The 57,671-nt window shown below is 45.5% G+C and carries 53 protein-coding genes (2 of these 53 cut by a window edge); 21 read left to right on the forward strand and 32 right to left on the reverse strand.

Annotated elements, in window-relative coordinates; all coding sequences use genetic code 11:
- The 8 genes from AT705_RS02800 to ggt form a co-directional block, all read right to left on the reverse strand.
- Window positions 1-39, reverse strand: the 5' portion of a protein-coding gene (locus AT705_RS02800; RefSeq protein ID WP_058795400.1) for a hypothetical protein. It extends 333 nt beyond the left edge of the window; the window shows 39 of its 372 coding nt (coding positions 1-39); the start codon lies at window positions 37-39; the stop codon falls past the left edge of the window.
- A gap of 600 nt (window positions 40-639) precedes the next feature.
- Entirely contained in the window at window positions 640-1,212 is a 573-nt protein-coding gene (locus AT705_RS02805; RefSeq protein WP_058795401.1) for a tRNA-(ms[2]io[6]A)-hydroxylase, read from the reverse strand.
- A 134-nt stretch (window positions 1,213-1,346) separates the two neighbouring features.
- Entirely contained in the window at window positions 1,347-1,985 is a 639-nt protein-coding gene (locus AT705_RS02810; protein ID WP_058795402.1) for a sulfotransferase, read from the reverse strand.
- Window positions 1,985-2,359: an MAPEG family protein gene (locus AT705_RS02815; protein ID WP_046004432.1), complete on the reverse strand. Its 375-nt coding sequence runs from the start codon at window positions 2,357-2,359 to the stop codon at window positions 1,985-1,987. Before AT705_RS02815 ends, AT705_RS02810 begins: the two co-directional genes overlap by 1 nt.
- A gap of 48 nt (window positions 2,360-2,407) precedes the next feature.
- A complete protein-coding gene (locus AT705_RS02820; RefSeq protein WP_058795403.1) occupies window positions 2,408-3,106 on the reverse strand; it encodes an SIMPL domain-containing protein in 699 nt (232 codons plus the stop codon).
- Window positions 3,107-3,189: 83 nt separating this feature from the next.
- Complete coding sequence (locus tag AT705_RS02825; RefSeq protein WP_058795404.1) at window positions 3,190-4,005, reverse strand: hypothetical protein; 816 nt, start codon at window positions 4,003-4,005, stop codon at window positions 3,190-3,192.
- Between the two features lie 194 nt (window positions 4,006-4,199).
- Entirely contained in the window at window positions 4,200-5,894 is a 1,695-nt protein-coding gene (locus AT705_RS02830) for an NAD-dependent malic enzyme (RefSeq protein ID WP_058795405.1), read from the reverse strand.
- Between the two features lie 173 nt (window positions 5,895-6,067).
- Entirely contained in the window at window positions 6,068-7,831 is a 1,764-nt protein-coding gene (gene ggt / locus AT705_RS02835) for a gamma-glutamyltransferase (protein ID WP_058797890.1), read from the reverse strand.
- Between the two features lie 82 nt (window positions 7,832-7,913).
- Here ggt and rrtA point away from each other — a divergent pair, with 82 nt between their 5' ends.
- Window positions 7,914-8,486 (forward strand): rhombosortase, encoded by a 573-nt coding sequence (gene rrtA / locus AT705_RS02840; protein WP_058795406.1) that lies wholly within the window; start codon window positions 7,914-7,916, stop codon window positions 8,484-8,486.
- 42 nt (window positions 8,487-8,528) lie between these two features.
- On the opposite strand, the gene AT705_RS02845 is transcribed toward rrtA, so the two are convergent.
- From AT705_RS02845 to AT705_RS02865, 5 genes are all read right to left on the reverse strand, one after another.
- A complete protein-coding gene (locus AT705_RS02845; protein WP_058795407.1) occupies window positions 8,529-11,003 on the reverse strand; it encodes a S9 family peptidase in 2,475 nt (824 codons plus the stop codon).
- A gap of 323 nt (window positions 11,004-11,326) precedes the next feature.
- A complete protein-coding gene (locus AT705_RS02850) occupies window positions 11,327-12,268 on the reverse strand; it encodes a YeiH family protein (RefSeq protein ID WP_058795408.1) in 942 nt (313 codons plus the stop codon).
- 68 nt (window positions 12,269-12,336) lie between these two features.
- Window positions 12,337-13,485, reverse strand: coding sequence for a 5-(carboxyamino)imidazole ribonucleotide synthase (locus tag AT705_RS02855; RefSeq protein WP_058795409.1), 1,149 nt, complete (start codon window positions 13,483-13,485; stop codon window positions 12,337-12,339).
- 2 nt (window positions 13,486-13,487) lie between these two features.
- Complete coding sequence (gene purE / locus AT705_RS02860) at window positions 13,488-13,970, reverse strand: 5-(carboxyamino)imidazole ribonucleotide mutase (RefSeq protein ID WP_049865230.1); 483 nt, start codon at window positions 13,968-13,970, stop codon at window positions 13,488-13,490.
- 110 nt (window positions 13,971-14,080) lie between these two features.
- On the reverse strand, window positions 14,081-14,299 hold the full coding sequence (locus AT705_RS02865; protein WP_058795410.1) for a hypothetical protein: 219 nt from the start codon (window positions 14,297-14,299) through the stop codon (window positions 14,081-14,083).
- 238 nt (window positions 14,300-14,537) lie between these two features.
- Here AT705_RS02865 and AT705_RS02870 point away from each other — a divergent pair, with 238 nt between their 5' ends.
- Window positions 14,538-15,059, forward strand: a complete 522-nt coding sequence (locus AT705_RS02870) for a TetR/AcrR family transcriptional regulator (RefSeq protein WP_058795411.1) — start codon at window positions 14,538-14,540, stop codon at window positions 15,057-15,059.
- A gap of 64 nt (window positions 15,060-15,123) precedes the next feature.
- On the opposite strand, the gene AT705_RS02875 is transcribed toward AT705_RS02870, so the two are convergent.
- The 3 genes from AT705_RS02875 to AT705_RS02890 all read right to left on the reverse strand — a co-directional run bounded on the left by AT705_RS02875 (window position 15,124) and on the right by AT705_RS02890 (window position 17,871).
- Window positions 15,124-16,737 (reverse strand): PepSY-associated TM helix domain-containing protein, encoded by a 1,614-nt coding sequence (locus tag AT705_RS02875; protein WP_058795412.1) that lies wholly within the window; start codon window positions 16,735-16,737, stop codon window positions 15,124-15,126.
- Entirely contained in the window at window positions 16,734-17,042 is a 309-nt protein-coding gene (locus AT705_RS02880; protein ID WP_058795413.1) for a hypothetical protein, read from the reverse strand. Before AT705_RS02880 ends, AT705_RS02875 begins: the two co-directional genes overlap by 4 nt.
- 331 nt (window positions 17,043-17,373) lie before the next feature.
- A complete protein-coding gene (locus AT705_RS02890; RefSeq protein WP_058795415.1) occupies window positions 17,374-17,871 on the reverse strand; it encodes an HPP family protein in 498 nt (165 codons plus the stop codon).
- A 95-nt stretch (window positions 17,872-17,966) separates the two neighbouring features.
- Here AT705_RS02890 and AT705_RS02895 point away from each other — a divergent pair, with 95 nt between their 5' ends.
- The 4 genes from AT705_RS02895 (at window position 17,967) to AT705_RS02910 (ending at window position 21,590) form a co-directional block, all read left to right on the forward strand.
- Window positions 17,967-18,533: a TetR/AcrR family transcriptional regulator gene (locus AT705_RS02895; protein ID WP_058795416.1), complete on the forward strand. Its 567-nt coding sequence runs from the start codon at window positions 17,967-17,969 to the stop codon at window positions 18,531-18,533.
- A 142-nt stretch (window positions 18,534-18,675) separates the two neighbouring features.
- Window positions 18,676-19,917: an oligosaccharide flippase family protein gene (locus tag AT705_RS02900; protein WP_237113772.1), complete on the forward strand. Its 1,242-nt coding sequence runs from the start codon at window positions 18,676-18,678 to the stop codon at window positions 19,915-19,917.
- A 119-nt stretch (window positions 19,918-20,036) separates the two neighbouring features.
- The gene (locus AT705_RS02905) at window positions 20,037-20,432 is read left to right on the forward strand and encodes a glutaredoxin family protein (protein ID WP_058795418.1); all 396 of its coding nucleotides are present in this window, start codon (window positions 20,037-20,039) and stop codon (window positions 20,430-20,432) included.
- Between the two features lie 102 nt (window positions 20,433-20,534).
- Entirely contained in the window at window positions 20,535-21,590 is a 1,056-nt protein-coding gene (locus tag AT705_RS02910; RefSeq protein WP_058795419.1) for a tetratricopeptide repeat protein, read from the forward strand.
- Here AT705_RS02910 and AT705_RS02915 read toward each other — a convergent pair.
- On the reverse strand, window positions 21,577-22,203 hold the full coding sequence (locus AT705_RS02915; protein WP_058795420.1) for a hypothetical protein: 627 nt from the start codon (window positions 22,201-22,203) through the stop codon (window positions 21,577-21,579). The two genes, AT705_RS02910 and AT705_RS02915, sit on opposite strands and share 14 nt — an antisense overlap.
- Before the next feature lie 90 nt (window positions 22,204-22,293).
- Between AT705_RS02915 and AT705_RS02920 the strand changes: the two genes are divergently transcribed.
- Entirely contained in the window at window positions 22,294-23,163 is an 870-nt protein-coding gene (locus tag AT705_RS02920; RefSeq protein ID WP_058795421.1) for a LysR family transcriptional regulator, read from the forward strand.
- A gap of 437 nt (window positions 23,164-23,600) precedes the next feature.
- On the opposite strand, the gene trhO is transcribed toward AT705_RS02920, so the two are convergent.
- Complete coding sequence (gene trhO, locus AT705_RS02930; protein WP_010384664.1) at window positions 23,601-24,587, reverse strand: oxygen-dependent tRNA uridine(34) hydroxylase TrhO; 987 nt, start codon at window positions 24,585-24,587, stop codon at window positions 23,601-23,603.
- Window positions 24,588-24,824: 237 nt separating this feature from the next.
- Here trhO and AT705_RS02935 point away from each other — a divergent pair, with 237 nt between their 5' ends.
- Window positions 24,825-26,156 (forward strand): DEAD/DEAH box helicase, encoded by a 1,332-nt coding sequence (locus tag AT705_RS02935; RefSeq protein WP_058795423.1) that lies wholly within the window; start codon window positions 24,825-24,827, stop codon window positions 26,154-26,156.
- Window positions 26,153-26,995: a CvfB family protein gene (locus tag AT705_RS02940; protein WP_420492114.1), complete on the forward strand. Its 843-nt coding sequence runs from the start codon at window positions 26,153-26,155 to the stop codon at window positions 26,993-26,995. Before AT705_RS02935 ends, AT705_RS02940 begins: the two co-directional genes overlap by 4 nt.
- A gap of 58 nt (window positions 26,996-27,053) precedes the next feature.
- Here AT705_RS02940 and AT705_RS02945 read toward each other — a convergent pair whose 3' ends face one another.
- On the reverse strand, window positions 27,054-27,905 hold the full coding sequence (locus AT705_RS02945) for a GNAT family N-acetyltransferase (protein ID WP_058795425.1): 852 nt from the start codon (window positions 27,903-27,905) through the stop codon (window positions 27,054-27,056).
- A gap of 356 nt (window positions 27,906-28,261) precedes the next feature.
- Entirely contained in the window at window positions 28,262-28,603 is a 342-nt protein-coding gene (locus AT705_RS02950; protein WP_058795426.1) for a hypothetical protein, read from the reverse strand.
- A gap of 621 nt (window positions 28,604-29,224) precedes the next feature.
- Here AT705_RS02950 and AT705_RS02955 point away from each other — a divergent pair.
- The 4 genes from AT705_RS02955 to AT705_RS02970 all read left to right on the forward strand — a co-directional run bounded on the left by AT705_RS02955 (window position 29,225) and on the right by AT705_RS02970 (window position 34,864).
- Window positions 29,225-31,474, forward strand: coding sequence for a hypothetical protein (locus AT705_RS02955; RefSeq protein ID WP_157576641.1), 2,250 nt, complete (start codon window positions 29,225-29,227; stop codon window positions 31,472-31,474).
- A 612-nt stretch (window positions 31,475-32,086) separates the two neighbouring features.
- Complete coding sequence (locus AT705_RS02960; RefSeq protein ID WP_058795428.1) at window positions 32,087-33,394, forward strand: hypothetical protein; 1,308 nt, start codon at window positions 32,087-32,089, stop codon at window positions 33,392-33,394.
- A gap of 156 nt (window positions 33,395-33,550) precedes the next feature.
- Complete coding sequence (locus AT705_RS02965; RefSeq protein ID WP_058795429.1) at window positions 33,551-34,024, forward strand: peroxiredoxin; 474 nt, start codon at window positions 33,551-33,553, stop codon at window positions 34,022-34,024.
- Between the two features lie 255 nt (window positions 34,025-34,279).
- The gene (locus AT705_RS02970) at window positions 34,280-34,864 is read left to right on the forward strand and encodes a GNAT family N-acetyltransferase (RefSeq protein WP_058795430.1); all 585 of its coding nucleotides are present in this window, start codon (window positions 34,280-34,282) and stop codon (window positions 34,862-34,864) included.
- A gap of 60 nt (window positions 34,865-34,924) precedes the next feature.
- Here the strand turns inward: AT705_RS02970 and AT705_RS02975 are convergent, their stop codons facing one another.
- From AT705_RS02975 to AT705_RS03005, 7 genes are all read right to left on the reverse strand, one after another.
- Window positions 34,925-35,212 (reverse strand): transcriptional regulator, encoded by a 288-nt coding sequence (locus AT705_RS02975; RefSeq protein ID WP_058795431.1) that lies wholly within the window; start codon window positions 35,210-35,212, stop codon window positions 34,925-34,927.
- Window positions 35,205-35,411: a hypothetical protein gene (locus tag AT705_RS02980; protein ID WP_058795432.1), complete on the reverse strand. Its 207-nt coding sequence runs from the start codon at window positions 35,409-35,411 to the stop codon at window positions 35,205-35,207. Before AT705_RS02980 ends, AT705_RS02975 begins: the two co-directional genes overlap by 8 nt.
- 420 nt (window positions 35,412-35,831) lie before the next feature.
- Window positions 35,832-36,959, reverse strand: coding sequence for a PAS domain-containing protein (locus tag AT705_RS02985; RefSeq protein WP_058795433.1), 1,128 nt, complete (start codon window positions 36,957-36,959; stop codon window positions 35,832-35,834).
- A 187-nt stretch (window positions 36,960-37,146) separates the two neighbouring features.
- Complete coding sequence (locus AT705_RS02990; RefSeq protein WP_237113773.1) at window positions 37,147-38,355, reverse strand: metallophosphoesterase; 1,209 nt, start codon at window positions 38,353-38,355, stop codon at window positions 37,147-37,149.
- 104 nt (window positions 38,356-38,459) lie between these two features.
- Entirely contained in the window at window positions 38,460-41,249 is a 2,790-nt protein-coding gene (locus AT705_RS02995; protein ID WP_058795435.1) for a TonB-dependent receptor, read from the reverse strand.
- A gap of 523 nt (window positions 41,250-41,772) precedes the next feature.
- On the reverse strand, window positions 41,773-42,699 hold the full coding sequence (locus AT705_RS03000; protein ID WP_058795436.1) for an electron transfer flavoprotein subunit alpha/FixB family protein: 927 nt from the start codon (window positions 42,697-42,699) through the stop codon (window positions 41,773-41,775).
- Complete coding sequence (locus tag AT705_RS03005) at window positions 42,696-43,448, reverse strand: electron transfer flavoprotein subunit beta/FixA family protein (RefSeq protein WP_058795437.1); 753 nt, start codon at window positions 43,446-43,448, stop codon at window positions 42,696-42,698. The genes AT705_RS03000 and AT705_RS03005 overlap by 4 nt, the downstream gene beginning before the upstream one ends.
- A 175-nt stretch (window positions 43,449-43,623) precedes the next feature.
- Here AT705_RS03005 and AT705_RS03010 point away from each other — a divergent pair, with 175 nt between their 5' ends.
- Complete coding sequence (locus AT705_RS03010) at window positions 43,624-45,273, forward strand: electron transfer flavoprotein-ubiquinone oxidoreductase (RefSeq protein WP_058795438.1); 1,650 nt, start codon at window positions 43,624-43,626, stop codon at window positions 45,271-45,273.
- A gap of 114 nt (window positions 45,274-45,387) precedes the next feature.
- The gene (locus tag AT705_RS03015) at window positions 45,388-45,870 is read left to right on the forward strand and encodes an acyl-CoA thioesterase (protein ID WP_010384630.1); all 483 of its coding nucleotides are present in this window, start codon (window positions 45,388-45,390) and stop codon (window positions 45,868-45,870) included.
- 28 nt (window positions 45,871-45,898) lie between these two features.
- Here the strand turns inward: AT705_RS03015 and AT705_RS03020 are convergent, their stop codons facing one another.
- On the reverse strand, window positions 45,899-46,693 hold the full coding sequence (locus AT705_RS03020; protein WP_058795439.1) for a MipA/OmpV family protein: 795 nt from the start codon (window positions 46,691-46,693) through the stop codon (window positions 45,899-45,901).
- 345 nt (window positions 46,694-47,038) lie between these two features.
- Here AT705_RS03020 and AT705_RS03025 point away from each other — a divergent pair, with 345 nt between their 5' ends.
- Window positions 47,039-47,800 (forward strand): response regulator, encoded by a 762-nt coding sequence (locus tag AT705_RS03025; RefSeq protein ID WP_058795440.1) that lies wholly within the window; start codon window positions 47,039-47,041, stop codon window positions 47,798-47,800.
- Here the strand turns inward: AT705_RS03025 and AT705_RS03030 are convergent.
- A complete protein-coding gene (locus tag AT705_RS03030) occupies window positions 47,797-48,150 on the reverse strand; it encodes a hypothetical protein (protein WP_058795441.1) in 354 nt (117 codons plus the stop codon). The genes AT705_RS03025 and AT705_RS03030 overlap by 4 nt on opposite strands.
- 150 nt (window positions 48,151-48,300) lie before the next feature.
- On the opposite strand from AT705_RS03030, the gene tsaA reads away from it, so the two are divergent.
- From tsaA to AT705_RS03045, 3 genes are all read left to right on the forward strand, one after another.
- Window positions 48,301-49,011: a tRNA (N6-threonylcarbamoyladenosine(37)-N6)-methyltransferase TrmO gene (gene tsaA, locus AT705_RS03035; RefSeq protein ID WP_058795442.1), complete on the forward strand. Its 711-nt coding sequence runs from the start codon at window positions 48,301-48,303 to the stop codon at window positions 49,009-49,011.
- A 158-nt stretch (window positions 49,012-49,169) separates the two neighbouring features.
- Window positions 49,170-50,894: a proline--tRNA ligase gene (locus AT705_RS03040; protein WP_058795443.1), complete on the forward strand. Its 1,725-nt coding sequence runs from the start codon at window positions 49,170-49,172 to the stop codon at window positions 50,892-50,894.
- Window positions 50,895-51,023: 129 nt separating this feature from the next.
- Window positions 51,024-51,824, forward strand: coding sequence for a UDP-2,3-diacylglucosamine diphosphatase (locus AT705_RS03045; RefSeq protein WP_010384619.1), 801 nt, complete (start codon window positions 51,024-51,026; stop codon window positions 51,822-51,824).
- A 48-nt stretch (window positions 51,825-51,872) separates the two neighbouring features.
- On the opposite strand, the gene AT705_RS03050 is transcribed toward AT705_RS03045, so the two are convergent.
- The 3 genes from AT705_RS03050 to AT705_RS03060 are packed head-to-tail and all read right to left on the reverse strand — an operon-like array spanning window position 51,873 to window position 54,719.
- On the reverse strand, window positions 51,873-53,081 hold the full coding sequence (locus AT705_RS03050; protein WP_058795444.1) for an ABC transporter permease: 1,209 nt from the start codon (window positions 53,079-53,081) through the stop codon (window positions 51,873-51,875).
- Window positions 53,074-53,859, reverse strand: coding sequence for an ATP-binding cassette domain-containing protein (locus tag AT705_RS03055; RefSeq protein ID WP_058795445.1), 786 nt, complete (start codon window positions 53,857-53,859; stop codon window positions 53,074-53,076). Before AT705_RS03055 ends, AT705_RS03050 begins: the two co-directional genes overlap by 8 nt.
- Entirely contained in the window at window positions 53,856-54,719 is an 864-nt protein-coding gene (locus AT705_RS03060; RefSeq protein WP_420492110.1) for a DUF3025 domain-containing protein, read from the reverse strand. Before AT705_RS03060 ends, AT705_RS03055 begins: the two co-directional genes overlap by 4 nt.
- A 140-nt stretch (window positions 54,720-54,859) precedes the next feature.
- On the opposite strand from AT705_RS03060, the gene AT705_RS03065 reads away from it, so the two are divergent.
- Together AT705_RS03065 and AT705_RS03070 are read left to right on the forward strand one after the other, a co-directional pair.
- Window positions 54,860-56,491, forward strand: a complete 1,632-nt coding sequence (locus AT705_RS03065) for a M28 family metallopeptidase (protein WP_058795446.1) — start codon at window positions 54,860-54,862, stop codon at window positions 56,489-56,491.
- Window positions 56,492-56,563: 72 nt separating this feature from the next.
- Window positions 56,564-57,671, forward strand: partial view of a putative manganese transporter gene (locus tag AT705_RS03070; protein ID WP_058795447.1) — the 5' portion only. Its footprint extends 59 nt past the window's final position; 1,108 of the gene's 1,167 nt are visible here — the first part of the coding sequence; its start codon is at window positions 56,564-56,566; its stop codon lies beyond the right edge, outside the window.

The raw sequence follows: 57,671 nt of genomic DNA on the forward strand, positions 1-57,671 counted from the left end.
TTCTAATTCATGTAAGAAGTTTTGTTCTTCGTTGTTCATAACAAACCCTTTTACCTGTGCTTGCGAGCACAAAGTATTAATGCATGTGTTGGCAGGATAGAAAGATAATGGCTAAAAAGTGGAAATTTAGATGCGATGAGAGAGCGATAAATTACAGCTTTTTAGCAAATAGAGTATGACATAGATAAAAGACACCGTGCGCCCTGCCTTTTACTTTTGTATACCTTGATTGTGCCTCAAGCTCTTAAATTTTCATATGATTTTTATCAAATATACGATCAGTTGGACGTTGTTTCCTAAACCATTTAACTAATGAATGGTCTGTGCTTTGCTGTTTCCAAACACAATAAGTACAGCAAAATCCTGCTGTTTGAACTAAATCAAGCCATAGCCGAATTTAAAAAGTTCGGTATTCTGGAAGAGATAAAATACAATACCGCTAAGAGCTGCGAGTAACATTGGTTTTCAACCAACGTAAAAGGCACTGAAGTGTCCTGCTACTTACTCTTTTGGTCAAATTTGAACGATGTGAGCATGCTCAGACACAAAAAAGGGAGCATACTTGAACCACCCTTTTTGATTCTACACGCAATTTAACATAATGAAAAATGGCGCTTTTTTAGTCTGAATTTTATCCAGTTAATGCAATGCAGCGGTAAATGGAATACTTTCGCAGATCTCGGCTTCAGCTATCAGTATTTCTTCCAGACGAGCGTCGATTATGGCCTTGTCAAAATACTCGTAACCTAGTTCGACAAACAGGTTTTTATGCTTTTCTTCTGACTTAGCAATGGTCACGTAAAAGTCTTTTTCTTTACCTTCAGGCAACGCTTCCGCTACCAGAGAAAAACGCTCATGCCCCCTCGCCTCAATTACCGCGGCAACTAACAGGCGATCAATTAAAAATTCATCTGACCCCTGGCGAAATAAGGCGCGCATTTTTTTAATGTACGGGTCTGCCTTATCATTGCCTAAAGTCACGTTACGGTCGGTCAATAACTTAAGCACTTGCTTAAAGTGGATCATCTCTTCTATGGCCAGATCGGCCATCGCTTTTACCAGTTTGATGCGATCCGGATAATGGCTCAACATAGACATGGCCATGCCAGAGGCTTTTTTCTCAGCAGCAGCATGATCCTGTAAAAAGATATCAAAGTCGGCCATGACTTTATGTGTCCAGTCGAATGGCGTGTGGAATTTTAATTCAAACATCGTTTAATCTGTTCCGTTATCGGTTTTGGGGCATTTTACCCAACTCAAGCGTTAATTTCCAAAGCCAGCAAGCTATTTTCTAACCCCCTGCTCTTTATACACATTTAAAGCAGAGTGTTTAATATCGGACAATTTTATTGTTCACTGTATAACAGGCTGTCTCTGTCTGCCTTGCCATGACGAGTTGACTCGACTTTGAGCGGATGCTCAATTTGCTTCCAGGCTGTGACTTTACCACCCTTGTTAAGGTTTGGCATTTGCTTAGTTGAGTTTGTGTGAATACCCAGAAAGTCGCTCAGTTGTTGCAGACTGTGTCGGTGCGACACATCTAATATCAAGTACTCAATCTGGTGTGTGTTCAAAAAGCACAGTAACTTTTTACGATGCTGTTGGTAGATATCTGTCAAGTAGTGATCGCACGCGATATTATCCGCACTCAAGTTGGCAAAAGTATCATAGTAGCAACGTTTTAGCGTGTCATTGAATCCACCTTGGTGAGTCTCTAGCCTAGGTAGCATGCGGGTGAGCAAGCGTCTGACTGATGGGACCCAGCTTTCCATAGATCTGTCCAGATATATAAAGCGGCTGTTCGGGTATAAAGCGGCGAGCTGTTCATAGTCATTAAAGACCGGTGTGTCTGCAATTACTTGCGCTTGCGCAAGCGCTTCACGTGTGTATGCCGTATGTGCTGTTTTAAACCCAAACTCGAGAAATGCAGCACATACGCTGGTAGTGCCGGTTCTTGGCAAGCCGACAATTAAGATTTTTTCCATTAAACAAAATAACAATAAAGATTAATAATAGATAGCGCCAGCAATGATAAAAAGCTCAGTGCCATTCCCATCACACGCAGCTTAAGGTTAGCCAGGTTCAGGGCGAATGAATGCAAAATACGGCCGACTAAATAGGTGCCGCCGGTGAGATACAACCAAATTGCCTGCCCACCTTGAAATTCCAGTGCGAACAAGAGAATTAGCAGCAGCGGCGTGTATTCCATGAAGTTGGCATGGGCACGGATCGCCCGCTCTAATGCGGGATGCCCTCCATCTCCGAGCGCAACCTGGTGTTTGTGGCGTAAACCTATGATATCAAAGCTGAGTTTGATATAGAAAAGGGTAAATATGGCAGCAAAAAATCCTGTTATCATAATGCAGACCTACTTGTAAGTATTATAAGTAGGTCCAGTATAGGGGGTTTACTCAATAAAATATACCGCATAGACCTCAGCAGTTAATGTCGTATCACCAGTATTGTAAGCTTGGCTGACGTCCATAGATTCAGCAGCCATCATTTTTCCTCGGGCGTAAGGTTGTACCGGCACATTCATCGGTGAAAATGACACAGAATACAAACGGCCCAAGTCAACATCGAAGTCATCGGCTAGTTCTCTGGCTGCCGCCTTTGCCTCTTCAATGGCTGATTTCTTAAGCTTTTTCATATATTCGGCTTTGTCTTCAACGACAAATTCAGTGTTATTAAACTGATTGATACCACTGTCTACAAAAGCCTGAAGCAAGTTTGGATATTCGGCGAGATCTTTTAATTTAACAGTCAGGCTGCGATTCACTCTGAAACCTTCGAACTCCTCTTCATTAGATTTGCGATTGTAACGTGTTTGACGATGAACATTGAGCTGTTGCGCATGGATATCCTTGCTCTTGATGCCAAATTCTTTCGCTATCTGGATCGCCTTTGCCATGATTTGGTCAACATTCGACTTGGCTTCAGGCAACGACTTGTGTTTTTCTGTTATCGCGACACGAATGATGGCGGCATCAGGCTGCACTTCCATAGACGACATCCCTTTAACATACAAATGTGGGCCTTCTGGTAAACTGCCTGCGTGTGCACAGGTACTGATCGCGAATGCAGCAGCGGCTAAAAGTGAGCGCATGAACGCCTCCTTACTTGGATTCAACAAAATGTGTGATTTATAAAACCACATGCTTTGCGCCAATTAAAGCACAAGTTTGTTAATCAATGCTGAATGTTATACGCTTTGTGTAAAGAGCGAAGAATAAAAGGTTCTTCCTGCTCAAAGAATAAGCCGGTATGCGCTGAAATAATTGCACGCTGTAAGTCTGGTCTTTCCAGCGCGGATTGTAAAAAGTTGACGGCACGTTTACCCTCATTCGATTTCGAACAAGCGATATAACCAAAAATGGTCAACCCGGCTTCTTCAATCGCATGAAAACTATAGCCGTTGAGCGCCTGCGCTGATGGATGTTCATTAATGAATACAGAGCTATATTCAATAATGCCATCCAATTTCCCCTGACTTAACATAGTTCTTAGCCGAAAAGCGCTTTGATTCCCTTGTGATATCCAAAAAGTCCGTCGGTTTTCTAAAATAAAATTGTCGATATCCAAACCATAAGAGCGCCCTTCTGAGACACCTATATTAAGCCCCATTCTGACTATGGTACCTAGTGACACTGTATCTGGAATGTTCGGTTGATCTTTTAATATGAGTCGGTTGGCAGGAAAAGACATCAGCGGATAAGGTGTAAACAGTGCCATGGCTTCTCTCTCTGGAGTTTTTACTTTGTTATACAGGCATGCTTTGGGGTTGCGTACCAGCTCACGCCATTCTCTTTTTCGGCTGGCCGGGATGAATGTCAGGATTAACTTGTCCTCAAGTGTTTCTTCAAGTTGAAGCAGCAGTTGTGTGGCTAGGTCGGCCGGGGCTTTGTTTGGATCAGGGGAATAATCCGACACAATGTCTATCTGAATAGGATCACTGCGTAACCCAATAGAAAAAAACAACAGTGCTATCATGAAGGCATAGCGCATTTAGTTCACCTACATCGAACATCAATGCAAAGCCGGTTTTGCTGAGATCCTACAACGAAGCAAAATGGGGTCGGATTGCACAGACTCTCTATCAGTGCTCCATGCACAGCCCAACGCTATGTGTATAGCGTTTAATACTGATAATAAGTGTGGCGCAAAATGTGTAAATGCGCCACACCCTTTATATTGCTGGTTTAAACACTACAACGTTTGTAGTTACGGTAATCAGGCAACCAGTAGTTTTTCTCAATTGCAGCCCAAATAAGGTTTTCTGGCATTTCCAGCGCTACGGCCTCTTCCATCGCTTTCTTAGCTACGGCAAACGCAATGCGTTTACTGAGGGGTTCGATTTCAACAAGTGAAGGCAGTAAGCTCCCCTTACCTGTATTAGCCCAAGGAGAAGATTCAGCCAACATCTCACTGGCAATCATCAGCATAGATTCTGTGATGCGAGATGCTTTCGCCGCCAATACACCCAGACCAATACCCGGGAAAATATAGCTGTTATTACATTGTGGGATAGTAAATGTTTCACCATTAAACTCCACTGGCTCGAACGGACTACCTGTCGCAACTATCGCCTGGCCGTGGGTCCATTCAATCACATCTTTCGGATGGGCTTCTACCTGACGAGACGGATTACTCAGTGGGAAAATAATGGGCCGTTCGCACCCAGTGTGCATTGCTTTAACGACCTGTTCAGTGAACAGCCCCGGCTGACCTGATACACCGATCAGAATGTCAGGTTGCGCGCAATGCATAACATCCAGCAAAGAGGCATATTCACCACTGAAGCTCCAAGTCTCCAGTGCAGATTTCGACTGAACCAAAGCAGCCTGGAAGTCACGTAACCCTTCCATGCCTTCCGTTAGCAGGCCAAAACGGTCAACCATAAATATCTGGCTACGCGCCTGTTCATCCGAAATGCCTTCGGACACCATCTGCGCAATGATCTGCTCTGCAATACCACAACCAGCAGAACCAGCACCGACAAAAACCACCTTCTGTTCAGATAATCTAGTGCCTTTAACACGACAAGCTGCCAACAGCGAACCTACGGTAACAGAGGCTGTTCCTTGAATGTCATCGTTAAAGCAACAGATCTCATCACGATAACGGCTCAGTAATGGCATTGCATTGGGTTGTGCGAAATCTTCAAATTGCAGCAAAACATTAGGCCAACGGCGTTTTACAGCTTTGATAAACAAATCCAGGAACTCGTCGTACTCTTCCTGAGAAATACGTTTGTGACGCGCCCCCATGTACATTGGGTCATTAAGTAGCTTTTCGTTATTAGTACCTACATCAAGCATCACAGGCAAAGTGTAGGCCGGGCTGATCCCACCACAGACGGTGTACAACGCGAGCTTACCAATCGGAATACCCATACCACCAATCCCCTGGTCTCCCAGGCCCAGAATACGCTCACCATCTGTTACAACAATGACTTTTACCTTATTTTTAGTCGCATTGCGCAAGATATCATCGATTTGATGACGCTCTTCGTACGAAATAAACAAACCGCGAGAGCTACGATAGATGTCTGAAAACTTTTCACATGCATCCCCCACTGTCGGGGTGTAAATGATGGGCATCATTTCTTCAAGGTGATCGCGGACCAAACGGTAATATAAAGTTTCGTTGTTATCCTGAATGGCACGCAGATAAATATGCTTGTTAAGGTTGTCACTGAAACTAGAGAACTGTTGGTAACAGCGTTCGACCTGCTCTTCAATGGTTTCAAAGCGTGGCGGTACGAGACCTGTGAGGTTAAAGTTTTCTCGTTCGCGCTGACTAAATGCACTGCCCTTATTTAATAGCGGAGTTTCTAAAAGCGTTGGGCCAGAGTATGGAATGTAGAGATAGTTGGGATCTGATTGTTTAGTCATATTTACAAGCTGTGACTCGGTAATTTAAGTACAAGGAATTATTATTGCGCAAATGCATTAAAATTCAATGAATTTTAAGCATGTCAGACCAATAAAAAACGGCTCTGCTTAGACATGGACAATGCGTAAACAGAGCCGTACATTATACGATAAATCCCAAATAATCGCCAAGGTTACTCGCTGGATTCTCCCATAGCAGCTCCTTCTCTGCGAGGATCAGCTCCTCCCACTAACTGGCCATCAGTAACTTCTATGGCGTGAATACCAGAATTGAGGTCTCTGACGCGTACAACATGGCCTTTTTTCTCTAAAATTGGCTTCAACTTTGCCACGTCAGTGCCTTTTTCAAGTGTTGTGTATCGGTTGCGATTGGTTACCCGAGGTAAGTCTATCGCCTGTTGCACAGACAAGCCCCAGTCGAGTACGCCAATCACCGTTTGCGCGACGTAATTAATAATTCGACTGCCACCTGGAGAGCCAACTACCAATTTGAGTGAGCCATCTTTATTAAACACCATCACCGGCGACATCGAACTACGTGGCCGTTTATTCGCTTCTACCCGGTTAGCAACCAATAAGTCGCCCACTTTAGGTGACAAAGAAAAATCTGTCAGCTGATTATTCAGCAGATAACCATTTACCATCACAGTTGAGCCAAAAGCCATCTCAATCGATGAAGTCATGGAAACAGCATTCCCCTGAGCGTCAACAATGGACAGGTGTGTGGTTGAAGGTAATTCGTAACTGTCGTCCTGAGCATAAGCTAACGCGCCCATACTTGGGTCACCAATAGGAAAATCACTATTGTCTTTATCGCTAATTAATGAGGCACGTTGCTTAAGGTAAGCTGGGTTTAACAAGCCTTGTGTTGGCACCTCAACAAAATCAGGATCTGCGATATAGTAGTTTCGATCGGCAAACGCCAGACGAGAGGCTTGAGTAAACAGGTGAATGGCCTCTGGGTCGTTTGGTTTATACTGGCTAAGCTTCTTACCCTCCAGTAGTTTTAGGATCTGTAACACAGCTATACCACCACTGCTGGGCGGTGCCATCGAACAAACCCGGTAGCTATGATAGTTAGAACAAATGGGCGCACGTTCCTTGCTATGATAGTTTTTTAGATCCGCCAACGACAAGGTACCCGGGGCAATTTCGGCTTTTTGCACAGCTCGTACGATGTCATCGGCATTTTTACCTTCATAGAAGCCTTTTAGGCCAAATTCAGCCACTTCCCGGTACAACTTTGCCAATTGAGGGTTACGTAATAATGTTCCTGTTTCAAGTGGTTTACCGTCAGGATAAAAATACTCTTTCGCAGGAGACAATTTAGTTAGTCCCGGGTTAAGTTCCTTCTTTAATAGCATGTGTAACCGGGGTGATACCTTAAAGCCATTTTCAGCTAACGCGATTGCCGGCTTGAACAAGTGACGCCATTTGAGTTTTCCATACTTGTCATGTGCTTGTTTTAAAGCATACAAAATACCTGGCGTACCAACAGAGCGGCCACCCACAACGGCTTCCATCCACCGCACCGGTTTGCCTTCTTTGTCTAAAAATAACGATGGTTTTGCCCCTTGCGGCGCCGTTTCACGACCATCAAAAGTTGTCAGGTATTCATTTTCTTTATCATAGTGAAGAATAAACGCCCCCCCGCCAATACCCGAAGACTGCGGTTCTACCAGTGTCAGCACCAGCTGAGCAGCAATAGCAGCATCAATAGCACTACCACCTTGTTGCAGCATTAACTGCCCCGCTTTACTGGCATGTGCATTGGCTGCAACCACCATATACTTTTTGGCGATTTTTTCTTTTTTAAGCTGCAATCCGGTCGCAGCCTCGGGTTCTCTGACTTCTCTGGTGTTACTGTCTAATGCTGAACAAGTGAATGGCAATACGGCGCCAAGCGCCAGTGCGGCTAGTGATAGGCGATGTTTCATAGAGTCTGGAAATTCTTCTGATAGATGATTGGCATCATAAAAGTAAACAGGCACAATATGCAAAAAAATTCTAAGAAATATTATGTTTGATCTGCCATTAGCGCCCCGTTACGTATTGCCGCCTGCGATTTTGATTGCCTTTTGTACTTTGCTTATGTTGCCGCCTGTTCAGGAGTTATTACTCTTTAACCGAGAGTTGATCGAGCAAGGCGAGTTGTGGCGGATCTGGACCAGCCAGTATGTTCACACCAATTGGATGCACTGGTTACTGAATGTCATTGGTATCGGGTTTATCTGGGTATTACATGCAGAATACCGCACGCCCAAAACTTATGCGATACACCTGCTGCTACTCGGGCTTTGGACCGGAATTGGCATTTGGCTATTTTGTCCGGATATCCGTATTTATACCGGACTAAGCGGACTGCTTCACGGTGTGATCGTCTGGGGAGCGATAAAAGACATCAAAGTCGGTGAAAGAACCGGAATTCTGTTATTTTTAGGTATTCTGGGTAAGCTCGCCTGGGAACAGTACGCCGGACCCAGTGCTGAAGTTGGTGAGCTTATTTCGTCACGCGTTGCCATTGAGTCGCACTTGATTGGTGCTGTTGGCGGTATGGTGTTGGCCTTGCCTTTACTATGGCAAAAAAAATAGCACGACGGTGGCGCAGCCCGAATGACCTGCGCCACGCATCAACTATAAGTTTTCTTTAAACAACTTATAGATACGACGATATTCGTCCAGCCAGCTCGAAGGCTGCACAAAGCCATGCGGTTCTACCGGGTAAATTGCCGTTTCATAGTTTTCTTTCTCCAGTTCAATCAATCTCTGTACCAATCGAACTACATCCTGGAAAAACACATTGTCATCAATCATTGGGGCATTGATCAACATAGGCTTGTTGAGGCCTTCAGCAAAATAAATGGGTGAACTACGACGATATGCAATTGGATCATCCGCCGGGCGATTCAGAATATTAGACGTGTAAGGGTCGTTATAATAAGCCCAATCTGTAACAGGTCTAAGCGCTGCCCCGGCCTGGAATAATTCAGGCTGCGTGAACAAAGCCATAAAGGTCATAAATCCACCATACGACCCGCCATAGGTGCCAACTGCGCCCTTATCAACATTGACGTTCTCAACCATCCAGTTTACGCCATCAGCCAAATCTTCGATCTCCGGCTTACCCATATGACGATAAATAGCCGTACGCCAGTCTCGTCCGTATCCCTTTGATGCCCGGTAGTCCATGTCCATTACCACATATCCTTCACTGGCAAGTAAAGAGTGAAACATAAACTCGCGGAAGTACACTGACCAGCCAAGATGAGAGTTTTGCAGATATCCCGCACCATGGTTAAAAATCACCGCTTTACGCGTATTGCCTTGCTCTCCTTCCTGATAATCTGCAGGATAGTAAACTTTCGCATAAATAGGTTGGTCGGTATTGCTAGATGGTATCGCAACGACTTTAGGTGCAATGAGTTTTTTACTTAAAAACGCGTCTGATACTGTATTTGTAATTTGTTTTACTTCACTTCCAGGTTCAGCTTTTGCAATGTATAGCTCTGGAGGCATAACAATTTTTGAATGCGTCAACAAGAGTTTGCTTTCATCCGGGCTCAATACATAATCTGTCATACCATTGAGATTGGTTAATGCCTCCAAATTGCCAGATTGCACACCTACGCGGTATATTTCGTAAATACCTGGGTGCTTTTTATTCGCTTTAAAATAGATTGCAGCGTTGTCTTTGGTAAGCGTCAACTCTGAAACTTCGAACTTTCCTGATGTTAATTGGGTCGCTTTTTCATTCAGGGGCTTGGTGTACAAATGGCTGTAACCTGACTCTTCAGACAGATAGTACAGCGTGTCCTTGTTATTGAGCCAGCCAAAATCGTTGTGTGTATAGTTCACCCAGGCCTCATCGTGCAGACGATGCTGAGACACGAGTTTATTGTTACTAAAGTCTACTGTCGCTATCCAACGATCTTTGTTATCCCAGGATTCAAGCATCAGCGCAACTTCAGTTCCCTGCGTATTCCATTGGATGGGAGATTGGTCCCAACCCCAATCAAGTATCAGTGTGATATGACGTGGTGCTTTTTTGCTGCTATAGGTCTTACCCTGTGCCTCTGCATTTTCTCTTCTGACCTCAGCCAGCACATCTTCATCAAAACCTGGTAAAGTGTCGTATCTCAGTGATTGCTGCTGCTTGGTTTTCAGATCTATAACTATTAGTGTGTGTTCAACCGGTTTATTATCCGCAACGCGACTACGAGCCTTTACCGGGTCGATGTTGCCATCCTGTGTCACATAGTTTGGCATGATGTCCTGAGCACTACGTTCAGGCATGTCTTTGGTTGTAGCCACGATGAGTTTGTCGCCTGCCGGAGACAAACTGCTTTCTACGATGCGCTGGTCTTTGCCCAGGTAAAAGAGATTATTGTCTATGGTGCTATTTTGATCTACCAACGCTTTTTTCCGGCTTTGTGCGTCTTTGGCGTTCTTGTGCTGCAGTGCTACATAGCTAATCAATTGATGCTGTTCTTGTGCAATATAACTGGTTGGCTCAGTGACGCCCAACGGCGCATCTGTGACAATCAATTTAGCCAGCTCGGTTGTCAGGCCTGTGTTAAGGTCAATCGCATAAAACGTATTGTCAGCAAGATACGCAAGTTGCCCTGAGGTCAAAAACTGAAGTTGCTCAGCTTTTTGACTTGATCTGGTTAACTGCCTTACTTGGTTATTGCTGATATCTTTAACGAACACATTTCCTGCAAAAACATAAGCCTGTAGCTTACCATCACTTGAATAAACAGCATCATCAGCACCTACTTGGTGTTTGTCAGATAAGTCGACCTGCTCAATTCCTTGTCCATCGTACTTAAACGTATCTCTTAATTCGCTCCCTGATTGTTTTTGCTTAAACAAAACAGATTGACTATTTGCACTCCAAAAGCCACCTTCAGGCTTTCTGCCAAGCCAGTCTGGATCAGCCATTGCCTGTTCGAGGGTAATCGCCTGAGAGCCAGTTGTCTCGACAGTGGTCGCTATAGTTATTGGGGACGTGACTTGGGAGTTTTGATTATTGTTACTGTTTTGTGTGACCTGACAACCAGCTAAAAATAACGCGGATGCCACGGCGAGAGAAGTAAGAGATTGTTTCATTTTATGAATTATCTAAAATTGCAATTGAAACCTAATTTAAGCAAATGAAACCAGATAATTCGAACAATTTTAGACAAACAACCAGACAGAGCGTTTATTGCAAAAAAAAGGCCAGTAAAACTACTGGCCAAATACTCTCTGCGCTCACATAGTCGTTGATGGACAACGAGTATGAAATGAGGCCTATCCACGCCTCATAAAAGTAGACCTGCGATTGACAGAATAAGTTCCAAAAAAATTCATTTTTTTTATTTTTTTTGTAATGCCCTGATCTGCTTTGCGGTATTAATCCTTAAGTTCTTCTTTCGCAAGGCCTGTGCCCTTTAAAGTGTGATCAGCCCATCCAAAATCAGTAACAGCATAACGCCACTGACGATAAACCATAGTATCGATGCCATAGCGAACGGCCGCCAGCCACTTTGACGCAACATTGCCATGGACACACCACTGCCTATCAGAAACAAGCTCGCAACCAACACTGATTTAGCACCACTATAAAGTAGTGACCACACAGGTTGGTAGTTTGGCAACCAGGTATTGATCATCGCCGCGGCAATGAAGCCGATGATGAACAAAGGAATACTGGCTTTTTCAGAAGAGCGCCAGAACACACCTGCCATAGCAGCATAGGGCACGATCCACATCGCCCTGGTAAGTTTAATCGTTGTTGCCATCGTAAGAGCAACGGGCCCATATACTGAGGCTGCTGCTACGACACTGCTGGTGTCGTGAATTGCCAGTGCACTCCATAAAGCAAATTGACTTTCTGAAAGCGAGAAGTAATGCCCAAGCCAGGGAAAAATGAGCAGGCCAAGCGCATTTAAAGCGAAAATGACACTCAGCGAAATGGCGATTTCATCCTGCCTTGCTTTGATCACTGGGGCCATCGCTGCAATCGCACTACCACCGCAAATTGCTGTGCCAAATGAGATCAGCGTGCCTGTATTACGATTAAGTCGAAATACCTGGCTAAGAAGTTCGCCCAAACCTATGATTGCGGTGATGCTGATGATGGTTAAAACCAGGGAGCTACGACCGACAGCGAGTACTTCTTCGATATTGACGTTAAATCCCAAGCCAATGACGGCCAACTTTAGTAACCATTTTGATGCGTTGTTGGATAAATCAGGTAACGGATTACCCAATATGAGCGCAAAGCCAAGTCCGATGAACAGTGCTGAAGAGGCGCTGGCAAATGGCGATAGGGCAAATAAGAAGGCTAATAAAAATAAAGTTTTGTGGAAGCCAGGTCGTTCTAATAACATATGTACGCTCGCACGCAGTCACCAGATAAAATTGCGCCGGATAATGATAATCACGGCGCACTTATACCCTAGTTAAGGATTAGGGCATGGCTTGTCTCGGCGATCCCTGGGTAAGCTGATTCCGGGAGTATTTCAGCCAGGTCAGCAAGGCGCTCGCCAAGCTCGTGCAGACTATTAGCTGACACGTTAATATGACCCATTTTTCTGCCTGGTTTTGCGGCTTTTCCGTACCAGTGGCTGGTTACACCTGGTATCTGCAATACGTCAGTTGGAATGTTTTCCTGTCCCAAAACGTTGACCATGGCTGTTGGCCTGATCAGAGTGGTATCGCCTACAGGTAAGCCCGCGATGGCACGAATATGATTTTCAAACTGACTAACGTGACTACCTTGTTGTGTCCAATGTCCGGAATTGTGCACCCGAGGTGCTATTTCATTTACCAATAACGTGCCGTTGACGTCAAAAAACTCAATCGCCAGGACACCAACATAGTCAAGTTCACTTGCCAATGCTGAGAATGCCGATTCTGCCTGAGCCTGAATTGCCGACTTTTCTTTACCTGCGATAGACAGTGTTAGCACGCCATTGGTATGTTGATTTTCCGTCAAAGGATAGATTCGGCACTGACCATTGCGATCTCGCACACCAATGATTGACACTTCACGGTCGAATGGGATCATTTGTTCAGCGATAATGGCGTGAGGTGCCGCTTCGGTACCGGCTGCTAAAAATTCAGACATTTCCTGCCAGATAGTCTCAATTTCATCATCATGCTTTACGCGCCATTGGCCTTTGCCGTCATAGCCGGCCTGACATGTTTTAACGACAAGCGGCTTACCCAGTTTTTCAACTGCAGCCACAAAGTGTGCTTTTTCAGTGATTAACGCATATGGGGCACAGGCTACCTGCGCTTTTTCAAGCAGTGCTTTTTCTTTAGCCCGGTCACCACCGGTCAGTATGGCTTCGGCTCCTGGGTAAAATTTCCCCGTTTGCTGGCATACCGACAAAACATCCGCCGGAATATGTTCAAACTCTGCGGTAATAGCGTCGACATCCGCTATTGCTTGCTCCAGTGTTGCGCTGTGTGCTTCGAACGTTACCGGGTTAATAATTTGCTGAGTCGCGACATCGTATGCAGAGACCTGAATATTTAAATGCGTAGCAGACAAGCTCATCATTTGAGCTAACTGGCCTGCGCCTAAAACTAATACTTTCATTACTACTCTGCTGGGTTAGGGTTAGCCAGAATGGTTTCAGTTTGTGCCTTTCGGAACGCCTCGACCTTGTCGAAAATCTCTGGCTGTTGACAACCCAGAATTTGAGCCGCGAGCAGCCCTGCATTTGCGGCCCCAGCGTCACCAATTGCAAGCGTGCCGACAGCGACACCTTTTGGCATTTGGCAGATCGACAACAATGAATCAACACCATTCAGCGTTTTCGATTTCACAGGCACACCTAACACAGGCAGGCTGGTAAATGCAGCAGCCATTCCTGGCAAATGTGCAGCCCCACCGGCGCCTGCAATAATAACTTTGATGCCCCGCTCTGCCGCTGAGGAAGCGTAATCAGCTAGCAACTGCGGTGTACGGTGCGCAGAAACAACTTTTGTTTCGTATTCAATACCGAACTTATCCAGCATGTCTGCTGCATGTTGCATTGTAGGCCAATCGGACTTAGAGCCCATAATGATGCCAACCGTCATAATTATTCCTCAGTTTAAATTGAACGATTTAGGCGCAGTTTTAGGGGTATGCGCCAACTTCAGGCGTATTATACCCAAGTGGCGCGGCAAAGCGAATCGACATTTCCATACTAAATAGATTCGCCAGACTGACCCTCCTGTATTTCAATCTCAGATTGCCCAACTTGCGCTTTTCGCCAATGGTAGAAAAATGCATCAGGGCCTAAAATCAAAAAGAGTAAAGCTATTCCGCCGGGTACCAGTACGGCTCTAAGCACCGGGCCAAGGACATAGCTGTAAAACAGAATAAAAGGGATAAACAAAACATAACCTATCATTCGCTGCAACATATAGCCTCCTTAACATTTATTGAGCGCGCTCATATTTTTAAATGAGCACGCTCAATTGTCAATATGAAGTGGCCAACATGGATTGCCAATACACAAAAAAGATCTGCTATATCGCGCCCAAATGATTACCTTCTTAGTTACTGGAAAGTCAGCTAAGATGCTGATTAAACGTTTATTGTTTATATTTGGGTGGTCGTTTATCATGGTATAATGGTGAAAAACATGATACTAAACCGCAATGAAAAAAAGCGAAAAAACAAAACAGCTAATCTTGGATGAAAGCTGGCAACTGTTTATTGCAGATGGCTACCAGGAGACCTCTACCCGTCAAATAGCCAAAGCAGCGGGTATCGCAGTCGGAACTGTTTTCAGCCACTTCCCATGTAAAGTGGATATTCTCAAAACTGCAATGCACCAGCGTATCGATGCGGTTATCGACAATGCCATCAGCACAGATCAACATCACTCTGCCAGGCTAAAGTTACGCCACTATGCCAGCCACCTGTTCGCTTTTTATTTGCAGCACCGTGAATTCAGTCAGGCACTACTAAGCGATTTGCTATGGCATCAAGCCTACTTTGCCGATCAAATATCGGCCTTTAAAACACTCCTTTTTGCAGAGCAAGAGTACGACGAAATAAAAGCAACCGTGATGATGGACTGTTACTTTATGACCCTGATCCAGGGCTTGTCCGACCCCGCCTCCTGTAAAGACAGTATGCTGCGACTTCTTACTAATAAGCTGACCTTGCTTTATTAGTGAATATGTATGATGTGTTCTTTATATGGCAGGGTGAATGTGTAAAGTACATCCACCCTTTATTCTATTGTACCTTGGCTTGATTCCCAAAATCAGTAGGTATTTGCTTAGGAATATACCAAATACTACCGGGTTCGTTCTTACTAACGCGAACACGAGTTTTACGCGCTATCCCCAAAAAAATCATAGAGAACATGAGCGCTATAATTTCAACACACAGAGTTCCAAAATTGGCTGGGCTCCATAAGCCAATTGACGGAAATATCAAGGCAATAACAGAGCTGAGCGGCACAGCCAAACACAATAAAGATAAGCACTTCAAACCATATACAGCCGTTTTGGCAGGCCCTAACGAAAATGAACAGCCCATCACTAAGAAGAAAGTAGTGTAATACACAAGCATATAGGCATAATTAATATTAAAGGCACCCAGCGATAGCCATTTGTTAGCAGCAAACACCGATGCAATACCAATCAAAGCTCCTAGACTGACACCGACGGTGAGAGCTCCCATAATGTGATATGACCTACTCTGCTCTGTTCCGGAATTACGCCGTTTTTCGAGCCAAAGTATATTACCTGAATAAAACAGGCATGCACCAGCCATACCCATTAAAAAGTATACCCAACGAACAACATCGCCCCCATAACTACCAAAATGTAAGCCAAAGAATGTAGACACAATTCTTGCCCATATCGTTTGCTCAGAGTGGGCGGCACTTGAAGAGCTAATTTCAAAGGTATAAGGGTTCATGAACACAAAGTCATTTAATGCACCACGCATCAATTGACTTTCATTAACGACACTTACACTAGCCGATGCTGATGGTTTATCCAGATTGTTAAATCGTATCTGAGAGACTGTGTAGCCTGGTGCATGGGCTTCAACCTTGGCCACTATCTCAGAGACTTTTGGTAAATCCGTAATATGTCGCTCAATTTTAGATGGCGACGAGCGAGGAAATAAAGGCTTATCTCCATACAGTTGTGACAAGCCACCATAAAACACATCGTGGAAGGCAAAAACAGTGACTGTAACAGCGATGACAATATGAAAAGGCAGGCTCGCAACACCCAATAAATTGTGCCCATCCAACCAAAGCCTCTTCCGTTCTCCATCCCGACGCAAGGCCTGAAAACGTTTGGTCAGTGTAGGGAGTAAAAACACGAGACCAGATACTAAAGCCAGAAAATACAAAAACGCAGCAACACCTAACACAAACACGCCGGCCTGTGTATGGTCGACCTCTCCAATTATTCCCGCTGTGCGGTGCAACATGTCAAGCATAGTCGATAAAGAATTCACAGGAACCAGTTGCGTTATCAACTCTCCTTGGGAGTTCAAAGACCCATGCCATTTAACATCTTCAAGCCCAAGTCCTCGGCCTGTTCCCTGCTCATACCAACTTACAGGCGACATAGACTTGTCAAAATGCAAAGTGATGTTTTGCGCAGCTTCTGGGTGCTTGGACAGTATCTGGGGTAATAATTTATCGTATTGGGTATCGCCTATTGCGGGCATACTTTTTTCAGGTGATGTTGCCCAGTTATCAATTTCCGGCGCAAACATCACTAACGCTCCGGCGAAGAACCCTATAAACAGCAATAGACTTGTCGTTATGCCTGTCCATGTGTGCAGTATTTGATAGGTTCTCAGAATATCAGCTCTGACTTTCATAAAAAACTCCTTAAGCCAGCTTGCAGTGCAAAAAGCATAATGGTGGTTAGTAGCAAATAAATCCAAGCTTGCCTACCTGTTTTAAACAGGTAGGTCATACTTAAGATAACCAACCAAATAGGCGCGGTTATCCACATATTAAACTGAGTCTTCCATAAAAGTTGAGTGTTTGATAATGGTCCGCTAATTCCATCGGGACCAAACCAGGCAACTAACCCAACAATAGAAAAGCTAAGTAGGCCACCTGCGATAACCCCAGCCAGAGATTTACTCAACCAATCAGGTTGAATTTTGTTATTTTTCATAGTGACTTAGGCCTTATTTTACGTAAAAACAAAGCTAAAAAAGGAAAGATGATCAACCCCAACATGGACAATACGATACTCTGAAATATCATGGCTGGACCATTCATATCAACATATATCACAATGTTTGCTAGAAGTAGGCTTAAATATGACGTAAAGCGCCACCGCCTGCCAAGCGGACGTACTAAAAACTGTTGATTTTTATTGCTAAGATAGAATAACAAGGTACCTATAAATATGAGCAGTACCTGAAAAATTGTAAGCACTTTTCACTCCCTGTATTTGTATGATAATGAAGACAAACATTATACATAAAGAGTATTGATAATCACTACCATTTACTTTTACCGTAAGTTCTATGGTTACGTTTTTTGAAGGGTGGTTTTGACCAACGCGCACATATTAAATGGTAACTACGAGCAAGTATGACCAAACAGACAGCACCCGTTAAAACCGGAAATAGCAAAAATGTCCAGCCCTGCCCGCTCAGCATAATAAACAACGGATTGGCGCCGGCTGGCGGGTGCAGCGTTTTAGTCAACACCATGAGAGATACAGCGAGGCCCGTTGCCAGCCCCAGCGTAACCGCATTAACGGGTAGAAAAGCAAAAAACATAACCCCGACCAAAGCTGTCAGGCAATGACCAGCGATCACATTACGCGTTTTAGCAAGCGGACTATCTGGCAGAGCAAAAATTAACACACAAGATGCACCAAAAGCAGCCATCAACAGCCAATATTCATGCTCGTCAGGACCAAGCAACCCGAGTATTGTAATGGCCAACATAGAGCCCAATCCCGCTGATAAAGAAACTGTCCAGTTAGACACACCCTCTCCTTTAAGTAGACAATTTGTTCTACCTGGTGATGTAGACAAAGTTGTCTACTCATGTCAAGATAAGCTAAAACGTAAGGAGGCAAGGTATGTCAGACAAGCGAGTGTTGTTACTAAACAGTGCATTAAAGTTATTTTATGAAAAAGGCACAGGGGCGGTTGGGATCAATGAGATCATTGCATATAGCGGGGTTGCTAAAAAAACCCTCTATCATCACTTCAGTTCAAAAGACGATCTGATCCTTGCAGCTTTAACACTTCACGATCAGAAATATTTACAGTGGCTCGAAGTAAAACTGGCTGATGTGCAAACCAATGAAGAACTGGTCAAGCACCTATTCCACGCACTTAATGATTGGTTCAATGATCGTGTTACTGAACTTGGCGGCTTCAGAGGTTGCTTTTTTATTAATACAGCCAGTGAGTCGGTGACGCTGGACCGGCAAATTCAGGATCGTTGTGCCAGACATAAAGTAGCCGTCAGACAGCTCATCACAAATAGCCTGCCCCAACCAAACGACCGGCTCGTCGACGCGCTGTGTTTACTCAAAGAAGGTGCTACGGTAGCTGCGTTTGTACAGGGCGATAGGCAAGCCGCGCTGCGCTGCATAGACATTGCGCTGGCACACGATACACAAGCGCCGTTTCCGGTGTAATGTCGTGAAATTTAACCAGGTAACTCGGTACACTATAATTACAGAAGTGCAATTAAAATCAGTGACGGCGTAAATCGTGCAGCAAGACAAATACCTAAAACAGGGTGCTCTGACGCTCTGTGCATCCGTTATCATCGGCTTTTTGGCTGATTATGCCTTTAACCTGAGCCTGAGTCGTACACTAAGCGCACACGAATATGGTGATTATAAAGTAGCTTATGCCTATGCCACTATCTGCGGTGTATTGGCCCTGCTTGGCGGCGACCGCGTTGCCCCTAAATTCTTGGCCAAACCTCTGGCCAACAAAGCAACGAGTGAAGTCGGTGGGTTCGTCATTTTCTTCTGCAAAATATCAGCCGGTATTTCTTTACTGCTCTTTTCACTCGCTTATTTGAGCGGCTACCTGCATTTAGGGAGTTGGTCGCCAGATGAGCATCATGCGCTACTTTGGATCTCGGCTGCGATCCCCCTTATCGCGGTGGGTGCGATATTGAGCAGAGTGTTACAAAGCGCAAAATTACTGGTATACGCTAACTTGCCATGGCGTATCGTGCTACCCGCCGGGAAAACACTGGCAGTCATAGTATTAGCCTCTTTATTAAACCAGGTTTACCTCTGGCAGGTGATTATTGCCGGCATTGTGATCTTAGCGCTCATTACAACATGGCAGTTATTCATCCTTTACAGAAAAAGTCTCCTTACTTTGTCTCCTGCCATACCGGTTCGCAATCAGTCGCAACTTTTAGCAACCTCTATCCCGATGATGCTGGCCATGTTGGTTACAGTTGCCATATCCCAATTGGACTTATATATGCTTGAATTATTGGCGCTGGAGCATGAAGTTGGACATTATGCTGGTGCTGTTACAACCTCACATATGATCCCTGTTGCAAAAGTCAGTGTGATTGCACTTGTTGTACCTTTACTTGGGCAAGCGTTAGAGAAAGGCGAAGAGTACGCCGAACGTGTGCTATGGCAAGGCCAGAAGGTTATGCTTATCATCATTTTAACACTGACAGTTGGATTATTGTTCTCAGGCGCACATCTATTACAACTATTTGGGAAAGATTTCTTTTCCGCCCATGACGCACTCAAATACCTGATTTTGGGGTCATGCTTTTGGGCGGTCACAGCATTTGTTTCTACCTGGTTGCAATACACTGGTAGAGGGAAGTACGTAGTCATCATTGGGCTGTTAACACTTGTTACGGATGCAGTGCTAAATTGGCTGCTTATTCCCATACATGGTATTACTGGTGCCGCAATTGCAACCTGCACTGCGCTCTCTGTAGCTTCATTACTTACCTGGAGTACATTCATACTATGTAGAAAACGATCTTATTCTAGTGCGACTGTTCAATCAACCCAGTCAGGTCATCGTTAATTTATCGGCTGTCGTCGATTATTTATTAAAATAATTGACACAATCTGTACCCTTTTGTAACTTTAACCTGCCTGCTAGTTTGCAGACTGGATCAAATAAAAACAATAATAAGGAAAATTATGGAGCAACGAGCTAAACGAAGTGCGGTGTTTATTTTGATGTTATTACTTGGTTTAAGCCTGGGCGTCATGCTCAAATATGGCTATCTAAAACTGCTTCATCATCCGAATATAATCACGCAAGATACATCTGCCCATTACGAGGGAACTGACAAGCGTGTAATTTTATACACCACACACTGGTGCCAATACTGTAAACAGGTCCAAGATTACTTTAAAAAGCATAATATTGATTACCTGAGCAGAGACATAGAATCCAATGATCAAAAGATAAACTTTCTGTTTGACAGCCTTAAACGCGCTGACATCCCACAGATCATTATTGGTAACAAAGTCATTACTGGTACAAACCTGAGTGTGGTGGAAAAAACGCTACGAGAACACGCTTTTCTCTAATGCAGACCTTTTCAAGGCGTATACCTAATACGTAGACGCCTTTCCCTTATTGCGCTATCTTAAAAAGTGTTTCGTCGTTCACTCACTTTTCTGGAGTATGCGTTGCACTATAAGTTGTTACTACTATTCATCAGTATACTAAATGGCTTACCTGCTTCAGCCACACCTCAAACACATTTGGGCCAACGATCCTCCGCGGATATCCTGAGAGAAGCAGAAGACTATATTATTGTTGAGCCTTCACACTCTTTTCAGCTGCTCAGGCAAGTTAAATCAATCAGTAACCTCACTCCCTCACAGCAGATCCGCTGGCATTTAATCAAGGTACGTTCCGCTATTGCCACAAATATTTTGAGCGAAATAGAACCAGAGCTGGCTGCCCTGATTAAGTTACAGCGACACGCGTATTTTAAAAATCGGCTTCCGAGTATGCTCAGTGCACTGGGCATCGCGCTAAGGCGCCTCGGCTATCTGGAAGAAGCCAAATCTTTATATACCTGCGCGCTGGCCCTTGATGTGACCGACAAAAAAAGAATGGCGCTACTTATCAACCTTGCCGTTTTATCTCGCCATATGAATGACTACCCACTTGCCAAACGATCCTACAAATCTGCAAAAAGCATCGCACTCAGGCTTCATCATGAACGTGCACTGGCTAACGTCAATAATAACTTGGGCACATTGGCACTGGACGAAGGCAAAATCGACTTGGCAGAAGTTTACTTCCGGGAAGCCCTGGTTGGCTATCAGTCTAGTGACAAACGCTCAGGCAATATTACAGCGGGCACAAATCTGCTACTTGTATTTGCAATTCAGGGCCATACGCTTAATTTTCAGCGTCTTATCAGCCCGATTTCAGCCTTGATAGATGCTTATCCAGATGCGACCAAAAAAGCGCTGTTACTGTGGCTAATAAGCGCGAATGATGCAAACCTTGGCGTTACACTCCCGCAAAACACGAAAGACAACCTGATTTCGGCGTTTGAGCAACTTGAGAGCGTCAAATTGCAGCAGCTGATTCAACGCCACCTCGCACCCAAAGTACAAGTTGCTGTGACGCCAGACAAGCGCCCAGCCCGCACCAAAAAAACAACACCAACCTGGTTTCAGGAGCGCTCTTTTTGTACTGGTAACAAGCCGGGGCTTAAGGTTCAATAAAGTCCTGTATTTCAAGGTATAAAGAACGAACAAATTCTAATTTCAAGGGGAGAGTTTTAGCCAAAGGTTTATCGGTCATGCTATCCAGCAAACGCGATAAGGTTGCATGGTCACGACATCTCGCTTGAATAAGCTGATCGAAGCTGGGTAAATGGCCGATTTTATGCACCAACAAACAATCATTCGTTGTGAGTGGTATGATGTAATACTGGCCGTTGTCAACCTCTGCCACAGGCTCATCGAGCAATATCTTTTTTACTTTGAGTGTTAATCCGGTTAGCGTCTGAATACCACCTCGTTCAAAATGCCCCTGATAAACATGACCGTTCACCCGAACCAAATCCCCACTGCGTAACTTGTCAAGTTCGAAGGCTCCAGGCGCAAACGTCACTAATGGGTGTGAGTTAATTAACTGCACCAAAGATTTTTGTTGTTGCTCTTGGGCTTGCACTTCAAAGATGAGTTGTCGAGCATGCATCCCCCTCGGCAGTGGCAAATGAGAAGCGATAATTTTGTGTTCAACGTTTACCAACGCCAGTCCATGCACGCCAAAGCTATTGTGCTGATGAGCGAAAACAATTGGCGTAAACAATACCAATAACCACTTAAGCAAAGAAAGGTCCCCTATTTTTATCAAGTTCCTGACAAGTTTAAGGTATATTTAGTTCCACATCGTTACCAAATTTTAGATTATGATTCCAAAATGGAAATATTAGAGTTAATTCGATTTGTCGAGATTGCGAATGCAAAGACGCTTCAGAGCGCAGCGACCAACCTACACACAACACCAGGCGCATTATCCAAATCATTGAAAAAACTAGAGTCTTCGCTGGGTATATTGCTATTCGACCGAGTCGGAAAGCAGCTGGTCCTTAACGAAAATGGTAAACGCCTTTTGCCTCAGGCGATTAAGATTTTGGACCTCAAAGATAACGTAAAAGCCATGTTGACCCCCACAAGCCCTGTTTTTAATTGCCGAATCTCCGCGCCGGCTATCCTCCAATATCGCTGGATAGGCATTATCGGTGCTACGGCTCGTGATATCCAAATAGAATATGAAACCGACTTCGAACTTACTGCACTCGAAAAAGTTAAAAAAGGCGTAATTGACATAGCACTGACAACTCAACTGATCCAGCCCCATTTGAATGAGGATCTCGAAATGGTCACAATTGGAGAGCTAACGTTAAACTTAGCGGTTGGTAAAACCCACCCATTAGCTGGCAAACGCTCAGTGACCTCAGCAGAGCTTGTGAACTACCCATTCGCCGTACCAAATACGTCTCCATTCTGTGGTGAATTACGTGGGCTAAGTTGTGATGGCTGGTCAAGTAGCAGTCTAAAAAGAGAAACAAAATGGATTGTTAACGATTACGCAGCGCTTTGTGAACTGGTCAAATGCGGCCTGGCCGTTGCTTATTTGCCTGATTACATGATTGAGGCCTGGCAGCTCATTCAACTTAAAGTGGCTTTAAACCTCAAGAACAATACTGAACAGGTGTGTTTGATTTACCGACGACATGCACCTGCCTGGATAAAAGCGCTGGCTAGAGAGGTAAAACCAATTAGTTGATGAATAGCAGTATGCATCTACCCCTGTTCAGATACTCATATTCTAATTGATATTCTATAAGCAACTGATTTTTATATATTTATTACTTGAATAGTGCAAACTATGCTGTTGCTGTCATTGAGCTTTGTAAACAAAAAAAGAAATTTAGAAATGAAATTCAAAGCAAAGAAAATCAAGCAACTTTCCAAGTCACCTCAGTCACTTAATCCTGTAATGACACCTCAGATAGGCGGCGGTTCTGCAAGCTGTCACACAGATGGCGTCACGTGTGCTTCAGAGTTTTGTTATTCTCGCGAAGCCCACACAGACTGTAGTGACCTGCTTAAATAATTGCCAGGGTTTGTTAGTTTGCCTAGCCAGACACAAACCAAATTCACTTGATTTATAAACTAGAAAAGCCAGCAATGTGCTGGCTTTTATGATCTTATTAAACAGTTTTAAGCTGATTTAGCGCGCTGCGCGTCTTTCTTTGCTTGTTTTTGCTCTTTACGAGCACGTAAAGTTTCCTGCGCTTCATGGCCGATATGGCCCTCACCACGCTGCTTTGCCAGTTCCATTTGTCTTTGGCGCTCTGCAAAACGGGCTTTTTGCTCTTCGGTCACATTATCATGACAGTGATGGCAGGATACACCTTCCATATATTCCGGACGCTGCATTTCTTCTGCGGTGATCGGCATACGACAAGCGTGGCACTGATCATATGAGCCCTTGTTCAAATCATGATCAACGGCAACGCGGTTATCAAATACAAAGCACTCGCCTTCCCACATCGTTTCTTCTTTGGGCACATCTTCCAGATATTTAAGAATACCGCCCTCAAGGTGGTAAACTTCATCAAATCCCTGCTCCTTCATATAGGCAGTCGACTTTTCGCAGCGTATGCCACCAGTACAGAACATCGCGACTTTTTTATGCTTAGCTGGGTCCAGATTCTTCTCGGCCCACTCTGGGAACTCGCGAAACGTCTTTGTATTCGGGTCGATGGCATTTTTGAACGTACCGATTTCAATCTCATAATCATTACGCGTATCAACCAAAACAACGTCAGGATCAGAAATCAATGCGTTCCAGTCTTGTGGCTTAACATAGGTACCAACCACTTCTTTAGGATCGATGCCCTGAACACCCATTGTCACGATTTCTTTTTTCAGCTTAACCTTAGTGCGATAAAATGGGCAGGTTTCGTCATATGATTCTTTGAAAACGATATTATCCAGGCCTGGTTGTTTATCAAGCCACGCCAGTAAAGCATCAATACCTTCGCGCTTTGCGGCAACCGTACCGTTGATCCCCTCTTCTGCCAGTAACAAAGTGCCACGCACTTCATTGGCTTCCATAACGTCCAGCAAAGGCTGACGGATCGCCTGGTAATTAGGCAAAGACACAAACTTGTACAAGGCACATACAACAAAATGGTTATTCATAACTTTCTCTTCAATAAGCTTTATAACAGCCTACACTTAAGCACGACGTGTAAGCACTTAACCGGATCGCAAATCCGGCGCCAGGCGCGATATTTTACGGATTTTAAGGATAATTGCAAAACCGTTTGCCCCTGGTGCCCGAAGAACTCACATAAAGCGCTGTAAAGTTATGGTGGTAGTGGAAGTTAGTTTGTTATAATGCTGCGTTTTAGAAAATAATTACTGGAGAAAAGTACCTTGAGATTTTCCGAACTGGGTCTTGACCTGCGCTTTGAAAAACAATTAGAACACCAGGGGATCACAACCCCGACCGAGATCCAGGCTCAGGCCATCCCTACAGCCCTTGCCGGGCATGACACCTTTGCTCAGTCGAAAACGGGCTCCGGAAAAACTCTGGCATTTTTACTTCCTGCCGTACAACGTGTGATGAAACAAAAAGCGCTCAGTAAACGAGACCCACGAGTGCTTATCGTTGCTCCAACCCGAGAGCTGGCCACACAGGTATTCAACCAATGTCGTTTGTTAATTGCGGGTACCGCCATGTCTTGTACTAAAGTACTCGGCGGTGAGAACTTTAACGACCAGGTAAAAGCGCTTCGCAAAGACCCGCACTTTGTTATTGGTACGCCTGGTCGTATAACCGATCATATCGAGCAACGCAGTTTACAGCTTCACGGCCTTGAATTGTTAATCTTTGATGAAGCCGATCGGATGCTAGACTTAGGCTTTGAAAAGCAGCTTTCTACAATTAACAATGCGGCTGATCACCGCCTGCGTCAGACTTTGTTATTCTCTGCAACGCTTGAGCATGCTCAGATCGAGATCACATCAAGAGATTTACTTAAGTCGCCAAAACGTATCCTGCTCAGTGGCAGTAACGAAAAGCATGACGATATCCGCCAGGCAATGTACTTTGCTGACCACTTGGATCATAAAGAAGCCCTGCTTAAACATTTTGTACAACAAAGCGATGTAAAACAGTGCATTATTTTTACTGCGACTCGACAAGATACTAATCGCTTCAGCGACATGCTCAATGAACTGGGAATAAAGGCCGTTGCGCTCGCAGGCGACCTGGCACAGAGCAAGCGTCTGGATATTATGGATGCATTTAGCCGTGGCTTATTTAAAGTGCTGGTTACCACAGATGTGGCATCGCGAGGCCTGGATCTGCTAAATGTATCGCACGTCATCAACTTTGATTTACCCAAGCAGGCAGAAGAATACGTTCACCGAATTGGTCGTACCGGGCGTGCTGGTTTCAAGGGAGACGCGATTTCCTTTGTCGGCCCTAAAGATTGGAAAAGTTACGAAGCCATTGCTGCTTATCTCAAAGAAACAGTCCAATTTCAGTCTGTCGAAGGGTTAGAAGCCAAGTTTAAAGGCTTTAAGCCTAAGATAAATAAGCCTAAACAGAATACCGAGCGTAAACCAGCGGACACCAAAGCTAAGGCAAAGCGCGTCCTTAAGCGTAAACCACAACAACCGAAAAAGGCGATCCCGGCACCGTTTGATGTCGATGGACACGCACCACTAAGAAGAAAGCCTAAGAAGCCAACCGAGGAATAAAGATGCTAGGTACTACACAGTTTTTAATGATCGAAGAGATCTGTGCCGAAGGCGCATACCTGGACGGCAGAGAACAGGGCGACGTTTTCTTGCCTCTCAAAGAGCTACCGGACCACCTCGAAGCGGGTGACAACGTTGAAGTATTTGTGTTCAGTGATAACCAGGGACATCCCTGTGCCACCACACAAAAGCCGCTTGCACAACTGGGCGAGTTCGCCCTGCTGCGCGCCAAGCAGATTAATAAAGTAGGTGCCTTCTTAGATCTTGGGATCAGTAAAGATGTATTAGCGCCATACAACGAACAAAAACCTAAAATGCGCGAGGGATACAGCTACCTGGTAAAACTCTATTTGGATAACGCCAGTAAACGTCTGTGTGCTTCAAGTAACCTTGGGAAATTTTTAAATAAAACGCCTGCGCAATACAAAAAATTTGAGCAAGTTGACTTAATTGTCGCCGCAAAAACCGACCTCGGCTATAAAGTTATTGTCAATGAACAACACTTTGGCATGGTATTTTTCAATACCGTATTTAAGCGTATGTATATAGGTCAGCGCATGACGGGTTATGTCAAACAAGTTCAGGAAGATGATAAGATTGATATCTTACTCGAAAAACCGGGCATGGATAAAATCTCAGAGCTGGGCGAACAGATCCTTAAAAAGCTCGAAGATAATAATGGGTTCCTGCCACTTGGTGACAAATCAGACCCAGAGCTGATTAAGAAAACTTTCTCCACCAGCAAAGCCAACTTTAAAAAAGCCATCGGTGGTCTGTTCAAACAGGAAAAAATCCAAATAGAAGCGACATCCATCTCTTTGACTAAATCAAAAAAATAATCTCGCTTTTAACTTGCCGCGAAAATGGCGCCCATCTAGTGCGCCATTTTTGATGTATTTACCCTATCTCAAAGGACGTTACACCAAATGTTCTTTCAATTTCAATATCAGGGATCGTTTGCGTATACATGCGCGCAGTGTCAAATACCGGTATCATATTGAGCTTTTCAGCAAGGTTAACAGCCTCTGCATTGCACACTGGCACATCCAGGAAAACAGGCATCCCCTGTGCAACCCTTGAACACAAAGCCCCAATCATAATATGAGCTTGCGCCTGTTCATTGGTAAATAATGGGCCTATTTTGTAGCCTTCCCGGCATTGTCTGATCACCCCTATTCCATGAAGTGTGCCGTCTATCAACACCCCAACCGATGATGCGTCTTTCTGCGCTAACCATGCACGCCAAAATTCAGCTCTTTGCACAGGAAAAAATGGCATTAGAAAGTGCTCTATGGTTTCGATAGATAAGAAACTAAGATCTACGAGGTACTTTGATCCTTGATTTGCCAGCATATGGCTCATGCCCTGGTAGCGACGATTAGCATACGCCAACGCAAAGCCAGATTTTTTGTAATTTTCTTGCTGCTCAACCACACCATCCAGACCAATATTACACCCTTCCAGTCTGGCTATGGCCGCCTGCCATATTTTTAGCCCAAGCCCCTGGCCCCGGTATTCAGGTTTAACAATATAAAACCCGATAAAGCCAAACGAACTGCCATATCTTACGGCAGAAATCACAGCGACCGGCTCATCATTCAGCAGCCCAATGAGAAACCCCTGAGGATCAGCCTGATAGTAACAATTTGCATCTTCAAGCCCCGGGTTCCAGCCTTCTTGTGCCGCCCAGTCGATTGCTAAATTCACCTCATCACGGGTCATAGTACGGATTGTGTAACTGTCGTTCATAGAAATGCTCCTTGATGCACGATCATTATTGAGTTGGCTATATACCTGCACTATAACGGGGGTAACGAGAAAAGGAAGTCCGATTAGCTGTGTTATTAAAGCAATCGATATGTCAAATAGGCTTTTCCAATTACAAACATTTATTTTGCGCGTTTTTGCAACTAAGGTGCGAACCAGAGCTTGCTCATCTTAAGCTAATTCAATCATTAGAATCGCCTATCCGCAGCACCAAAGCTGAATTTGGCCAGTAACCGTGATGACCTTAGCGCTTAAATTTAATAGTTTCGCAAAAAACGTAAATACCAATCTAAAACTCTAAGCGACTTCAGTGGCCGCTTAGAATCGGATAACAAAAGCTAGAGTAAGCGCCAAGACTCTTCTTCTCCAACGGGTTCTTTGGAAGTAGAAATATTATTCCAAAGTGGCTTATCACTGTTCAAATATGCATAAATTGGCTTTTCGTTACGGACTAAATCTACATAATGTTGCATTTCTGAGATAGAAACATTGATAGCACCAAATTTGCTATGCGGGGAATAGTGCGGTGGTGACATTTCACTGCCAGGGCTTGAAAAGTAAACATTGAAACGATGTCCGTCCTCTCCTAAGCATGCCAATACTGCTCTGCTGCCCCCTCCACTCAATTCGAACCCAATTTTTATCTGGTAGCTTGTTACTTCAAAAGTTTTTGTTGCCATGGCAAAATCTCCTGTTTTTAGCATGGTGTGTCTTGGCGTTTTGCGCTCCATAAAGAGTATGGTTTAAAATATAGCCACCCGCCAAAAACTCACTAAAGACTGCCGTCCATGGTTGGCGCAGCTTATATTTTCTCTGTTGATTGACGGTATTTCGATCACGCTTTATTTAGTTTCACCAAAAATGGTAATGAGAGTAGCATAACCCTCTACAGCGTGATTGAAACTTTCAGAACAAACACCCCTATTCGACTCTATGATGCATTGTTTGAAAGCATTGGTCCTGCGACAGTTCGATATCGACAGTTAACTGCGCTAGCATGTGAGTCTCTAGGTTTAGTTCGCTGCACGCTTACAAGGAAACAATCATAAAGCTGGATGTTTTTAACACATTGGTGTTGATTTGAGAGTGACCCGGTGGCACAGTCCACCGGACACGCCAATCTGGATGTTAAAGGCTTCGTAAATTGTGAGGCTTTATTGGCGTGATGTATCAATGAAAAATGCTATGCCGCGGATAGTTTCTGCTATTTCAGGAAATTGAGATTTTGAAACCTACCGCCCATAAATGCGCACAACACAAAAATACACGCAAGTGTTGAATAACAACAAAAGGAATTATAAATGAACTTCCTAAGCGTACTCTCTATGAGGGGAAAGCAGTTCAATACCATAAGCTCGTTGGCTCTCGTGACAGGTTTAGTCGCCAGCCCAGCTTTTGCAAATTCTGTAGTGGGTAAAGTAACACACTCACTATCAGTATCTGGTTCTGGCAGCGTATATGAAAACAGTACCGTTAGCTGGTCACCTTTGACAGACTACTCAAACCTGAATTTTTCATATGTAAAGTTAGGTATAAAAGCGCCTGGATCGGGTTACAGCTATAGCAACCTGTCCTCCAGTAGCTACTCATTTAGACCAAGCAAAGCAGGTAAATGGTGTTTTATGGTAAGGGGCTGGCATGAAGGCGAATTTGGTCTTTTCAACTCCGAACAATGTATGAACGTGAGCGAATCCATTTCGGGTTTAGTTACACATTCCATGTCCGTCCCCTCTACAGGTAACACCTATAAGAACACTACCATTACCTGGTCTCCATTGCCGGCATTTTCAACAACCGATTTCTCATATGTAAAGTTGGGGATCCGCTCACCGAATGGCAGCTGGCGCTATCCGAATTTTGGCGGAAGTAGCTATACATTCACACCCGATCAAAAGGGTACTTGGTGTTTTAAAGTCCGCGGTGTTTCGGGAGGTACATTTGGCTTGTACAACACTCAAAAGTGTATGACGGCGAATGACTCTGTATCACAGTTTGTCACTCACTCCCTGAATGTCCCTACCAGTGCGGCCTTAAACAATCCGATGAAGATAAGCTGGGCACCTTTACCTGCTTTTTCTGACCGTAACTTCTCTTATGTAAAGCTCGGGACTAAAGCACCAGGGGCGACGTGGAGCTTCAAGAATGTGTCCGCTTCAGATATAAACATTACGCCTAATACAGCAGGTCAATGGTGCTTCCAAATGAGAGGTGTTGCTGACGGCGTATTCAGCTTGTTTACAGCGCAACAATGCGTGAATGTACAAACTTCTGTCAATGGCTTGGTTACTCATGAGGTAACACCCATTCCTGTTGGTGTAGAAGGGGATCCGATGGCTGTTAAATGGTCTGCATTACCTGACTTTGAACACCTTGATTTCTCCTATGTAAAACTATACGTCACACGCCCGAACGGAACAGCTTACCATGACAATTACCCCGAGCATGGCGAGTATCAGTTTAACCCAAATCAACCGGGTAGCTGGTGCTTTAGAGTTCGCGGAAAATATGATGTACTTGGACTATATAGCAATGATGTGTGTACCAAAGTAAAACATCGAAATATGCTGTTTGACGGAGAATTCACACATGCTACCAGTACAGATTTGTCGCCTTTTAACAGCCACCAGACTTATCACATCGGAGACTGGAATATTGTTGATGTAAATGGTGACAAAAAAATTCGTTTTACAACCCCGGTATTGAGCGAGCAATTGAATGATCCGGTTACCTACGAGCTTGACTCATATCAGCAGTTTTATGACTACTGCACGGGTGCTCAAACCCCGTACGCTAACTTTAAGTCTTTCCGGTGTATAAAGTCAGAAATTACGTTTGGCCGTGACAATTATGAAGACGGCGCTGATGTAAGTGCAGGTGCCACAAGCTGGTATGCATATGAGTTTACGATTGACAAAATGCTCTCCAAAGAAGAGTGTATATCGAAAAAATCTAATCATTGCTATGTATTTATATCTCAGTTTCATACGACCAGCGCACACCCCCATTTATCTCCCAATAATGCGGTCTTGTTGAGATATACTGACGATAGTTTTAGCGACATCAGTCTGAACATCAATACAAAGGTTGACTGCGATAATCCAGCTTTAACCGGCACTTCTTATTGTAACGATCCAAAACCTTATTGCGCTGAAAGAGATGAAGACGAAAATTGTATTTTAGTCAGGAAATACCAGCAGCACAAAATGGGCAGTCTGTCCGGTTTAAGAGAAGGCGAAACGTATTTAATCAAAATGAAAATTAAATGGGATACGGGGCTGAATGGCCGAGTAACGTCTTATATTAAACGACCGGAAGAAGCCGACTTTGTACAGTTTGGTGATCAACAAAACATCCAGACTTTGCCCGAAAACATACCTCTGGTAGTACAAACCGGGATGTACTGGGGCGGATTAGACCCAAGGATTCTATTTCCGAATGGAGATAATGGTTCTCCAATGACGGTAACCTTAGATAAAATCCAGATGGTGAGAGATGCATGCCATCTCCCTGACATTTTCAAAAGCCAGTCTGAGTTAAGCAGCTGTCATTAATAGGTGTGTTTGTCATCATTAAAAAAATAGTGAGTCAGAAAAGCACAAAGGCATAAGCCATTGTGCTTTTCATTGTCTTGGTCAAAGTAAGGAGTACATTTGAATGAATCACTCCAACAGCAAATATTTGTCCAAGCAGCCGTAAGCTCACTATACTTCGCACAATTGCCCTGATACAGGCCCGCATGGGCTGCTCTTTAGGTGATAACCAGTTACAGTTATCCTGCGCTGAATTTCGTGATATCGCTTAGTACAGGCGATACGGGTAACTAACGATGCCTGCCACTCATTAAACGCATTGAGTTTTCCCTGCGGGATACTTTGCTTATAGCCCAAAAACGCGCGGTGTGTTTTTCCAGCTACACTATCAAAATGTACCAACAGGCTTTGCTATTTGACCAACCGATTGTCACCCAGCCACAATAGTGCTTGCTTGTGATTTGTGTATATCGCCAATCAGGTTTCAATTCCAGTGCTAAATTTTCAGCATACCAGAGCCAATCAAGCCCAAAGCGGCATACAAAAACCATCAGCTGTAATGTCCGGTAATGGTAAGTTTTTTAAACTTCTCTAGAGTAAAGAGATACCGTCTCGATATTGAAAGGAATAGTTATGTCCCCCTTTAAGCTTTCGCTGATAACAGCAGCCCTAACAACCCTCTTGGCCTGCTCTGCTGAGCCTACTGGCTCAATCTCTGAGTCAGGCAGTAATGCAGGTCAGGCATCTAGTCAGGATCCCTTATTTTGTCCGGCCAATATAAACTGGGTAACCAACCCCAATAATCCACCCAGTGAAATTCCGGGTGGTGGAGAAAACTTGTGTCAATTTTATCAGTTCTCCTGGCAGTGGTTTATTTCCTTGGTGAATGCGCCAGATGGCAATGAGCGTACCTTTTTAAATGAGGAGCGTTATCGCATATTCCTCGGTGGTGGTCAGGATTCCTGTGCGCCCAATACATTGCAATCAAAATTGTTTGTCAGGGGTGACAAGGACCCCCATACCACAAGCGAAGACTTTAATGCGCCCCATGAGATGAACCAGGCGTTAAACAATGCCGTATTATACGACCAAAATGGCAACGTTGTATTATACGAAACCCGGTTTGATAGTGGTATGTGTGATGTAGCTCAGGGCTCATCAACGCTGCCAGCAGGTACAACTGAGATTAAAACTTCCTGGCGTAAGATCAGTGAAAAAGACATACCTAATTATGTTTGGATCAGATCAGACACCAACAACAATGGAGAGCTGGATGCCGATGAACTATATGGCATGGTAGGCTTTCACTTAGTAATTAGCACCCCAGAACACCCTGAATTTATCTGGGCTACCTTTGAGCACAAATACAATGCGCCAGATTGTCAAAAGGCCAACCAGCCCATCTCAGGCTGGAGCTTTGCCAGCGAGCAATGTACCGCCTCATTGCCTACGCCAGATGCTAACTGTGAATTCAACAAAACCTTAGATCCTGACAAGAAAGGTGATTCACCACTAACGGGCACGCCTACTGAAGTCTGTCAGGTTTACGCACAAGGTACGGCTGAGGGCGACAACCAGGCCGAGCATAACAGAGCTAATATCATCTCACTCAATGAGCAACTGAGTAAAGTGTTTAAGCGCATGCCTACCTACAATTCGCTGCGTGTGCTCGCAAAGTATGAACTGGTGGGTGGGCTCTGGTTGAACGATGTCACTCAACCCTCAAGCAACCGCGACAATCAGCGCGGCTCCATTCAGCTAGCCAACACCACCATGGAAACCAACGCACAACAGGGACGTAAGTTCAATGAAGTGATCTATACGGGTCCACACAACTTGACTCCTGCGACAAACTGCTTTGATTGCCACGCTTATTCAGGCCCCACCAAAAACGCTGGTGTTAGCCATATTTTTACTTCTATACATGGCTCAACCAAATAACGCCCAAAGTCAGTGATAACCTGAGTCGTTCAGGTTATCACTATGAAGCCAAAATAATTGCAAAAATATGTATTAACCCTGCGTTTTATCTGTGTTTAAGCTGCGATTTTAAGTCTAAAATAAGTGTAATATTAGTAATATCCGATGAGGAAAATCATGATTGAACAAGGGCAAGCTTTACCAAAGGCGACATTAAGTGAATTGACTTCAGATGGCATGGTCACACATCACAGCGACGTGTTATTTGCAGATAAAAAAGTTGTCTTGTTTGCACTACCTGGCGCATTTACACCGACCTGCTCTGCAGCCCATTTACCTGGTTACGTCGCTCTGGCCGACAAAATCAAAGCCAAAGGTGTCGATATCATAGCGTGTGTGTCTGTAAATGATGCATTTGTAATGAAAGCCTGGGGAGAGGCGCATAATGCCAGCGAAATTATGATGCTCGGTGACGGCGATGCCAGCTTTACCAAAGCTCTGGGGCTTGAAATGAACACTGAAGGGTTTGGTGGGATCCGCTCACAGCGCTATGCCATGATAATCGACAATGGTTTAGTGACAGAGCTTCTGGTTGAAGCACCGAAAACCTTTGAGATTAGTAAAGCAGAAGTGCTCCTTGAAAAATTGTAATTTACAATGACAAGTCCTGAGGGAGTGCCGACACTCTCTCTGTATTCCCACCTGTTATCCTTTTTTACTTTCCCACCATATTAAAACACAATAAGCTTATTCAAAAAGCTAGGAAAATAACTACGTGTCACAACTGTGTGGATCATTGATGACAGTCATGCTCTCTACTTTCGATAAATGGCGCGCATTTCAGCACGCTTCACTCACAAGTCTGGCAGCGTAATAATCAAAGTCCAGACTCTACAGGCTTACCTAATGCAAATTAACATTGAACACGGTTGGGATATCATACACAATCAAACCATTGCGCAAATTTACGACAATGCGTTTGGTGCAAAGCTTACCCGTGCAATCCCAGACAAAGCAAAACGGCTCAACTTGCTCGAACATTGTTTTATGCCAGAATATTCCTTTGTTGCTTTCGATAATGGCCAGCCAGTCGGAGTCGCAGGCTTTAGTGACCAAAATGGCGCGCTCACAGCGGGCATCGAATTTACAGGATTATTCCGTCACCTTGGCATTCTTGGGGGAATGCGTGCTTGCGCTATTCTTAGTTTATACGAGCGCAAGCCACAATCACGAGAGTTAGTGATGGACGGCATCGCGATTAACGAATCACATCGCAGCAGAGGCATCGGCACTCAGTTACTGGACAGTATTATCAGTTATGCACAGGCACATCACTATTCATCAGTCCGTCTGGATGTGATCAACAGTAACCCCAGAGCGAAAAAATTGTATGAAACGAAAGGTTTTATTGCAGTTAAAACAGACTACTTTCCATATCTGAACTGGTTACTCGGCTTTTCAGGGTCAACCACCATGCAGTTAACCCTGTAGCTAAGTACAGAAACGACCCGCCTTTTTAATAACTGCGAGCTCATCTTATTTCAAACAACCTCAGAGGCCAACTATCTCCCGTAATGCAGCAACATGCCCTCTATAAGCGGCTTCTCCCTGTACAGTCAAAGCAAGCCAAGTGCGCTGACGTGCAAAGTTGGTCCTTTTATTGACTCTGAGATAGCCAGCCTGCTCAAGGGCTTTGACGTGCTTAGATAAAACCGAATCGCTGACCTCCAGCTGTGCCTTTACTAAAGAAAACTCCATTTCCGCTATGCTTTCGAGTAATGCGCAGATCTGCAAACGGTTATGTGCATGGATCAGTGGATCAAAACAAATATCAGCCATTGCCTTTATCCTGTGATATCCACTCCCCCGTGGGAAGCTTATGCAACACAGCAGAGCTCAGCATACCAATCACAAACCCAGCGACGTACGCAAAATGCCAGTAACCCTGTTGAGTAAAATAGTGGCTCAGTAACACGATAAGTGCACTCGTAAAAGCCAGCGCAATATTGTGAGCTCTAGCTTGAGAGTTAGAAGTCATGATTTTTGCTTTTATCCCCACGCCTTTAAGATAAAAAGACCAACTCATTACCAGTATAATTATTGTACTTACAGAAACGAAAGTTACGAAAGTCCACATACTACTCTGACTTGCCTGGGCACTCGCCGCAGTTGCAAGTGCAGCTAACACACTTATTAACCCATTGAGCCAAACAGGTGGACTGAATTTCAACAGAGAAAACCTTTTGCCTTCGCAGACATCGCCAACAGAGCTTCAGCTGATTCTACCCCTACCTTGCTTTCTTTATTCATTGTCATGCCTTTACTTTCCAATATGGAAAGTAAAGGCATGCAGCAGGAAAGTGAACAAATATCACTCTGCTTTATTCAAAATCGCAGTGCGGCGCGTCGAATGGTAAATATCAGTAGTTGGATAGTATTTTGATACCTGAATGGAAAATTATTGAACGCCGATAAGGGATAACAGCTGCTCACCCGCCATAATGGCATTACTCTCCCCGGCAAATACATTATCCGTTTTACGCTCAATGAACACCTCATTCAGCCAGCTACTGATGTCCTTGTTAAACATCAGTAAAAATTCAATGGGAAAAGACGGATCTGTTGCCTGGATGTCCAAACGCTCTGCGACCTCATCAATCATCAAAGCACCATCATTAAACTCAATGCAAAAGTACAGTGTGTTTGCCAGCTCTTTATATAGCCGCGCCACATTTTTAAACCGGACTTCAGAGTATCCATTGAGCTCTATAAGTCCCGTTTCTGATTCCAGCTCATTGAGGGCTCCGACAATAGACTCCACATCTTCTTCTTCAATTGGGCTGTCCGCCCAAAAGTCTACAGCAGTCAGCGCTTGCTTGTTCAACCGCTTATCAGCGCCACTTTCTGCTGGTTCATCTAGATCAAAAAACAACTCATCAAAACTGTTCTCATCAGGCTCCTGATAAGGAAAGGCTTCGTGAAATAGCTCAACATTGTCTTTCAAGTGCAATCTGCCATTTAACAACTTAGCACTTCTTTTTAGCGCTTTGAGCACTGAATCGGAGTCTTGTCCAAAGTGATTGCCCTGACGCGCTGAATCCAGATAAAACTGTTTGAACACGTCAGTTGATTCACGTATTTGCCTGACCAGACGGCGCATGTTCGTCAGGTCTTTTTGCAAAGAGATATAATGAGTGACCTCTCCTGCCTCATTGGTTATTGCCGAGATATTCCATTCTACCGGATACATTGAGCCGTCTTTTCGATAGTTGACCGAAGACCCATAGAAATAGCCGTTTTCCTCCAGGGCCGGGCTCAACCTGGCCAGGACTCTGCGATTACTTTTTGGCCCCTGCAAAATGGCCGTTGACTTGCCTATCAGCTCAGCCAGGTCATAGCCTGTATGGCGGCAAAACACCCGGTTTGCATACACAATTCGATACCCGTGGTTACGATCCGCATCTGTGACAACTATGGCGTGCTGTGAGCGCATCAATATTTGTTTGAGTAATTCAATTGGCGAAGAATTCTCAAGCAACTGACCAAAAAACAAGGTTTCTTCCATCGAGGGATCATTGGTATTCATTGGCAACTCAACTCATATTCGACCATAACGACGCTCTGCCCGACTGATAACAGCAAGGGGTATACGCATCAAACTGTGTGAGTTTAACTATAGTGCAAATTACCGAATACCATGATTTTTCTGTTCTGCATCAAATTAATTTTTCTGGGGCAACACGCCTCTCGTCGCTAAGCCACCCCAGTTGTCATCAGTCACTGCGTTTTGCAAAACTGAATGCCCGCTCGGCCTCGAGCTTACCGCTTTGGTCATGGGGAGTGGTGTAAAAAGACACATTCAGCTTATCCTGGTCATTATCCAGTTCAATGTGTGCAAATCCCCAAATAAAGCTTTTAGACCACACCAAATCATATTCCGGATAGCGCTTTTCCTGTTGCTGGGCAAACGGTGTATGGGTGCCGCGCATTTTTGCAGCGGCCCCGCTGATTATCAGGGGCAGTTTAGGTTTGGAATTGCCGGGCATAACGCGACTACAATCATCCGTTAACAGCTCCAGATCATGTTCGTGACCCGCAATGTAGGCATCTGCATATTGACATAACTCTGGCAAAATCAGCCGTCTCAACACATGGCCTTCATCATATTTAGTGCCACCTATCGACCATAATATGTGATGCCCGTACACCAGTTTCCACTTTGCTTTGGAGTTTTTAAGGCCATTGGCCAGCCAAGCTAATTGCCGGTGATCTTCACCATTAACTGGCTCTTCATGACGCTCAATATCTTCTACCTCAGCCTGTCCAGCAGCCAGAGCACTTGCCAACCCCTGTTCGCTGCCGTCCGGTCGTAACGGGATCTCGTAGTAGTGTTGGCCCGAAAGCAGCATATTGGTATCGAGTACAAACAGTTCGACATCATTACCCGGCTCACCTATGGTGTAGCTGTAGTAACCTCGCTCAGACATAGTAAAGTTTGGTTGACTTGCCATCCATTCAGTTTGCAGCTTGACCCCTTTACGTGAAGTTTTCCAGTCGTGGTTGCCCAGAGCAGAATACACAACTAACTCTGGTTGCTGCGCAAATAACGGCTGCAACGGTTTTAGGATCAGATCGTTCATGCGTTGTTGATCGTCTTTACCATCATTTGCGCCGGCACCATCAGGGTAAATATTATCGCCCAGTTGAATGGCAAAATCGCACTGTTTTAGCTGGCACAAGGTCGCCATCGCCTTACCCGTTGCTATCGCGCCGGTCTGCTCGGTGGCAATGTCCGTGTCAGGGTAAACATAAACGGGGGCATGATTAAACTCACTCATCGGACGATGCTCTTCGAGCCAATCCGCTTTTTCAGCAGCGATAAATTGCGCCTTATTTTTAGGCTTCTGAATATGTTTTACTTTGGGATAATCAGGGTGATAACCCCCATCACCAAACGCCAGGAAAGAAATATTGGCCGACATCACAGGGCTCGATATTAATAAAGAAGTGCTGAGGTAGGAAAATACAATTCGTTTTAAAGTCATAATTTAAATGTGCCGGGCAACCCGGCACGCTCCAACAAGGATTAGAATGAGGTGTAGGTAAAGCCCAATTCGAATGAACGACCATATTGTTCATACTGGAAGTTATATTTTTGCTCACCGTGATAAATGTAGAGTGGTTCATCCGTCAGATTGACGGCGTTAAAGTACATCTGCATTTGCTCATTGAAGTAGTATTTAACGCTCAAATCTAACTGCATGTGGTCATCCTGGTACACACGTGCATCATTCTCGGTGCTCAGATAAGCTTTGCTTTTGTAGTTACCACTCAGGCGCGCACTTAAGGTGTCGTCTTCATATCCAAGCATCAGGTTTGCCACGGTATCCGACTGGCGAGTCAACTTGTCATCTGCGTCAATTAAGGTGGTATTAGCTGAAAACATCAGGCCATTTTTGAAGTTTTTGCTGTAAGCCAGTTCAATACCTGTTAAGTCTGCCTCACCACCGTTTACGAATTGCATGACCTTTTTATAGCCCGTCCACTGTGCCTGATCCTGCACTTCCTGCTCAGTGATAAAGTTATCGATTTGCTTGTGGAATAAACCAGCAGACATAACGCCAATACTGCCTGTGTAGTATTCAATGGATAAATCCAGGTTCTTAGACTCATACGGGTCCAAGTTCGGATTACCAACTTCACCTTCTCGCTCTGTCACCACCTGACCATCGTCTTCGTCCGTTTCACTTTCGAGTAGTTGGTAGGCTGCTGCCTCTTCGAATCCCGGGCGTGCAATGGTTTGGGTATAAGCAAATCGTGAAATCAGATCGTCGTCCAGCTCGTAGCGCAGAGTCAGATTTGGTAGAAGATGATCGTAGGATTTCTCAACTTCCCAGGGGGTGATATTGACTTGCTCAGTGTCTGCTAATTTATCTTTTTCCAGTGACACCTGATAACCCCGCGTGGTGTATTCAGTATCTTCGTACCGTACACCGGTGATCAGGTTTAGTTTACCAAAATCAATGTTGACCATGGCATACAACGCACTGACTGTTTCTTCGGAGCGATAGCTGCGGCCCTTTGACTCGATATCGGTTTCCTGATCGTTTCGCTCAAATGCTGCCTTATTTTGCGTAAAGTAGGCTTGCAATCCGGACTCAGATAAACCCGGACCAAAGTCGCCCAGGTCATACTCTGGTGCACCCGCTTTAAATTGCTCTGCCGTCACATCATCAAACCCTCCGTCGTATACCACAGCGTTGACTGAGTTCAGCTTCTCACGGTCGCGGTATTTAGCGCCAAACTTAAGTTCAGCGTTATGTCCAGCGATAACCAGATCTTTACTCAGATCCAATTTAAAGCTGGTTGCTTCGTCTTCGCTCAGGTTATTTTCATGAACGATTTCGTCGAGTTCAAAGTGGCTTGGTTGATGCGCAGCACCACTACGGGACAAAATCGGGGTGTCCCCCAGGCTGGCATAACCCAGGGTCAAATCTTCCCCGGTAAACGCAATATCCAATCGATCAGGCTCTTGCTCATCTGATTTTGAATAAACCAGACTGTATTCTACAAACCAGTCTTTGATCAGGTGCTCACCACCAGCGACCACTGACAAAATACTTTGTTCCTCGTAGCGATCTTTGCTGTCCCGGTCCATTTCAGCACCGCTAAAGTACGCCATTGCATTACCTGATTGCTCGCTTAAATAATTGCCTTTATCGAACTTGTATTCATTGCGCAGACGGAACTCATCGTCCGAGAATTCACTGTACATGGTTCTCAGATAGTACTTATTGAACAATCCCTGATGCAGATCCAAATTCAGGGCCGCCCCAAGGCGCTCTCGGGTGATGGTATAGTGGCGCTGTTCAATTTCCTCAGCACCAAAAAAAGTTACTTCTTCGCCAGAATTGGCATCTTCCATTTCCAGCTCCATCCAGCCGCCATCGGTTTCCATATTATGTGAGCCAAACTTACGTTCAAACCAGGATACCGCCGTCGCTACGCCCAGCTGAGTCTGACTGCTGATGTCATAAATATCACTGTAGCTTACGGACAGTTTGGGACTGCTTTTTTCAACTTGTTCATTGTAAGCACCCTGAACATTAAAACTGTAGCTTTCCCCTTCACGGTCAAATGCGCTCAGGCTTTTCACTTCGATACTGCCACCAATCGCATTAGCATCCATATCTGGGGTGACTGTTTTGCTCACCTCCAGACTCTGAATAATTTCACTTGGCAACACGTCCATTGCTACGCTACGCACACCCCCTTCAGGAGACGGTACAGCCGCCCCATTGATAGTTACATTGTTGAGATTAGGATCAATTCCCCGGATCCCAACAAAACGCCCTTCACCCTGATCTCGGTCGATGAACAAACCCGGCAGACGTTGCAATGCCTCGGCCGCGTTCTGATCTGGTAACTGTCCTATGCTGTCTGCACTGACGATGGACTTGATACCATCCGCATTTTTCTGCCGGTTCAATGCGCCTGCTTGCCCGGCGCGTTGTCCTTTAACGATTATGTTATCCATTTCCCCTTGGTAGGCGCTAAGCTGAACCCGGGTTTTGGTCACTTCATTGTCTTTGATCACCACTTGTTTAGTGACAGATTGCGCGCCGATATAGCGCACTTCAAGCGTATAGGTTCCGGCTGGCAGATTGATGAATCTGAACTCACCATTGCGCTCAGAGCTGACTTCACGTCCCAGCTCCTTAATCATAATTTTAGCCCCTTCAAAGCGGGCTTTGTTTTGCTGATCTGTCAGTTCACCTTGCAACGTATTAGCGAGTGCTGGTGCACTCATCGCGCCAAGTGCTAAAGCAACGCCTGCACAGGCCTTGGAAATCACGGAAGGTAGATTATTTTTCATATTTTTTCTCGCACAGGAAGAGTCGTTTATAAAATCCGCGAAGACCTTAACCGTGCTCAATGACCGAATTATTGCAATCCCTGTGGGTACAGCCTCTATTCAATCGCAAAGTGGGCCCTTGGAAGCTATTTTGAGCTAAAATGTCCCCTCCTCAGGCTTTAACCTGCTGCCATTTATGAAAAAAGCTAAATTCTTCTGCGCGCCAAAACACTTCCATGAGCTATTTTAACCCGGTAAGAAAATTGCCCAGTTATTCGCTATGCTGCAACCATGGTTCGCTTACTACATGATCGCTGTCAATTTTGCTTAGAGTAACTGACTAATGGTAAGCAGTGCGCAGCACCTCATCATTGCGATTTGATAAATACCGCAGGGTTCCGAAAATAAAGTGAAAGCTAATAACTGCTAGATTTATTTTGCTTCTATTGCGTGTTAAGGATGGGCAATCAGGTTTGATGAACAGTAAATATGAAAAAAGCCGCGGCACTATCGTACTCACGGCTTTAACAACCAGAATTTGTTTTTACAAAGCTTGTTCGAGCTGAGGTAAGACGTCGAACAGATCCGCGACCAGGCCGTAATCAGCCACCTGGAAGATAGGTGCTTCCGCATCTTTATTGATGGCAACGATGACTTTTGAATCTTTCATGCCTGCAAGGTGCTGAATTGCTCCGCTAATACCAACAGCAATGTACAGGTCTGGTGCAACAATTTTACCTGTCTGACCTACCTGCATATCATTAGGTACGAATCCGGCGTCAACAGCCGCACGAGATGCACCAATAGCTGCACCTAATTTGTCGGCAATTCCGTTAAGCAATGAGAAGTTTTCACCATTTTGCATACCACGACCTCCGGAGATAACCACAGGGGCCGCCGTCAGCTCAGGACGCTCTGATTCTGTTTGTTCAACACCGACAAAACTACTTTGGGTATTTTCAACCGAAGTGGTCAATGTCTCGACAGCGACAGGCGCTTGCTCACCAGCTACATCAAACGCGCTGGCACGAACCGTAATAATCTTCTGCGCTTCCAGTGATTTAACTGTCGCAATAGCGTTACCCGCGTAGATCGGGCGCATAAAGGTGTCGGCATCAACGACCCCAACGATCTCAGAAATCTGCGATTTGTCCAGTAAAGCAGCGACGCGCGGCATGATGTTTTTCCCTGTGGTTGAAGCCGCAGCCAGAATATGACTGTAACCATCTACCAGGGTGATCACCAGATCAGCGGTACTTTCTGCTAGTTGATGATCCAGTACACTGTCATCAGCCAACTTTACCGCCGTTACACCGGCAATTTGTGCAGCAGCCTCTGCAACAGGACCCACATTATTACCCGCAACCAGAACATGAATTTCAGCGCCAAGCTGGCTAGCTGCATGAACTACTTTTGCCGTTTCAGGCTTTAATACACCATTTTCGTGTTCAGCAATGACAAGTACGCTCATGAGATCACCTTAGCTTCAGTTTTTAATTTATTGACCAGTTCTTCTACGCTCTCAACAATGATGCCCGCTTCACGCTTGGCAGGCTCTTCCACCCGTACAAGTTCAATACGTGGCGCAAGGTCAACACCCAGCGTGTCTGCTGCGATAACATCAAGCGGTTTGCGTTTTGCTTTCATGATATTTGGCAAAGAGGCGTAGCGAGGCTCATTCAAACGCAGATCAGTGGTTACAACCGCAGGTAAGTTCAAGGCCACTGTTTGCAGACCACCATCTACTTCTCGGGTCACAACGGCTTTACCATCTGCAATCTCAACATTAGATGCAAAGGTTCCCTGAGGACGCTTCGTTAATGCTGCTAACATCTGACCAGTTTGATTGTTGTCAGAATCGATAGACTGCTTACCCAAAATAACCAATTCAGGGCTTTCCTGCTCTACCAGCTTTGCCAGAAGTTTAGCTATATGAAGGGATTCAAGTTTTGCATCCGTTTCAATATGAATTGCTTTGTCAGCACCCAAAGCCAGCGCAGTGCGTAGCTGTTCCTGACAGGCTTTGTCACCGATTGAAACAGCGATCACTTCGTTTGCTTTACCTGCTTCTTTTAAGCGAATGGCTTCTTCTACCGCGATCTCACAGAACGGGTTCATTGCCATTTTTACATTGGTCAGATCAACATCGCTGTTGTCGGCCTTGACTCTTGCCTTGACATTGTAGTCAATCACGCGTTTGATTGGCACAAGTACTTTCATGGTTACTCCATCATCTGGTTATTCTATGGGCTGACGTATACGTCAACAAAACAATTTAATGAATCCAGACTACTTCCTGTTGACGTAAACGTCAACCTAAAATAACCTTAGCTTAACCTTAACAAAACTAAAGCCTCGTTTTAGTTAAACTACCGTCAATCTATGTGAGGTAAAAATGGTCGAACGCGAAACCATGGAATTTGATGTCGTGATTGTTGGCGCGGGCCCTGCGGGCCTGTCGTGTGCGATCCGACTTGCGCAACAGGCACAGGAAAAACAACAAGAACTGATGATCTGTGTCGTTGAGAAAGGCTCTGAGGTCGGAGCACATATATTGTCTGGTGCTGTCTTTGAAACTAAAGCGCTGGATGAATTAATCCCGGATTGGGCCGAAAAGAACGCCCCTGTCACCACAAAAGTTACCGAGGACGAAATCTACCTATTTAAAGATCAGGACAAAGCCACCAACATCCCGCACTTTGCGGTCCCTAAAACGTTTAAAAACGACGGCAATTATATTGTCTCTATGGGTAATGTCTGCCGCTGGCTGGCAGAACAGGCTGAACAACTGGGCGTGGAGGTATTCCCCGGATTCAGCGCTCACTCGCTGATAGTCGAGGGTGATGAGGTGAAAGGTATCATCACCGGTGATATGGGTGTTGGCAAAGATGGCGAGCCAAAAGACAGTTACATGCCCGGTATGGAACTGAGAGCCAAATACACCGTCTTTGCAGAGGGTTGTCGTGGCCACCTGGGCAAACAGCTGAGCAGTCAGTTTGCACTGGATAAAGACGCCACCCCTCAGCACTACGGTATTGGCTTTAAAGAGATCTGGCAAATTGACCCAGCAAAACATCAGGAAGGTAAAGTTGTTCATGGTACGGGCTGGCCACTCGATAACGAAACCCACGGTGGTTCGTTTATGTATCATGCTGAGAATAATCAAGTCGTGATCGGGTTGATCATTGATCTGAACTACAAAAATCCATATCTGAGCCCGTTTGACGAGTTTCAGCGCATGAAACATCAGCAAGTCTTTAAAGACACGCTGGAAGGTGGCGAGCGCGTTGCATACGGTGCCCGCGCCATTGCCAAGGGTGGCCTTCATGCGTTACCTAAGATGCACTTTCCGGGGGGTCTGCTAATAGGGTGTGATGCGGGTACGCTGAACTTCGCTAAAATCAAAGGCAACCATACGGCGATGAAATCGGGCATCATTGCCGCAGATACCATTGTGGCGGCACTGGGAGAAGATGCTCATCGTGCTGAGTTAAACGAATTTGCTGATAACTTCAAAAGCAGCTGGCTATATGACGAGCTATATCAATCACGTAACTTTGGCCCGGCCATGCACAAGTTTGGCCGTATCTTAGGCGGTGCTTACAATATGGTTGATCAAAACCTGTTTTCAGGTTCATTGCCATTTACACTCAAAGATACCACGCTGGACCACGCATCTCTTCGACTGGCAAAAGATTCGCATGAAATTAGCTACCCCAAGCCTGACGGCAAGCTGAGTTTTGACAAACTTTCATCGGTGTTTTTATCCAACACCAACCACGAGGAAGAGCAGCCATGCCATCTGCAGCTCAAAGATGTCACCATTCCGATCCAGGTTAATCTTGAGCAGTATGCAGAGCCCGCGCAACGCTATTGCCCGGCTGGCGTCTACGAAGTCAGCGAGACTGAAAGCGGAGATAAGCAATTTGTGATCAATGCACAAAACTGTGTCCACTGTAAGACCTGTGACATCAAAGATCCAAGTCAGAACATCACCTGGATTACTCCAGAAGGTGCCGGCGGCCCCAACTACCCAAATATGTAATCCTACCTGGCAGGTACCACCTACCTGCCTGACACACTCTTTATCCTAAATTGCCGGGGCGAAATGCCCCTTTTTTTCTATACTTAAGCAAACGTTGAGTTAATGAGGTGCCCCATGGCGCAGCAATCGGAAGTCGTGTTTCGCTTTTTAGCAGAGCCAACAGATGTGAACTTTGGTGGAAAAGTGCATGGTGGTGTGGTGATGAAGTGGATAGATCAAGCGGGCTATGCCTGTGCAGCAGGCTGGAGTGGTGCCTACTGTGTTACTGTATCTGTCGCGGGGGTGCGTTTTCACCGCCCTATTCTGGTTGGTCAGATTGTGGAGGTTTCAGCGCGGATTGCACACACCGGCAAAACCAGTATGCAGATATTCATCCAGGTACGCTGCGGCGATCCACAAAAGCAACACATGGTAGAAACCAATCACTGCATAATCAGCTTTATCGCAATGGATCAGGCTGGGTACCCCATTCCGGTTGCCAAGTTTGAAGCAAAAACGAAAGAACAAAAAGCGCTGGAGCAATATGCCATTCAGATGAAGGAAATTGCGATTCAAACAGAGTCTTTATTACAAAACACGCTGGATCAGGGTGACTGATCCAGCGCTTACACAAGCCCTTTAAGGACTAAAACTGATACATTGCACCGATGAAGGCTACGTCCATAGTATCATCGCCAACGAGGGGGCTCTTGCTGATAACATCATCCAGCTCCGTTCTGCTGACACTGCCAATCAGTGTTATCTCAGGCGTGATTTGATAATACGCATTGAGTCCAAAGGTGACGTTTATCGCATTGTCATCAGTCTGATAGGCTGTCCGGCCAACTGATGCGTTGATGTTCTTACCACTTATCCCGTAAACAGTGTTCACATAGTCCGAATCAAGCCAACGTACCTGTGCCTGTGCGGAAATGCCAAACCCGTGGCTGCTCTCATATAATGGAACTTCTGCACTCAGAGCAAAGTTGGTGGCATCTGATTCATCAGACAAATCAGTGTGGCCGGATAAACCAAACCATAAAAACTTTGCCCCGTAATTCAGTACCAGCTCGCCGTCAGGCGCATCGTAGCCTTCAAACACTTTGCTATCAGAGCTGTTGTCTCCAAACAGACTATCATACCCTTCGTTACGGTAGCCCAGACCCGCATAGGCACTGAACACGTCATTAATGTTCAAAAACTGATAGCCAATGGTACTGTCTTCATTAGAAAACCAGTTGCCTTTTTTAATGTCTGCCATCGGGACCAGAGCAAATTCACTCTTACCGCCCTGCCAAGGCAGATCTGCAACCAGCACACCTGCCCCCATTTTTACGTCCCAATCGTCGTTGGCTGGCTCTTCTGCGTGGCTGCATACGCTTGTCATTGCCAGGCACAGGCCAAGCGCTCGTACCACGTTGTGTTTAGTAATCCCGTTCATAATGAGTTCCTTTGTCTCTATAAGTTTGCATTAGCGCTGAGGTATTAATCATCTGAGGGCTTTGGAGGCCTAAGCGGGATGCCTGGCCAACTGCCCCTGAACTTCACGGCTTCATAATGTGCTGAAATAATGCAAAACTCAGTGAGGACCTTGTGAGCAACTGTTACTTTGTACGACATTTCAAAACAATTATTCACATAACCAGCTTTTAATGACTCGACCTTGTGGGTAAGTCACTCATTTTGGAACGGTTTAAAATTATCTATTCCAACCCTTATCAGCTGGTAAGAGCTGTGCTATGATTGCCGCCGGCTTAAAGAGTGGTCAAATATAGAGCAAACAGTAGTGAGAAATGTCCGATTTTTGGTGGTCGATGATTGTACCACTGTACGCAATGTTGTGCGTAACATCATTAAGACGCGTCTGGGTTCTGAACAGGTGATGATGGCCGCTGATGGTAAGCAGGCACTCCAGATCCTAAAATCAAAGCCAGTCGACATTATTATCTCTGACTGGCAGATGCCTGAAATAAACGGCGAAGAGTTGCTTTATGAGGTCCGCAACAGCGCAAAGTTTAAGGACATCCCTTTTATCATGATGACCTCTAACGGTGAACGCGATTTTGTGATTACCGCAATACAAAATGGAGTGAGTCATTTTGTCGTTAAGCCTTTCAGAGCAGACAAACTAGAAGCCGCAGTCAATAAATCATGGAACAGTGCCAGTAAACGAGACTCAGTCAGGCACTCTGCTCTGCCATCACATGCAATGCGGATCATTGCCTCTGATGCCTTATTGGAAGCCAAAGTACATAACATCAGTCATACCGGTATGCAGGTTTATACCAATTATGTTGATGCCCTGAAGCTATACAAACTTACTGAATTTAACCTCAGCTTTGACAATTTTGACGGGACTCATGCACTGAGCCTCTCCCCGCTCTATGGCACCATAGTGCGAATAGAAGCAAATGACGGACCTGAACAGGATTGTTTGCTTGGAGTACGCTTTGAGTTAGAAAAGTGCAGTGAACAGGTTCAGAGGAACCTGAACAAACTGATGAAGCGCCTCAGCAACGTGGTGCCGGATATCGTTGATAATAGCTAGATGACCTGCCTGGCGAGTTCAAATACCGTTTTATTGGTGTGTTTAATCAGCTCATGACGCGGCATTTCGCATTGTGACATCACCTTGTTGACGACTAACTCTATTTCACATTGTAATGCCGTATTAAACTGAGTGGCGCGCACACTGCCGTCGCTCACACCAGCGAATAAGGGCTGCAAGAATGCCCGACGCTTACGCAACTGCTCAACCACCAGAGGCGTCACCGGCGATTGCTCCGAAAACACTTTACGACAAATATTGCTGACCAGGCGGCTGTATGTCGGCTCCATCATATTTGAGATTAACCCCGTGTGTTGCCCACCTGCCTGACTACTTTCCAAACTAAACATTTAACAAACCAATACATAATGTAATAACCCGATCCTAGCTACAAACCTAAGTCTATGGAATTACACTCGATTACAGCGCCCGGCAGTTACATTTGTTCGATGAGCATTACATCGTTACAATACGCGCAAATTTACTAGCCGGAATAAAGCGTGCAATTCGATATACAGCCAATCGGTGTGATCCGCTCACCATACAAACAAAAGTTTGCCATTCCCAGACAACCTCGCTTAGTGCCAGAAGCAAAGGCCAAGCTGATATTTTGCGACGCATTCAACCGCGAGGAATTTGTACGAGGGATAGAAGAGTTCAGTCACCTTTGGTTGTTATTTCGCTTTCATGAAACCGCTGACAAAGGCTACTCAGCGTTAGTACGGCCACCGCGGCTGGGGGGCAACGAGCGTAAAGGCGTATTCGCAACTCGCGCCACCTTTAGGCCTAATGGCATTGGTATGAGCGCAGTGAAACTCGAAGGCGTTGAGTACAAGAATGGTCAGTTAGCACTCTTACTATCTGGCATTGATTTGCTGGACGGCACACCCATTGTTGATATAAAGCCTTATCTGCCCTACTCTGACGCGCTTGCAGACGCTGCTGCCGGATTTGCAGATACCCGCCCTGAAACGGCGATGACCGTCAGTTTCACTGAACAAGCCGAAGCTTTTATTAGCACCCAGAGTGATTACCCTGAGCTCAAAGCCTTTATAACCAATGTGCTCAAGCAGGACCCACGCCCGGCGTATAAGAAAAAGAAAGCAGAAACACAGAGTTATGGTATGAACCTGTATGACTTCAACATTCGCTGGATGGTCGACGGGGAGCACAACCAGGTGCTGGAAGTGACTCATTTCCAGCCGGATTGAGCAAAAACTCCTCAGCCATTGGAACAGTCGCTTTTTCACGATAAATAAAGCTTTTTAAGCGGTTTTAGCGCTGTTAAACTAACCCGACAAGAATACTACAACAACGTAGGGTTGCGTGGTCGATTGGCCGCAGCAATCTTCATTTGAACGGAACAAGTATGCGTACCAGTCAATATATTTTAGCGACTCAAAAAGAGACGCCTGCAGATGCAGAAGTGATCAGCCACCAGCTGATGTTACGTGCGGGCATGATCCGCAAGTTAGCCTCAGGTTTGTACACCTGGTTACCCTCCGGCCTGAAAGTGCTTCGTAAAGTAGAGAACATCGTACGCGAAGAGATGGATAAAGCCGGTGCCATCGAAATGCTGATGCCCATCATCCAGCCTGCGGATCTGTGGCAGGAGTCTGGCCGCTGGGAACAATTCGGTCCAGAACTGCTGCGCATCAATGACAGACATAACCGTCCATTTGCGCTGGGTCCGACACACGAAGAAGTGATCACTGATCTGGTACGTCGTGAAGTCAGCAGCTATAAACAGCTACCCCTGACTTTGTACCAGGTTCAGACTAAAGTACGCGATGAAGTGCGCCCTCGTTTTGGTGTGATGCGCGCGCGTGAATTTACGATGAAAGATGCCTACTCCTTCCATCTGGATGAAGCATGTCTGGAAAAAACCTATCAAGTAATGCACCAAGCTTATTGTAACATCTTCGAGCGCCTGGGACTGGATTACCGCCCGGTTATCGCAGATACCGGCTCTATTGGTGGCAGCGTATCTCATGAATTCCATGTGCTTGCTGAATCTGGCGAAGATGCCATTGCGTTCAGCACAGACAGTGATTATGCCGCTAACATCGAAAAGGCCGAAGCCATTGCGCCTTCTGAGTCTCGCCCTGAGCCTTCGAAAGAACTGAATACTTTCGATACGCCTGAAGCAAACACCATTGCCGAACTGAAAGAAAAGCACGGTGTTAAACCACACCGCGGTGTTAAAACACTGATCGTCTACGGTGCACCTGACGAAGAAGGCCAGCGTGGTCTGGTTGCTCTGATCTTGCGTGGCGACCATGAGCTGAATGAGCTCAAAGCAGAAAAACTGCCACTGATAGACGCTCCGCTGGAAATGGCCAAAGAAGAAGACATAGTTGCAGCCATTGGCGCTAAGCCTGGTTCACTGGGCCCGGTTGGTCTGAACATGCCGGTTATCGTTGATCGCAGCGCTGCGGTTATGGCCGATTTCGTCGCAGGTGCAAACCAAAATGGCGTGCACTACAGCGGCATCAACTGGGATCGTGATGTCTCAGATTACACAGTTGCTGACCTTCGCAATGTGGTTGAAGGCGATCCAAGCCCGTGTGGTAAAGGCACGCTGCAAATCAAACGCGGCATTGAAGTGGGTCACATTTTCCAGCTGGGAACTAAGTACTCAGAAGCCATGAGCGCCGGTGTATTAGGTGAAAGCGGTAAAAACCAAGTGATGACCATGGGTTGCTACGGGATTGGTGTATCACGTATTGTCGCTGCTGCGATTGAGCAGAACAATGACGATTACGGGATCAAGTGGCCTCAGGCTATTGCTCCATTCGAGCTTGCTATCGTACCGATGAACATGCACAAATCTCATCGTATTCCGGATATTGCTCAGAAGTTCTATACCGAGCTGCAAGCGGCTGGCGTTGAAGTGTTATTCGATGACCGCAAAGAGCGTCCGGGTGTGATGTTTAATGACATGGAATTACTTGGTGTGCCATACACGCTCGTGATTGGTGAACGCAACCTGGATAACAATCAGGTTGAACTGAAAAACCGCCGTACAGGTGAAAAACTCATGCTGGACATCGATTCTGCGGTAGCAGAAATTGCCAAAGCCTTGAGTAAATAAACCTTCAGACAGAGCGCAGATGGCTGCGCTCTGTATCTTTCTTTGCTGTCATAATAGCTTCTCTTAACTGCCCTGATTTTGTCATCCGCCGTCTCTAACTTAGGGTTTATTACGCTCGAGAACATGGCTATGACACAAACCTACTATCCAACAATTTGGATCTCCGATGTTCACCTCGGCTATAAAGACTGCAAAGCCGACTTTCTGCTGGACTTTCTTAACAGTACTCGTTGCGATACCTTATATTTGGTTGGCGACATCGTTGATCTTTGGTCTTTAAAACGTCAGTTCTTTTGGCATCCAAGTCATTATCAGGTGCTGGAGTGTATTCAGCGCAAAGCCGAAAATGGTACCCGGGTTATCTATATCCCCGGAAACCATGACGAAACCTTTCGCAATTATGTGGGTAAAACGCTGTTTCACGTCGAAGTGCACAAAACATACGTGCATACTACGTCAGCGGGTAAACGGTTCTTACTTTTACATGGCGATGACTTTGATTCCGCAACTCGATACAACAAACTGATCAGCATTATCGGCGACGCGGCCTATGACTTTTTGCTATTTCTCAATCGCTGGACTAACCGGATCCGAAGATTATACGGCGGTCATTACTGGTCTTTAGCATCCTGGCTCAAAAACCGTGTGCACAAAGCCCGTGAAGCCATACATGCCTTTGAACAAGCCGCTGTACACGAAGCCAAAAAGCACGGTGTCGATGGCATCATTTGCGGCCATATTCATCAACCAAGAATCTCGGTTATGGATGGTATCGTGTATTGTAACGATGGTGACTGGATTGAAAATTGCACAGCGCTGGTTGAAAATGAGCAAGGCCGCATTGAGCTGTTGCATTGGTCAGATATTAAGAAAGTACTGACTGTCGTTGAGCCTGAAGCCAGTTCGCCACAAGATGTGAAGGCCGCCTAAGCAGCTAGCATGGTAAAAGTCTACTTTTATCCATGCTAGTTTATTGTTTCATCTGAATAACACCTCTTCGCGGCTAAACCAGCGCACACAGCATGCCAACAGCGCGGCTGCAAGCAGGATGGAAGCCAGGAAAATCATGCCCACGGCCTGATAGTCTACCGTTCCTTTGACAATTTCTTTAATCGCCAGCGCCACATTGGTGATGGGGATCCAGGCAGTTTTGGCATTTAACGTCATGTTAGGTAAAACAGACACCACTATGGGCACAAACACCAACATGCTCAAAGGCCCCATATAATTTTGCGCCTCTTTGAAGCTACGCGCATATATCGATATCGCCAGTACTAAAGATGACAACATCATCGCTACAGGCAACAGTAACGCGAAAATGAGCAAAAAATCCCATTGGGTCACACTCGCAAATGCACTCAGGATAGGGTCAAGCGCCCCAAAACCGCTGGCTAACCCAATCCAGATGGACATACTGGACACAGTTACCAGTGCGCAGGCTATAGAACTGAGCAGTATAGTGAGAAACTTACCCAAAACCAACTGAGTACGAGTCAATGGTGTCAGCAACAAAGTTTCCAGTGTACCCCGCTCTTTCTCACCAGCCCCGAGGTCAATAGCTGGGTAACTGGCTCCCATTAGTACCAAAGGGATCAGCATATAAGGGATAAAAGCACCGATTTTCTCGCCTATATTTTCTCGCCGATCAGCGGTGTCCACTTTTTCCATCAGCACCGGCTGAAGCATCGCGTCTTGCTTGTCAGTGTCCACACCGAGCTCATTGAGCGCTTGCTCCGTCAGTTTGGCTGAATAGGTATCAATAACCTTTTTTATCCTGCTATAAATGTAATTGATCGACTGAGCATCATTAAACACCACCTGAAACCGGCTCTGTTCGCCCTGAGCTAACTGTTTGTCTGGCACCGCCGGGATATAGATACCCACATCGATAATGCCCTGCCTGACCGCATCACGTAATGCAGAGACACTGTCAAGCTGAGCCTCTCCTTCGTATCGTTTAAAACTGCGGTGGTAGAACAAGGTGTCTGAAAAAGCAGGTGCGTAGTCTTCGTTGACTACAAAATAGGTATGGACTTTTTGCTCTGCTTCGAGCGCCGCCTTAGACGTTAAAAAAGCCACAAAAGCGAATAAAACAGGAAAGATTACAATGGGCAACGCAATCACAAAGAACAGGGTTTTTCTGTCCCTAAGCAGCTCTCTGAGTTCCTTGAACATGACCTCAAACATCTTGTGCCTCCCGAACAATGTTTAAAAACGCCTGGTTAAGCTCCCGACTATTCCCTTGCTCACGAAACGTCGCCAGATCTCCGTCAAAGCAACTGACTCCTTTATCAATCACGCACACCCGATCGCACAACATATCCACTTCATCCAGATGGTGAGTAGAAAAAATGACCGGCGTGCCCTGCTCTTTTAGCTGCCTGATAAAAGTCAGCACGGTTTGCTTGGTCATGATGTCCAGGCCTGTTGTCGGCTCGTCCAAAACAACCACTTGGGGTTCGTGCACCACGGCTCTGGCGATATTGGTTTTTTGTTTCATTCCGGTTGACAGGCTCTCAGCTCGCTTATCAAGAAATGAGGTCATATCGAGTGTCTCATACAACAACTCACAACGAGCTTTCAATGGCTTGCCTTTAAGCCCGTGTAATCTGGCAAAGTACTCGACATTTTCTTGCGCACTCAGTCGCCCATATAAACCTGTTGTGCCAGACAAAAAACCAATACTACGCCGGCCGTGAAGCGGTTTTTTAACGATATCCTGTCCACCGACAAAGATTGCACCACTATCAGGTGTAAGCGCAGTAGATAGCATTCTGAGGGTGGTGGTTTTGCCGGCACCATTGGGTCCAAGTAACCCAAGTACCTCCGCCTGCTGACATTGAAACGAGACAGACTCGACAGAATGAAAGTAACCATCGCGTTCTCGAGGATCGCCACTGGTTTTATTTTTGTTGTGCTCCTTGCTGAGCTTGAAGCGTTTTTTTAAACCTTCAACCTGTATCACTGAGTATCCTTTTTCTTAACCGGCTGCCGTTTGGGGCGAAAGTAGTCGGTATCACTGTAAAAAGCCAGATCCTGTTGCCCCTGATACCATTGTGGGATCCCAAGCAAGGGTAATGGCGACATCTGTTGGTTATTATCCAACAGCCCTTGACGCTCTATCATATTAACCAGTTTCTGGTCCAAATGGCGATACTGAAGTTGCAAAGGCAGATGATAAAAGGCTTCATCAACTTCGACACAAACCACTTTACCCGTTAAACCGATAAAGGGCTTGGTCAGCATTTCATAATTCGCATGACCAAAGGTAAATGGCAACAGATTATGATGCCACATCGCACCATATTCATAGAAAATCTCCTGCCACTGATGCGCTCTTAACGCACTTTGCCAGCTCAGGTCAGGTACCGCGAGCACGACACCACATTCGTCAAACAGCGTCAGGGCATTGCGCTTTTTACTGCGTTGCTTCAGGCCGTGCTCTGCGATTTCCTGCATATGCAAACGGTTGAGCAAAGACTTAGTTTGTGGAAACAGGCACCAAATCAGGGCACCAAAAAAGTCGTGCCAGTTGTTCTCACGGGTCGGAATACGATGCGTATGCGCAATGATCTCTTCGTAGTACAAAGTTTCGCTTTCCAGCTCACTGTTTGGTGTAAACACAATGTTGCGGGTTTGCGTGCTGTCTTTTTGTTCATTCAGCCAAGTGAAAGATGGCCAGTCCGAATGATGACTGAGTGCAAACAACTCTTCTAAATGCTCAAATGGCGCCTGATTGAACAGGTCTGCATGCCAGTGTTCTGGCGCGGTAAATTTATTCATATTGCCGTTTTGTCTTTCTCTGGCATAGTTCAAAGCCGCCATTTTACCTCAGCGCGCCCCCTTATCCCAGTCGACTCTGTTCAGTAAATGCACAAACCCGTCAATTGTCGCCAAAAGTCGAAATATCAATACAAATGACGTTATACTAACGGCGTATAACAACAAGCGAAGATAATAACACTATGAAACTAAAACTAGCGCTAAGCGCACTTTCTGTTGCTGTGTTAGCTGGCTGTATGGCAACACAAACTAATCAGCCTGGCGACGTAAATGCCGCTTATAACAGCATTAATGCAGAACAACTGGCCGGACATATCAAAACCCTGGCCTCTGATGAGTTTGGCGGTCGGGCACCGTCAACAAAAGGTGAAGAACTGACTCTGGCTTACTTGAAAAAGCATTTCACTGCCCTTGGCTTCCAGCCGGGCAATGGCGACAGCTTCTTCCAGGAAGTGCCTCTGGTCTCAATTGAAGCCGATCCAAAGATGACGCTGAGCATTGGTGGAAAAGACTACGAATACAAGAAAGACATGGTAATGGGCACGGGTCGCATCAGTAAACTGGAATCTATTAAAGACTCTGAGCTGGTCTTTGTCGGCTATGGTGTGAATGCCCCCGAGTATAACTGGAATGATTATGAAGGCCTGGATGTGCGCGGAAAAACGGTTGTCATGTTGGTCAATGATCCGGGCTTTGCACGCAAAGATCCAGCTCTTTTCACCGGCGAAGCCATGACCTACTATGGACGCTGGACCTACAAATATGAAGAGGCAAGCCGTCAGGGTGCCGCTGGTGCGATTATCGTTCACGAAACAGCACCTGCCTCTTACCCGTGGAGTGTTGTTGAAAACTCCTGGAGTGGTCCTCAGTTTGGCTTCCAAAAAGAAAACAACAATATGGACCGTGTCGCGGTAGAAGGCTGGGTTACAAGTGACGTTGCCAAAGAGTTGTTTGCAAAAGCCGGCCTGGACTTCGCACAGGCGAAAGAAAAAGCCGCTGCTGGCGCGTATCACGTCGATATGGGTGATTTGACCGCTTCTGTAACCGTGAAAAGCAAGATCAGTACGTCAACGTCTTATAACTTCATCGCGACTTTGCCTGGCGCAAAACACAGTGATGAGCACATCATCTACTCTGCTCACTGGGACCACTTAGGCACTGATCCTAACCGTAAAGGCGATAAGATCTATAATGGCGCGCACGATAATGCAACCGGTACAGGTGGTATGATCGAAGTGGCAGAAGCGTTCAGCAAACTCCCCGTGAAACCAGACCGCTCTATTACTTTCCTGGCGGTTACCGCGGAAGAACAAGGTCTTTTAGGCTCCAAGTTCTATGCAGCGAACCCTGTGATTGCAGCCGACAAAACAGTTGCTAACATCAATATGGACAGCCTGAACCTACTTGGTAAAGTGAAAGACATCAGCGTCGTAGGTATTGGCAAATCATCGCTAGATGAGATGCTGGAAACGGCTGCTAAAGAGCAAGACCGCGTTGTTTCTGGCGATCCGCGCCCGGCGGCTGGCGGCTACTACCGTTCAGATCACTTTGCCTTCGCTAACATGGGTGTACCGGCAATGTACGCTGGTGGTGGTACAGAAGCGCGTGATGAAGCCACGGCACAATACCGTAAGCGCATGAGTCTGGTTTTACGTGGTTGTTATCACCAACCGTGTGACCGTTACCGCGATGAGTGGGATTTGAGCGGAGCTGTACAGGATCTCCAATTGTTCTTCCAGGTCGGTTATGACATTTCACAACAAAGTGAGTGGCCAACCTGGAAAGCAACCTCGGAGTTCCAACGCAACAAATAAATACAAATGATATTGATTTTCATTTGATAACATTTTAAAGTGCAACTGTGTTTTTAACCGGTTGCACTTTTTATGCTCTCACAATCTTACTCTGTCACAACCAGAGGTAAATCAGCACTCTCCTCCTTTATAGCCAACAAGCGATTACTGCTTCCTTTGTTGATCTGCCTGGCGATTCTTTTTGAGCCATTACGTGAACTGACTATCGGAACGCTTGCCGATGCGTTTTTTCAGGTAAGCGTATTTGTTGCCGGCACACTCGCAATTTATTACTTTCTGGTCGACCGACTGCCACAACTAGAACTCAGCTACCTCAAAGCAAAATCCCCGGCACTGGAAATTTCTATGGCCGCAGTATTGGGTGCTCTGCCAGGCTGCGGTGGTGCCATTATAGTGGTTACTCAGTTCACAAAAGGCCAGGCAAGCTTTGCTTCAGTGGTCGCCGTGCTGACAGCAACCATGGGAGATGCGGCTTTTTTGCTTCTGGCTAAAAAACCAATTGAGGGACTTACAATCATCACTCTGGGTATTGGTGTAGGGATAATCAGTGGTTTGGTCGTTAATCTGCTACACAAACCCGGGTTTTGCCAGCCGGATTCTCAGAATAAAAACATGATTGAATGTAAAGCGCCGTCAAGTGCTATCCGTTTCAGTGAACCTGTATGGCGCTGGGCACTTGTGCCCTGCCTTGTGATAGCTTTACTTATCGCATTTAACACGGATTTAGGCATACTAACACAGCCAGTTGAACTGGCAGGTGCAGTACTTGCCCTGTTCGCACTCACTATCTGGGCATTGTCTTCTAAAGGCCAAAGCTATCGGGAAGTCACCGCCGAGGACGATGAACAAGATCCCCCTTCTAAGCTTGCCAAGGTGATCCACGATACGCACTTTGTCACAGCCTGGGTAGTCGCCAGCTTTATGCTCTATGAGCTGTCTGTCGCTCTCTTTGGCTTAGATTTGGCCGCCTGGTTTTCTCAATACGCCGTTTTCGCCCCACTTATCGCGATTGCCATAGGCATGTTACCAGGCTGTGGTCCTCAGATAGTGGTAACCAGTTTATATATTCAGGGAGTTTTACCCTTTAGTGCGCTGGCGGCCAATGCTGTGGCGAACGATGGAGACGCATTATTCCCGGCTATGGCACTCGCCCCCAGTGCTGCGGTCATGGCCACACTCT

This window comes from Pseudoalteromonas rubra (assembly GCF_001482385.1).
In the GTDB taxonomy this organism is placed as follows: Bacteria; Pseudomonadota; Gammaproteobacteria; order Enterobacterales; family Alteromonadaceae; genus Pseudoalteromonas; species Pseudoalteromonas ardens.

Bases quoted from the DNA above. Each gene is read 5' to 3' on its own strand.
- AT705_RS03030 (WP_058795441.1), bottom strand. From the start codon at position 48,150: ATGTTTAGTTTGGAAAGTAGTCAGGCAGGTGGGCAACACACGGGGTTA.
- AT705_RS02905 (WP_058795418.1), top strand. From the start codon at position 20,037: ATGGAGCAACGAGCTAAACGAAGTGCGGTGTTTATTTTGATGTTATTA.
- AT705_RS02945 (WP_058795425.1), bottom strand. From the start codon at position 27,905: ATGAACGACAGTTACACAATCCGTACTATGACCCGTGATGAGGTGAAT.
- AT705_RS02810 (WP_058795402.1), bottom strand. From the start codon at position 1,985: ATGGAAAAAATCTTAATTGTCGGCTTGCCAAGAACCGGCACTACCAGC.
- AT705_RS02865 (WP_058795410.1), bottom strand. From the start codon at position 14,299: ATGTTGCAGCGAATGATAGGTTATGTTTTGTTTATCCCTTTTATTCTG.
- AT705_RS03060 (WP_420492110.1), bottom strand. From the start codon at position 54,719: ATGGCGGCTTTGAACTATGCCAGAGAAAGACAAAACGGCAATATGAAT.
- AT705_RS02850 (WP_058795408.1), bottom strand. From the start codon at position 12,268: ATGTTATTAGAACGACCTGGCTTCCACAAAACTTTATTTTTATTAGCC.
- AT705_RS03000 (WP_058795436.1), bottom strand. From the start codon at position 42,699: ATGAGCGTACTTGTCATTGCTGAACACGAAAATGGTGTATTAAAGCCT.
- AT705_RS03020 (WP_058795439.1), bottom strand. From the start codon at position 46,693: ATGAACGGGATTACTAAACACAACGTGGTACGAGCGCTTGGCCTGTGC.
- AT705_RS02845 (WP_058795407.1), bottom strand. From the start codon at position 11,003: ATGAAACAATCTCTTACTTCTCTCGCCGTGGCATCCGCGTTATTTTTA.
- AT705_RS02990 (WP_237113773.1), bottom strand. From the start codon at position 38,355: ATGTCGGCCAATATTTCTTTCCTGGCGTTTGGTGATGGGGGTTATCAC.
- AT705_RS02880 (WP_058795413.1), bottom strand. From the start codon at position 17,042: ATGAAAAATAACAAAATTCAACCTGATTGGTTGAGTAAATCTCTGGCT.
- AT705_RS02975 (WP_058795431.1), bottom strand. From the start codon at position 35,212: ATGGCTGATATTTGTTTTGATCCACTGATCCATGCACATAACCGTTTG.
- AT705_RS03065 (WP_058795446.1), top strand. From the start codon at position 54,860: ATGAAACTAAAACTAGCGCTAAGCGCACTTTCTGTTGCTGTGTTAGCT.
- AT705_RS02870 (WP_058795411.1), top strand. From the start codon at position 14,538: ATGAAAAAAAGCGAAAAAACAAAACAGCTAATCTTGGATGAAAGCTGG.
- AT705_RS02985 (WP_058795433.1), bottom strand. From the start codon at position 36,959: ATGAATACCAATGATCCCTCGATGGAAGAAACCTTGTTTTTTGGTCAG.
- AT705_RS02875 (WP_058795412.1), bottom strand. From the start codon at position 16,737: ATGAAAGTCAGAGCTGATATTCTGAGAACCTATCAAATACTGCACACA.
- rrtA (WP_058795406.1), top strand. From the start codon at position 7,914: ATGTTTGATCTGCCATTAGCGCCCCGTTACGTATTGCCGCCTGCGATT.
- AT705_RS02830 (WP_058795405.1), bottom strand. From the start codon at position 5,894: ATGACTAAACAATCAGATCCCAACTATCTCTACATTCCATACTCTGGC.
- AT705_RS02855 (WP_058795409.1), bottom strand. From the start codon at position 13,485: ATGAAAGTATTAGTTTTAGGCGCAGGCCAGTTAGCTCAAATGATGAGC.
- AT705_RS02980 (WP_058795432.1), bottom strand. From the start codon at position 35,411: ATGACTTCTAACTCTCAAGCTAGAGCTCACAATATTGCGCTGGCTTTT.
- AT705_RS02955 (WP_157576641.1), top strand. From the start codon at position 29,225: ATGAACTTCCTAAGCGTACTCTCTATGAGGGGAAAGCAGTTCAATACC.
- AT705_RS02995 (WP_058795435.1), bottom strand. From the start codon at position 41,249: ATGAAAAATAATCTACCTTCCGTGATTTCCAAGGCCTGTGCAGGCGTT.
- purE (WP_049865230.1), bottom strand. From the start codon at position 13,970: ATGACGGTTGGCATCATTATGGGCTCTAAGTCCGATTGGCCTACAATG.
- AT705_RS02960 (WP_058795428.1), top strand. From the start codon at position 32,087: ATGTCCCCCTTTAAGCTTTCGCTGATAACAGCAGCCCTAACAACCCTC.
- AT705_RS02815 (WP_046004432.1), bottom strand. From the start codon at position 2,359: ATGATAACAGGATTTTTTGCTGCCATATTTACCCTTTTCTATATCAAA.
- AT705_RS03010 (WP_058795438.1), top strand. From the start codon at position 43,624: ATGGTCGAACGCGAAACCATGGAATTTGATGTCGTGATTGTTGGCGCG.
- AT705_RS02895 (WP_058795416.1), top strand. From the start codon at position 17,967: ATGTCAGACAAGCGAGTGTTGTTACTAAACAGTGCATTAAAGTTATTT.
- AT705_RS02965 (WP_058795429.1), top strand. From the start codon at position 33,551: ATGATTGAACAAGGGCAAGCTTTACCAAAGGCGACATTAAGTGAATTG.
- AT705_RS02805 (WP_058795401.1), bottom strand. From the start codon at position 1,212: ATGTTTGAATTAAAATTCCACACGCCATTCGACTGGACACATAAAGTC.
- AT705_RS02970 (WP_058795430.1), top strand. From the start codon at position 34,280: ATGCAAATTAACATTGAACACGGTTGGGATATCATACACAATCAAACC.
- AT705_RS02950 (WP_058795426.1), bottom strand. From the start codon at position 28,603: ATGGCAACAAAAACTTTTGAAGTAACAAGCTACCAGATAAAAATTGGG.
- AT705_RS03015 (WP_010384630.1), top strand. From the start codon at position 45,388: ATGGCGCAGCAATCGGAAGTCGTGTTTCGCTTTTTAGCAGAGCCAACA.
- AT705_RS03005 (WP_058795437.1), bottom strand. From the start codon at position 43,448: ATGAAAGTACTTGTGCCAATCAAACGCGTGATTGACTACAATGTCAAG.
- AT705_RS03040 (WP_058795443.1), top strand. From the start codon at position 49,170: ATGCGTACCAGTCAATATATTTTAGCGACTCAAAAAGAGACGCCTGCA.
- ggt (WP_058797890.1), bottom strand. From the start codon at position 7,831: ATGAAACATCGCCTATCACTAGCCGCACTGGCGCTTGGCGCCGTATTG.
- AT705_RS02920 (WP_058795421.1), top strand. From the start codon at position 22,294: ATGGAAATATTAGAGTTAATTCGATTTGTCGAGATTGCGAATGCAAAG.
- AT705_RS03050 (WP_058795444.1), bottom strand. From the start codon at position 53,081: ATGTTTGAGGTCATGTTCAAGGAACTCAGAGAGCTGCTTAGGGACAGA.
- AT705_RS03045 (WP_010384619.1), top strand. From the start codon at position 51,024: ATGACACAAACCTACTATCCAACAATTTGGATCTCCGATGTTCACCTC.
- AT705_RS02825 (WP_058795404.1), bottom strand. From the start codon at position 4,005: ATGCGCTATGCCTTCATGATAGCACTGTTGTTTTTTTCTATTGGGTTA.
- trhO (WP_010384664.1), bottom strand. From the start codon at position 24,587: ATGAATAACCATTTTGTTGTATGTGCCTTGTACAAGTTTGTGTCTTTG.
- AT705_RS02820 (WP_058795403.1), bottom strand. From the start codon at position 3,106: ATGCGCTCACTTTTAGCCGCTGCTGCATTCGCGATCAGTACCTGTGCA.